Source organism: Citrobacter sp. Cf116 (genome assembly GCF_030336505.1).
Lineage (GTDB): Bacteria > Pseudomonadota > Gammaproteobacteria > Enterobacterales > Enterobacteriaceae > Citrobacter > Citrobacter freundii.
In genome coordinates, this window is the sequence record NZ_JAOWEQ010000037.1 from 4,177 (window position 1) to 60,610 (window position 56,434).

64 protein-coding genes and 2 pseudogenes (1 of these 66 cut by a window edge) are annotated in these 56,434 nt (G+C 49.2%); 40 read left to right on the forward strand and 26 right to left on the reverse strand.

Translation table 11 applies throughout. The features are described from left to right. From OGV74_RS09360 to OGV74_RS09390, 7 genes are all read left to right on the forward strand, one after another. Nucleotides 1-205: RusA family crossover junction endodeoxyribonuclease (locus OGV74_RS09360; RefSeq protein ID WP_286520712.1), on the forward strand; the 205-nt coding region annotated here is incomplete at its 5' end. Beyond that, nucleotides 202-837, forward strand: a complete 636-nt coding sequence (locus tag OGV74_RS09365; RefSeq protein ID WP_079224612.1) for a hypothetical protein — start codon at nt 202-204, stop codon at nt 835-837. The genes OGV74_RS09360 and OGV74_RS09365, both read left to right, overlap by 4 nt. A gap of 879 nt (nt 838-1,716) precedes the next feature. After that, entirely contained in the window at nt 1,717-1,905 is a 189-nt protein-coding gene (locus OGV74_RS09370; RefSeq protein ID WP_044700587.1) for a hypothetical protein, read from the forward strand. Between the two features lie 153 nt (nt 1,906-2,058). Next, entirely contained in the window at nt 2,059-2,337 is a 279-nt protein-coding gene (locus tag OGV74_RS09375; RefSeq protein ID WP_079224608.1) for an HP1 family phage holin, read from the forward strand. Beyond that, nucleotides 2,309-2,857: a lysozyme gene (locus OGV74_RS09380; protein WP_079224606.1), complete on the forward strand. Its 549-nt coding sequence runs from the start codon at nt 2,309-2,311 to the stop codon at nt 2,855-2,857. Before OGV74_RS09375 ends, OGV74_RS09380 begins: the two co-directional genes overlap by 29 nt. Beyond that, a complete protein-coding gene (locus OGV74_RS09385) occupies nt 2,854-3,369 on the forward strand; it encodes a DUF2514 domain-containing protein (protein WP_079224603.1) in 516 nt (171 codons plus the stop codon). Before OGV74_RS09380 ends, OGV74_RS09385 begins: the two co-directional genes overlap by 4 nt. Further along, a complete protein-coding gene (locus OGV74_RS09390) occupies nt 3,366-3,596 on the forward strand; it encodes a hypothetical protein (RefSeq protein ID WP_000990801.1) in 231 nt (76 codons plus the stop codon). The genes OGV74_RS09385 and OGV74_RS09390 overlap by 4 nt, the downstream gene beginning before the upstream one ends. A gap of 75 nt (nt 3,597-3,671) precedes the next feature. On the opposite strand, the gene OGV74_RS09395 is transcribed toward OGV74_RS09390, so the two are convergent. Next, nucleotides 3,672-3,845, reverse strand: a complete 174-nt coding sequence (locus OGV74_RS09395; protein WP_213083834.1) for a YnfU family zinc-binding protein — start codon at nt 3,843-3,845, stop codon at nt 3,672-3,674. A 141-nt stretch (nt 3,846-3,986) separates the two neighbouring features. On the opposite strand from OGV74_RS09395, the gene OGV74_RS09400 reads away from it, so the two are divergent. The 6 genes and pseudogenes from OGV74_RS09400 (at nt 3,987) to OGV74_RS09425 (ending at nt 5,849) form a co-directional block, all read left to right on the forward strand. Further along, nucleotides 3,987-4,184, forward strand: coding sequence for a hypothetical protein (locus OGV74_RS09400; protein WP_079224601.1), 198 nt, complete (start codon nt 3,987-3,989; stop codon nt 4,182-4,184). Between the two features lie 28 nt (nt 4,185-4,212). Further along, a pseudogene (locus OGV74_RS09405) lies at nt 4,213-4,365 on the forward strand (DUF2514 family protein); the annotation flags it as partial. 390 nt (nt 4,366-4,755) lie between these two features. Then, nucleotides 4,756-4,968 carry a cold shock protein CspG gene (gene cspG / locus OGV74_RS09410; RefSeq protein WP_079224597.1) on the forward strand — a complete coding sequence of 71 codons (213 nt, stop codon included), beginning with the start codon at nt 4,756-4,758 and terminating at the stop codon, nt 4,966-4,968. Between the two features lie 10 nt (nt 4,969-4,978). Then, entirely contained in the window at nt 4,979-5,167 is a 189-nt protein-coding gene (ymcF, locus tag OGV74_RS09415) for a cold shock small protein YmcF (protein WP_079226178.1), read from the forward strand. A 73-nt stretch (nt 5,168-5,240) separates the two neighbouring features. Beyond that, entirely contained in the window at nt 5,241-5,471 is a 231-nt protein-coding gene (locus tag OGV74_RS09420) for a hypothetical protein (RefSeq protein WP_000756041.1), read from the forward strand. Between the two features lie 204 nt (nt 5,472-5,675). Beyond that, the gene (locus OGV74_RS09425; RefSeq protein ID WP_079224595.1) at nt 5,676-5,849 is read left to right on the forward strand and encodes a GnsA/GnsB family addiction module toxin; all 174 of its coding nucleotides are present in this window, start codon (nt 5,676-5,678) and stop codon (nt 5,847-5,849) included. A gap of 371 nt (nt 5,850-6,220) precedes the next feature. Here OGV74_RS09425 and OGV74_RS09430 read toward each other — a convergent pair whose 3' ends face one another. Beyond that, entirely contained in the window at nt 6,221-6,760 is a 540-nt protein-coding gene (locus OGV74_RS09430; protein WP_032943057.1) for a cytochrome b, read from the reverse strand. A gap of 276 nt (nt 6,761-7,036) precedes the next feature. On the opposite strand from OGV74_RS09430, the gene OGV74_RS09435 reads away from it, so the two are divergent. Continuing rightward, nucleotides 7,037-7,399 (forward strand): HNH endonuclease, encoded by a 363-nt coding sequence (locus OGV74_RS09435; RefSeq protein WP_079224593.1) that lies wholly within the window; start codon nt 7,037-7,039, stop codon nt 7,397-7,399. 135 nt (nt 7,400-7,534) lie between these two features. Here OGV74_RS09435 and OGV74_RS09440 read toward each other — a convergent pair whose 3' ends face one another. After that, entirely contained in the window at nt 7,535-8,050 is a 516-nt protein-coding gene (locus OGV74_RS09440; RefSeq protein ID WP_003841965.1) for a hypothetical protein, read from the reverse strand. Between the two features lie 227 nt (nt 8,051-8,277). On the opposite strand from OGV74_RS09440, the gene OGV74_RS09445 reads away from it, so the two are divergent. The 5 genes from OGV74_RS09445 to OGV74_RS09465 all read left to right on the forward strand — a co-directional run bounded on the left by OGV74_RS09445 (nt 8,278) and on the right by OGV74_RS09465 (nt 11,938). Further along, entirely contained in the window at nt 8,278-8,712 is a 435-nt protein-coding gene (locus tag OGV74_RS09445) for a P27 family phage terminase small subunit (protein WP_213313657.1), read from the forward strand. Nucleotides 8,713-8,748: 36 nt separating this feature from the next. Then, a complete protein-coding gene (locus OGV74_RS09450) occupies nt 8,749-10,464 on the forward strand; it encodes a terminase large subunit (protein ID WP_213313658.1) in 1,716 nt (571 codons plus the stop codon). Further along, a complete protein-coding gene (locus tag OGV74_RS09455; protein ID WP_123977199.1) occupies nt 10,458-10,637 on the forward strand; it encodes a hypothetical protein in 180 nt (59 codons plus the stop codon). The genes OGV74_RS09450 and OGV74_RS09455 overlap by 7 nt, the downstream gene beginning before the upstream one ends. Before the next feature lie 122 nt (nt 10,638-10,759). Next, nucleotides 10,760-11,158 (forward strand): phage portal protein, encoded by a 399-nt coding sequence (locus OGV74_RS23375; RefSeq protein ID WP_286521155.1) that lies wholly within the window; start codon nt 10,760-10,762, stop codon nt 11,156-11,158. A gap of 195 nt (nt 11,159-11,353) precedes the next feature. Then, a complete protein-coding gene (locus tag OGV74_RS09465) occupies nt 11,354-11,938 on the forward strand; it encodes a DUF4376 domain-containing protein (RefSeq protein ID WP_038641321.1) in 585 nt (194 codons plus the stop codon). 913 nt (nt 11,939-12,851) lie between these two features. On the opposite strand, the gene OGV74_RS09470 is transcribed toward OGV74_RS09465, so the two are convergent. From OGV74_RS09470 to OGV74_RS09495, 5 genes and pseudogenes are all read right to left on the reverse strand, one after another. Beyond that, a complete protein-coding gene (locus OGV74_RS09470) occupies nt 12,852-13,583 on the reverse strand; it encodes an HNH endonuclease (RefSeq protein WP_286520719.1) in 732 nt (243 codons plus the stop codon). Nucleotides 13,584-13,870: 287 nt separating this feature from the next. After that, nucleotides 13,871-14,158, reverse strand: a complete 288-nt coding sequence (locus OGV74_RS09475; protein ID WP_038641317.1) for a hypothetical protein — start codon at nt 14,156-14,158, stop codon at nt 13,871-13,873. A gap of 53 nt (nt 14,159-14,211) precedes the next feature. Continuing rightward, on the reverse strand, nt 14,212-14,823 hold the full coding sequence (locus tag OGV74_RS09480) for a hypothetical protein (protein ID WP_038641316.1): 612 nt from the start codon (nt 14,821-14,823) through the stop codon (nt 14,212-14,214). Between the two features lie 690 nt (nt 14,824-15,513). Continuing rightward, complete coding sequence (locus OGV74_RS09490) at nt 15,514-15,813, reverse strand: putative quinol monooxygenase (RefSeq protein WP_052283340.1); 300 nt, start codon at nt 15,811-15,813, stop codon at nt 15,514-15,516. Nucleotides 15,814-16,093: 280 nt separating this feature from the next. Next, nucleotides 16,094-16,237 (reverse strand): annotated as a pseudogene (locus OGV74_RS09495) (DinI-like family protein); the annotation flags it as partial. 269 nt (nt 16,238-16,506) lie between these two features. Here OGV74_RS09495 and OGV74_RS09500 point away from each other — a divergent pair. Beyond that, a complete protein-coding gene (locus OGV74_RS09500) occupies nt 16,507-18,066 on the forward strand; it encodes an EAL domain-containing protein (protein WP_286520721.1) in 1,560 nt (519 codons plus the stop codon). 692 nt (nt 18,067-18,758) lie between these two features. Further along, nucleotides 18,759-19,400 (forward strand): protein-serine/threonine phosphatase, encoded by a 642-nt coding sequence (gene pphA, locus OGV74_RS09505; protein ID WP_057064577.1) that lies wholly within the window; start codon nt 18,759-18,761, stop codon nt 19,398-19,400. Here pphA and OGV74_RS09510 read toward each other — a convergent pair whose 3' ends face one another. The 5 genes from OGV74_RS09510 to yebS form a co-directional block, all read right to left on the reverse strand. Next, nucleotides 19,401-19,592 (reverse strand): YdfD/YebW family protein, encoded by a 192-nt coding sequence (locus tag OGV74_RS09510; RefSeq protein ID WP_003034941.1) that lies wholly within the window; start codon nt 19,590-19,592, stop codon nt 19,401-19,403. 102 nt (nt 19,593-19,694) lie between these two features. After that, nucleotides 19,695-19,931, reverse strand: a complete 237-nt coding sequence (locus OGV74_RS09515; RefSeq protein ID WP_029139506.1) for a YebV family protein — start codon at nt 19,929-19,931, stop codon at nt 19,695-19,697. A 100-nt stretch (nt 19,932-20,031) separates the two neighbouring features. Continuing rightward, nucleotides 20,032-21,453, reverse strand: a complete 1,422-nt coding sequence (gene rsmF / locus OGV74_RS09520) for a 16S rRNA (cytosine(1407)-C(5))-methyltransferase RsmF (RefSeq protein WP_086504170.1) — start codon at nt 21,451-21,453, stop codon at nt 20,032-20,034. A 79-nt stretch (nt 21,454-21,532) separates the two neighbouring features. Beyond that, complete coding sequence (locus OGV74_RS09525) at nt 21,533-24,166, reverse strand: PqiB family protein (protein WP_286520723.1); 2,634 nt, start codon at nt 24,164-24,166, stop codon at nt 21,533-21,535. Further along, nucleotides 24,135-25,418 (reverse strand): membrane integrity lipid transport subunit YebS, encoded by a 1,284-nt coding sequence (gene yebS / locus OGV74_RS09530; RefSeq protein WP_086504168.1) that lies wholly within the window; start codon nt 25,416-25,418, stop codon nt 24,135-24,137. Before yebS ends, OGV74_RS09525 begins: the two co-directional genes overlap by 32 nt. Nucleotides 25,419-25,546: 128 nt before the next feature. Here yebS and msrC point away from each other — a divergent pair, with 128 nt between their 5' ends. The 4 genes from msrC (at nt 25,547) to htpX (ending at nt 29,969) form a co-directional block, all read left to right on the forward strand. Continuing rightward, nucleotides 25,547-26,044, forward strand: a complete 498-nt coding sequence (gene msrC, locus OGV74_RS09535) for a free L-methionine (R)-S-oxide reductase MsrC (protein WP_003034953.1) — start codon at nt 25,547-25,549, stop codon at nt 26,042-26,044. 96 nt (nt 26,045-26,140) lie between these two features. After that, complete coding sequence (gene proQ / locus OGV74_RS09540) at nt 26,141-26,827, forward strand: RNA chaperone ProQ (protein WP_003034957.1); 687 nt, start codon at nt 26,141-26,143, stop codon at nt 26,825-26,827. A gap of 19 nt (nt 26,828-26,846) precedes the next feature. After that, nucleotides 26,847-28,895, forward strand: coding sequence for a carboxy terminal-processing peptidase (gene prc / locus OGV74_RS09545; RefSeq protein ID WP_003034960.1), 2,049 nt, complete (start codon nt 26,847-26,849; stop codon nt 28,893-28,895). Between the two features lie 192 nt (nt 28,896-29,087). Continuing rightward, nucleotides 29,088-29,969, forward strand: coding sequence for a protease HtpX (gene htpX / locus OGV74_RS09550; RefSeq protein WP_003034964.1), 882 nt, complete (start codon nt 29,088-29,090; stop codon nt 29,967-29,969). Nucleotides 29,970-30,015: 46 nt separating this feature from the next. On the opposite strand, the gene OGV74_RS09555 is transcribed toward htpX, so the two are convergent. Then, nucleotides 30,016-31,389: an MFS transporter gene (locus OGV74_RS09555; protein ID WP_086504167.1), complete on the reverse strand. Its 1,374-nt coding sequence runs from the start codon at nt 31,387-31,389 to the stop codon at nt 30,016-30,018. 174 nt (nt 31,390-31,563) lie between these two features. Here OGV74_RS09555 and kdgR point away from each other — a divergent pair, with 174 nt between their 5' ends. Further along, the gene (gene kdgR, locus OGV74_RS09560; protein WP_003833778.1) at nt 31,564-32,355 is read left to right on the forward strand and encodes a DNA-binding transcriptional regulator KdgR; all 792 of its coding nucleotides are present in this window, start codon (nt 31,564-31,566) and stop codon (nt 32,353-32,355) included. A 114-nt stretch (nt 32,356-32,469) separates the two neighbouring features. On the opposite strand, the gene OGV74_RS09565 is transcribed toward kdgR, so the two are convergent. Beyond that, nucleotides 32,470-32,709 carry a YobH family protein gene (locus OGV74_RS09565; RefSeq protein ID WP_003034975.1) on the reverse strand — a complete coding sequence of 80 codons (240 nt, stop codon included), beginning with the start codon at nt 32,707-32,709 and terminating at the stop codon, nt 32,470-32,472. 164 nt (nt 32,710-32,873) lie between these two features. Here OGV74_RS09565 and mgrB point away from each other — a divergent pair, with 164 nt between their 5' ends. The 6 genes from mgrB to rlmA all read left to right on the forward strand — a co-directional run bounded on the left by mgrB (nt 32,874) and on the right by rlmA (nt 37,216). After that, nucleotides 32,874-33,017: a PhoP/PhoQ regulatory lipoprotein MgrB gene (gene mgrB, locus OGV74_RS09570; protein WP_003034977.1), complete on the forward strand. Its 144-nt coding sequence runs from the start codon at nt 32,874-32,876 to the stop codon at nt 33,015-33,017. Nucleotides 33,018-33,091: 74 nt separating this feature from the next. Continuing rightward, on the forward strand, nt 33,092-33,376 hold the full coding sequence (locus tag OGV74_RS09575) for a YebO family protein (RefSeq protein ID WP_003034980.1): 285 nt from the start codon (nt 33,092-33,094) through the stop codon (nt 33,374-33,376). Between the two features lie 636 nt (nt 33,377-34,012). After that, a complete protein-coding gene (locus tag OGV74_RS09580) occupies nt 34,013-34,156 on the forward strand; it encodes a DUF2627 domain-containing protein (protein WP_003034983.1) in 144 nt (47 codons plus the stop codon). 12 nt (nt 34,157-34,168) lie between these two features. Beyond that, nucleotides 34,169-34,378, forward strand: a complete 210-nt coding sequence (gene cspE / locus OGV74_RS09585; RefSeq protein ID WP_001062678.1) for a transcription antiterminator/RNA stability regulator CspE — start codon at nt 34,169-34,171, stop codon at nt 34,376-34,378. 219 nt (nt 34,379-34,597) lie between these two features. Further along, on the forward strand, nt 34,598-36,343 hold the full coding sequence (gene ftsI2, locus OGV74_RS09590) for a peptidoglycan DD-transpeptidase FtsI2/PBP3(PARA) (RefSeq protein WP_003021017.1): 1,746 nt from the start codon (nt 34,598-34,600) through the stop codon (nt 36,341-36,343). Between the two features lie 63 nt (nt 36,344-36,406). Continuing rightward, nucleotides 36,407-37,216, forward strand: a complete 810-nt coding sequence (gene rlmA / locus OGV74_RS09595; RefSeq protein ID WP_003841628.1) for a 23S rRNA (guanine(745)-N(1))-methyltransferase — start codon at nt 36,407-36,409, stop codon at nt 37,214-37,216. Here rlmA and mntP read toward each other — a convergent pair. The 5 genes from mntP to manX all read right to left on the reverse strand — a co-directional run bounded on the left by mntP (nt 37,213) and on the right by manX (nt 41,416). Then, complete coding sequence (gene mntP / locus OGV74_RS09600) at nt 37,213-37,779, reverse strand: manganese efflux pump MntP (protein WP_003021013.1); 567 nt, start codon at nt 37,777-37,779, stop codon at nt 37,213-37,215. The genes rlmA and mntP overlap by 4 nt on opposite strands. A gap of 432 nt (nt 37,780-38,211) precedes the next feature. Then, nucleotides 38,212-38,670 (reverse strand): DUF986 family protein, encoded by a 459-nt coding sequence (locus OGV74_RS09605; protein WP_003021010.1) that lies wholly within the window; start codon nt 38,668-38,670, stop codon nt 38,212-38,214. 60 nt (nt 38,671-38,730) lie between these two features. Further along, nucleotides 38,731-39,582, reverse strand: coding sequence for a PTS mannose transporter subunit IID (locus tag OGV74_RS09610; RefSeq protein WP_008322630.1), 852 nt, complete (start codon nt 39,580-39,582; stop codon nt 38,731-38,733). Between the two features lie 12 nt (nt 39,583-39,594). Beyond that, nucleotides 39,595-40,395: a PTS mannose/fructose/sorbose transporter subunit IIC gene (locus OGV74_RS09615; RefSeq protein ID WP_003021004.1), complete on the reverse strand. Its 801-nt coding sequence runs from the start codon at nt 40,393-40,395 to the stop codon at nt 39,595-39,597. A gap of 58 nt (nt 40,396-40,453) precedes the next feature. Next, nucleotides 40,454-41,416 carry a PTS mannose transporter subunit IIAB gene (gene manX, locus OGV74_RS09620; RefSeq protein ID WP_086504166.1) on the reverse strand — a complete coding sequence of 321 codons (963 nt, stop codon included), beginning with the start codon at nt 41,414-41,416 and terminating at the stop codon, nt 40,454-40,456. 313 nt (nt 41,417-41,729) lie between these two features. On the opposite strand from manX, the gene OGV74_RS23380 reads away from it, so the two are divergent. Together OGV74_RS23380 and yoaE are read left to right on the forward strand one after the other, a co-directional pair. Next, on the forward strand, nt 41,730-41,888 hold the full coding sequence (locus OGV74_RS23380) for a protein YoaL (protein WP_370766360.1): 159 nt from the start codon (nt 41,730-41,732) through the stop codon (nt 41,886-41,888). Then, on the forward strand, nt 41,876-43,435 hold the full coding sequence (gene yoaE, locus OGV74_RS09625; RefSeq protein WP_003020999.1) for a CNNM family cation transport protein YoaE: 1,560 nt from the start codon (nt 41,876-41,878) through the stop codon (nt 43,433-43,435). Before OGV74_RS23380 ends, yoaE begins: the two co-directional genes overlap by 13 nt. Before the next feature lie 6 nt (nt 43,436-43,441). Here yoaE and pdeD read toward each other — a convergent pair whose 3' ends face one another. The 4 genes from pdeD to pabB all read right to left on the reverse strand — a co-directional run bounded on the left by pdeD (nt 43,442) and on the right by pabB (nt 48,665). Beyond that, nucleotides 43,442-45,043 (reverse strand): cyclic di-3',5'-guanosine monophosphate phosphodiesterase PdeD, encoded by a 1,602-nt coding sequence (gene pdeD / locus OGV74_RS09630; protein WP_003841621.1) that lies wholly within the window; start codon nt 45,041-45,043, stop codon nt 43,442-43,444. Nucleotides 45,044-45,173: 130 nt separating this feature from the next. Further along, nucleotides 45,174-46,538 carry an L-serine ammonia-lyase gene (sdaA, locus tag OGV74_RS09635; protein ID WP_003020994.1) on the reverse strand — a complete coding sequence of 455 codons (1,365 nt, stop codon included), beginning with the start codon at nt 46,536-46,538 and terminating at the stop codon, nt 45,174-45,176. Between the two features lie 183 nt (nt 46,539-46,721). Further along, the gene (locus tag OGV74_RS09640) at nt 46,722-47,300 is read right to left on the reverse strand and encodes a CoA pyrophosphatase (protein WP_003020991.1); all 579 of its coding nucleotides are present in this window, start codon (nt 47,298-47,300) and stop codon (nt 46,722-46,724) included. Between the two features lie 3 nt (nt 47,301-47,303). Next, nucleotides 47,304-48,665 carry an aminodeoxychorismate synthase component 1 gene (gene pabB / locus OGV74_RS09645; RefSeq protein WP_199880181.1) on the reverse strand — a complete coding sequence of 454 codons (1,362 nt, stop codon included), beginning with the start codon at nt 48,663-48,665 and terminating at the stop codon, nt 47,304-47,306. 83 nt (nt 48,666-48,748) lie between these two features. Here pabB and OGV74_RS09650 point away from each other — a divergent pair, with 83 nt between their 5' ends. Then, nucleotides 48,749-48,928 (forward strand): YoaH family protein, encoded by a 180-nt coding sequence (locus tag OGV74_RS09650; protein WP_003020986.1) that lies wholly within the window; start codon nt 48,749-48,751, stop codon nt 48,926-48,928. A 6-nt stretch (nt 48,929-48,934) separates the two neighbouring features. On the opposite strand, the gene OGV74_RS09655 is transcribed toward OGV74_RS09650, so the two are convergent. Then, a complete protein-coding gene (locus OGV74_RS09655; RefSeq protein ID WP_086504164.1) occupies nt 48,935-49,279 on the reverse strand; it encodes a RidA family protein in 345 nt (114 codons plus the stop codon). A gap of 140 nt (nt 49,280-49,419) precedes the next feature. On the opposite strand from OGV74_RS09655, the gene yoaA reads away from it, so the two are divergent. From yoaA to rnd, 5 genes are all read left to right on the forward strand, one after another. Continuing rightward, nucleotides 49,420-51,330: a DNA repair helicase YoaA gene (gene yoaA / locus OGV74_RS09660; RefSeq protein ID WP_003020980.1), complete on the forward strand. Its 1,911-nt coding sequence runs from the start codon at nt 49,420-49,422 to the stop codon at nt 51,328-51,330. 58 nt (nt 51,331-51,388) lie between these two features. Beyond that, nucleotides 51,389-52,084 (forward strand): tRNA (adenosine(37)-N6)-threonylcarbamoyltransferase complex dimerization subunit type 1 TsaB, encoded by a 696-nt coding sequence (gene tsaB, locus OGV74_RS09665; RefSeq protein WP_086504163.1) that lies wholly within the window; start codon nt 51,389-51,391, stop codon nt 52,082-52,084. Between the two features lie 94 nt (nt 52,085-52,178). After that, entirely contained in the window at nt 52,179-52,763 is a 585-nt protein-coding gene (locus OGV74_RS09670; protein WP_003020975.1) for a Slp family lipoprotein, read from the forward strand. A 204-nt stretch (nt 52,764-52,967) separates the two neighbouring features. Further along, nucleotides 52,968-54,653: a long-chain-fatty-acid--CoA ligase FadD gene (fadD, locus tag OGV74_RS09675; protein ID WP_003020970.1), complete on the forward strand. Its 1,686-nt coding sequence runs from the start codon at nt 52,968-52,970 to the stop codon at nt 54,651-54,653. 84 nt (nt 54,654-54,737) lie between these two features. Further along, nucleotides 54,738-55,853 (forward strand): ribonuclease D, encoded by a 1,116-nt coding sequence (gene rnd / locus OGV74_RS09680; RefSeq protein WP_199880209.1) that lies wholly within the window; start codon nt 54,738-54,740, stop codon nt 55,851-55,853. 50 nt (nt 55,854-55,903) lie between these two features. Here the strand turns inward: rnd and OGV74_RS09685 are convergent, their stop codons facing one another. Continuing rightward, nucleotides 55,904-56,434, reverse strand: partial view of a tartrate dehydrogenase gene (locus OGV74_RS09685; protein WP_086504161.1) — the 3' end only. The gene runs 555 nt beyond the window's last position; the window shows 531 of its 1,086 coding nt (coding positions 556-1,086); its start codon lies beyond the right edge, outside the window; its stop codon occupies nt 55,904-55,906.

Here is a 56,434-nt window from a genome sequence, read left to right on the forward strand (position 1 = left end):
CATTCTTCCGATGCCAGCGAGCTGGAGCAAAAAGAAACGGGCTGAGTTCAACGGTAAACCACACCAGGCTAAACCTGATTACGACAATATGGTGAAAGCCCTGATGGATGCCATTTACGAAGATGATGCTCACATCTGGGATGTACGGGTATCAAAATTATGGGGAGAAACCGGGAGAATAATTATTGAGGAGCTAAAAGCATGACGCCACGCCAACGCAGACTAAAGCAGTCAGCATTTGAAAAAGCAGCAGCTGCGCCGCGTAAAAACTGGCTGGGTAAATGTATTCTCCTGACGGGGATTCAGTCCGGATGGATTAAATCCCTGCTCACTACATGGGGCGAAGGTGTAGGAGGAAATACTGCACCCCGCATGCCGCGGGGCCATGCATGCTGGAATGTGATCAAAGGAAGGAACTGGTCAGATAAGGCACTGGAGCGCTTTACCGCAGCGTTAAATCAGGCGAGAGCAGAGGGATTCCGTGGGCAGCAGGCGATGAACAGGGCACATAGCATTCTCTGGCCACAGTCACCTACCAGTGTAATTGATGAAGCCTTGCATAATGATGATGTCGATTTTGTTGAGCAGTGCGTACTGCAGGCGCTGGATATAAACGATCCGGTTTATGTCGTTGGTCTTCAGTATTACACCACCCGAAAAAAAATCTCAGACATAACCCGGGAACTGCAGGCGATTGCGCCATGGTTAACCGACGGGGAGGCGAGAAAACGCGTGCGATGGTGTCTGGAAATATTCAGGGCAAAAACATTCCTTGAGGTTCGTAACCAGATGAGAGCCGGGTTAGAGGATGGTTGGTCATACCAAAAGAGGAACTGACCGGGAGGCTGATGAGTCTGTAATTCGAAACAAAACCCCGGTCAGTAGCCGGGGAAGCTGGCTATTGGTGACGATTCTGTTTAAACCGCTCATAAATCTCAATACAAACAATAGCAACGGAGTAGAAGGGCCACAGAATGGAGGTTATCACCGTATCAGCCAGGTCAAATTCTAGGCCGTGTACTCTATCCCCACGAACTAACAAAGCAAACATTACGATGAAGCCCGCGATATATATGGCCAAGTAGTGATAAAGGCTCATGATAATTCCATTTATTAGGTTTGGCCCTGAGTCTACGTGCAATAACCACACAATTAAAATTGGTATTGCAGATCGATTTTCATTTATCGATCGTTCAAAACGATCGTTTTGTAACGAACAGCTCATTTATTGAGTGATATTTGTACAAAATCTCGGTGGGAATTAGCTATAAGTGCTTTATGATGTAAAAACGTTTGAAAACGGGCCAACAAAGTGAATAATTAATTCATGCTTGGCAGAGCTGCGCCACGATGGCGGCGACGATAAGCGAACAATTTGAACATAACGAGAACCCCGCCGACGCGGGGTTTTTGCTTTCCGGCGATACGACAGGGGTATTCGCGAGGTGCATAGCACCAGTACCCCTGTCATATCGTCGTTCCACAATCGTCCACAAGATAACAAGGTCTCCCAACCAAACGGGGCTATTTTATTCCGCTCATTCTGAGAGGACTCACAGCAGTAAGGTGAGATAAATCCCTTTGTAGTTTTGGACGTAATGCTCTAAAAGCTGATGCCACAAAGTTGCTGCTTAATTCAACATGTAGAATTTCTAACGCCAACTGCAAAGTTGAAGGCATATACTGCTTTGTAACAAGGGCGGGATGGGCACGCATATGAAAGAGGGCTATTACTGGATTCAGCATGTAGGCATTGTACAGGTGGCGTATTACACGAATGACACTGTTGATGATCTCGAGACGGGTAAAACAATCACAGGTGTCTGGCATCTGACCAGAGGCGATGACATTTGCCATAACGGTGAAGCAGAGGTGTTAGAAGGTCCTCTCTCTCCACCATTGTAAACAACCGTACTTACTTCGAGGCTGCCGCATGGCGGCCTTTTTCATTTCAGGCTCACGGGAATCATCCGCTATGTGCTTTGTTGATAAATCCAGCCCGTGAAGCCTGACCCTTTAATCACACACAGCGCCATCCGAAAAATCGGAGGTGAGGCTATGACCAGAATGAGCACCATTTACAGCAGACTTTCATATGGAACAGGAACCACGCTGACCGGCTGCGGTGTATCAGCGAAGGCATATGCCGAAACAGCTAAAACAGCAAAAGAGGTATCCTGGATGTTGGCCGACAGAATTGCAGGGTTAAGCCTGAGTGACTGGGCAATTATTGTCGGTATCGCCTGCACCGTTATCACCTGTGCGGTGAACTGGTATTACAGGAAAATGGAAAGGGAGGACCGGCTTAATGACAATGTCACCAAAGCTGAAGAATAAACTGAGTGCAGCGGTCGTTGGGTTAATTCTTGCCGGGGCTTCCGCACCTGTGATTCTCGATCAGTTTCTGGATGAGAAAGAGGGTAACAGCCTGACGGCGTATCGCGACGGCGGAGGGCTCTGGACGATTTGCCGTGGCGCCACGATGGTTGATGGTAAGCCAGTAGTTCAGGGCATGAAGCTGTCTGCTGAGAAATGCGCCCAGGTGAACGCCATAGAACGCGACAAGGCGCTGGCGTGGGTTGAGCGAAATATCAAGGTACCACTGACCGAACCACAGAAAGCCGGGATCGCATCTTTCTGCCCATATAACATCGGACCCGGAAAATGTTTCCCTTCTACATTCTATAAGCGGATTAACGCAGGCGACCGTAAAGGAGCCTGTGAAGCTATTCGCTGGTGGATTAAAGACGGCGGCCGCGATTGTCGCCTGACCAAAGGCCAGAAAAATGGCTGCTATGGGCAGGTAGAAAGACGGGACCAGGAAAGCGCGCTGACGTGCTGGGGGATAGACAAGTGAACCTGCGCTATCAGTTCATTGTTATTTTGCTGCTGGTGGCTGTCGCATTCATCGCCGGAAACGTATGGAGCAATCACGGCTGGGAAAAGAAGTGGGCTGACCGTGACAGCGCGGAATCATCGCAAACAGCGAACGCGCAGACCGCCGCCCGCATGATTGAACAAGGGCGTATAATTGCCCGTGATGAGGCTGTAAAAGATGCACAAGCACAAGCCGCTAAATCTGCTGCCACTGCTGCTGGCCTGTCTGCCACTGTTAACCAGCTGCGTACCGAAGCAACAAAGCTTGCCACCCGTCTGGACGCCGCAAAGCACACCTCAGATCTTGCCACTGCCGTCAGAAGCAAAACAGCCGGAGCCGACGCCGCAGTGCTCGCCGACATGCTCGGACGCCTTGCAGAGGAAGCTCGATATTATGCTGAGCGATCTGACGAACGCTACCGGGCAGGAATGACGTGTGAGCGCATTTACGACTCAGTGAGGCAGTCAAACAACAACAGGGTTAGAAGATGAACGCAGAAAACCTAAGTGAAGCGTATTACCTCAATAACGATATAAAAGAACTACAACTTCAGAAAAGCATACTGGAAAGTGGTGCCGGACTTGGTGTGACAATCCAGTCTACCTATCAGGATAACGCCTTTCTTGATGCCATACGCCCGCATGCAGTGGCTGAACTTGATCGCCGTATTGTGGAGAAGAAAAAAAACCTCTCCACTCTGGGTGTTACATTCTCTTAAATGAGAACAACAATAAAAGGTTATGTCTGCTTTGCCACATTCTGAGATTATGAGTTTTATTTGGTAGTCAATCAGTTACTTTATTGGTTTGCTTTCCGATGGAAGATAGATGTTTCCACAGAAGGGGCAAATTAACGTTATATTGTTTTTTATTCTCGACAGACTGTGCTTTGACTGGCGGGAGCAATGAGGACAAGTACTTTTCACATGGCGTAAAGTACGCATCTTGATATCTTTGAGTATCGACATGTTGATTGTCCTGGTGGGCGGTTAACAACCATACACCACATGTTGGCTAATAGCTTCTTTTATAACCGTTACGATGTAATCGTTAGCCATAATCAATCAAGCCTCGCAATAGCGGGGCTTTTTAACAACTGAGGAATGAGCATGACAGTAGTTCTTACAGCTAAGCAGATTGAAGATCTGGCGGCCTTCGCAAAAGAAGATGGCCAGCCACGATACACCGTCACTACCGGAACAATCCCTGAGTTCGAAGCGGATGATGGCGAAGTTATCCCTGAGTACACCGGGCTGATTGCCTATTCCGAGTCGCTAGAGCATAGCGTTCTACAGCTCGATAACTAGCGAATCAACAAAACTTTCCATCCGCCATGACACCACAATGCTCGTAGACATGCCAGGAAGCCTGGCAGAAGAAGCTCGATACCATGCTGAACGCGCTGATGAAAACTACCGGGCAGGAATGACATGTGAGCGGATTTATGAATCCGTAAAAATACTAACAATGAACCGTAGAGAAAAATAATAGCTCTATAAATTAAGATGTTGACGGTTTTCGTGGATAAATTTGTGAATTTTTACCATGAAGGAAATACGACTCTTCCTTGAGTCAAAATCCCTGACAACTTAGGGTGATAGATAAAGGTCTTACGCAGCATGACATAATTTTCGATTTAAGCTATTTAAATTAATTTTTTTGGACAAAACCCGCTGAGATTTACTTACAAAACTAAACCTTGCTATGTTTGGTTAATCATGCGTTAATGAATGTCTGGTTTGTGACGAATTTATCTGAAGCAGTCGCTGTAATAATTTTATTCCTTGTTCCTGTTGAGATTTCCTTGTTAGCTTTTCTCTCTGATAATTTTTTTTCGGACCATTCTGCCCAAGGGCTTACTCAATAAAGGTAATGTTTATGTCTAATAAAATGACTGGTTTAGTTAAATGGTTTAATCCTGATAAAGGTTTTGGTTTTATCACTCCAAAAGATGGTAGTAAAGATGTGTTTGTTCACTTCTCTGCGATCCAGAGTAATGATTTCAAGACGCTGAATGAGAATCAGGAAGTTGAATTTAGTGTTGAACAGGGACCTAAAGGCCCCACGGCAGTTAATGTCGTGGCTGTATAAGGTAACTGTTATTACTAATAATATTCACTTCAGATGTCCGTGTTGCCACGGATCTCAGTACCGAACGTCAAACTTTGATGTTACTGAAAAAAATCCTTTCGGAGCAAAATGTATTTTTTGCAAATCAACAATGATTACATTTGATAATATTGCACTGTACATTCGTTCTGGTCAGTCTTCGTTAGATTTCAGAAAATAAATTTCAGGCTCCTTATGGAGCCTTTTTTGTATGCTGAACCGACAATCTCTGTAAGAGACATCACGGTAAAATTATGAAAAAAGTCATCGTTTTTTTTAATGCAGAACCTGCAGTTGTTGTAACCGTAATGAAAGGTATTACTACGATAATGCGTGAGTTTCCCAATGGGGAAAAAGCACACCTACCCGTGATGTCAGCGGGATTTCCATCTCTGACAGGAGACCATAAAATAGTTTATGTAGCCTCTGATCGTGATGTCAGTTCAGAAGAGATCCTCGAGGCAGCATCGAAGCTTTTGAAATGAGGGCTGGTTGTTTCGTGACCGACCCAGATTTTAGTACAGTGGTTTGTGTGGTCGCGAGCTCTTTTGCATGAAGATTATACTGCAAGCCATTGATAATTTAGTCTTTCCATTCTATCTTTTAAACATATCATCGCTTATACAAGTGCGCTACGGGGAATGTAACATGCTTGGCGTTGATACGTTAGAGATCAAGAGAGGTAAACAATGAACGTCGAAGATTTAAAAAGAAAAACTGAAGCGGATATTTCTGAATTCATCACAAAAAAAATTATTGAACTCAAAAAAAAGACAGGGAAAGAAGTTTCCGACATCCAGTTTTCTGCTCGTGAAAAAATGACTGGACTTGAAAGCTATGATATTAAAATTACATTAATCTAATTGTTAAAAGACTCAATTTGAGTGAAAAAGCATTATCTTAAAAGGTAATGCTTTTTTATTTCTGTCAAAAAACTTTGAACATTGTCAAAGCTTTCACTTCTAATCATAGATTTTCTGGTTACCTTTTAACGGGTCCTCCCGGCGGGGCGGCCTGCCACGGGGCAGCAGCGGCGCGGGATTTGGAGCATTTTTGATTCTTCACGCAACCATTTCAGCATTTGATGCTGATGACGGAACACTATCCCCGAATACACTGGGTTAGTTGCATTCTCTGATTCAAAAGAACATTGTGTGCTTCAACTTGACTGAGCAGGCATTACAGCAGACATTCACTGAGTGCCTGCTGTAATGTTAAACATTAAAATTTGTATTTATTTCTTATCGTTACAATCAGGGATCATCCTCAAAAGAGTGTTATCTTTCTGGACGTAGTGATGGAATAACGCTGCACCAGCATGCGCTGCGATTAAAAAATATCCGATGTTTGCCAGTGTTTCGTGAGTATCTTTGATAAGTGATTTTGTTTCTCCGTCAGGAGTAACGAACGATGCAACGTTAAAACCTAAGAAACTCCAGTCCTTTCCACCGTAAGCCATAATTGCAATACCTAATAATGGTAGAGCCAAAAAAGAAATGTACAGCAGGATATGCATTATTTTAGCAGCCATCATCTGCCAGGCTGGTGGGGGGGGAGTGATAGCTGGATCATGATACTTATGTTTAATAATTAATCGTATTATCATTAAAAACCAGACAAACACCCCAACATTGTAATGTGTTTCTTTCATGAGAAGGTAGGTGTTACTGCCTTTGGGAAACCAGCCACGAAGCTCCATAGCTGCATAGGTTATCGCTATTAATATCAGGGTTAGCCAGTGTAAGCGAATCTGAAGTTTTGAGAATTTGACCATTATTCTTGCCTCAAACGGTGTGTTACATCGACCATAAATCATGAAGCTTAACAAATCCTTATTTCTGTGGAGAGATTAAGAGTTTTTTATTCCAGCGCTCTCACTTGAATATTTTGATAATAATTATCATTTTTATTTCTTTCTGGTAATCCGTGATGTTACGGGGTGAGAACCGCGCAGATTCTCGCTATTTATGAGAGCTTTCAGTCAGCTACTGGTTCATTTTTTACTTTCCGCCTATTGCACAATTTGTATCCAACAAACAGGACTATGCCGATGCCAGCACGTGCTAAACGCCCATGCCGACACAAAGGGTGTGCGGCAATCACCAACGATGTCAGCGGATATTGTGACCAACACCGACAGCAGCATGCTGGTGACGGCTGGCGGAATTATCAGTCAGGAAAGAGCAGGCAAGAACGTGGATATGGGCGGCTCTGGGAAATTAAACGAGCGCGTATCCTTCAGCGTGATAAATACCTGTGTCAGAACCATCGCCGACAGAGGATAGCGAAAAAAGCGGCAAGCGTTGACCACATCATTCCAAAAGCTCATGGCGGTACTGATGACGATTCCAACCTTGAGTCGTTGTGCTGGGAATGCCACAGAGCAAAGACAGCAAGAGAACGTATTCGATGATAATATTCACTGCTGTAATGCATAAGAACAGTTTCTACATTCATGCAGATACCCGGAAGGAATTTTGGGTGTTTTTAAGTAAAACACTGGGATGGGGCAAATTTGAGTTAATTCGCCCCTCTGACGAGTTTAGTCCTACTGGAGGGTTGTTTGAATTAGTCGAAGTGCGTTCGGCAGATTCAGAACCCCCTGAGTCAGTAACTGTAGGGTCAAATGTTTTATGGCGTCTCCCGGAAGCTCTCGGAGTTTTGAAATCAATCCCTTCTTCTGATCTTCAGATATATTTGCGACACGGATTATATCCTCAAGGGCAACAATCGTGTCATTGTGTAACCGAACGGTTTGAACCTTAAGGATTGCACTTAAGCCGCCATCATCAAGAAGAAAATCAATCCCTTTCTCTGTAATGTTGCAGTATGGGGCGTTGAAGATAAAATCAACGCCAGCCATTGTTTCGCTGCGTACGAAGGGTGTAGAAACAAGACTATGCATTTCAAGATATAGCATGCACGCCACAAAGTGATCATAGTTATCAAACTTCTCAATGAGGTCTCGCTCCTGTGCCTTGTTTAAAGAGTTAGGAGCACAATCTATAAGAGCGTTGAGGATCTCAAGTTGTAAGGCTCTATCATATTTTCTAGTTTTATCCATTTCTTAGACTCCATCGTTTATTTATTGAGATTAACTGAAGACACTATGCTGAACATCCTGATGGATGACCAGTATCTGCTTTTGCATGCTTTCTCGCTGCCATCTTCAAGGGGGAGGGGGGGAGCAAATCCCTTACCCCTTTCGCGCTTCAGGACTGCCGCTCCCGGTAGATTTTTGCGCGTGAGAAATAAGAAATTTTTTTTGAGCATATTTAGAGGTGTTTCAAGATGGGATCGGGAGTGAGAGCACCTGGTGGCGGTCGTAAGTCCAATAACACAGGAACGCAGGTTAGTTCTCTTACAAGAGCCATTTCCCCGCCTGATGAGCTTCTTGGTGAAATGGCTGTTGATGCCTGGCGACGGACGTGCAAAATCCTGATCAACAGGGGTACGTTCGAGATGGAAGATTGTTATTTGCTGATGGAATACTGCAATACAGTGCAGCTTCTGTACGACGCGAATCAGGAAATTAAAAGCGATGGTCTTGGCGACGACACGGCTGCAGGTGGACAAAAACTGGGTGCGGCAGTAAAGGCCAGGAGCAAATATATCAGCGAACTTATTCGTCTCAGTGTTGTGTTGAAACTGGACCCCAACAGCCGCATCAGGAAAAAGCAGCCAGGAGATAACACCAACCCAGGAAACGAATTCGACGAATTTTAATTGGGACTTTAGTCCCTTTTTTTATGGGTGGAGTATATGGCGGCATACCCGAGCGTCAATCTGGCGAACGCTTATGCACGCGATGTACTAAGCGGGAAAATCCTCGCCTGTCGATATATCAAACTGGCATGCCAGCGTCATTTTGATGACCTGAAAAAATCACTTGATAAGAACTACCCCTATCAATTCAACAGAGATTTAGCTGAACGTGCATGCAGATTCGTTCAGTTGTTACCCCATTCCAGCGGGGATTTAGCTGGGCAAAAATTGATACTGGAACCGTGGCAAAGTTTTATTTTCTGTTCAATTTTTGGCTGGGTGACGAAAAAGGATAAAAAGCGGCGATTTCGCGAAGCATATATCAGGGTAGCCAGGAAAAATGGGAAATCCTTTTTTGCGGCCGGGATTGGCACTTACATGTTTTGCGCTGATGGTGAAAACAGTGCGGAAGTCTATTGTGGTGCGACGACAATGGCGCAGGCCAAGAAGGTTTTCACCCCAGCCAGGCAAATGGCGGACCGATTACCTTCTCTCCGGGCTAAATTTGATATCTCAGTATGGGTGGACAGCCTGACCCGCCCTGATGGTTCCGTATTCGCACCAATGGCAGGGAAACCTGGCGACGGTGACAGCCCGCATTGCGCGATTATTGATGAATATCACGAGCATGATACGGATCATATGTATGAAGCGATGACGATGGGGATGGGGGCGCGTTCTCAGCCACTAACACTCATTATCACGACTGCAGGTACATCTCTTGAATCACCATGTTATGACAAAGACAAAGAGGTAAAAGAGGCTCTCAGCGGCATAGTCAGCAATGATCGTCTGTTCGGCATGATTTACGAGCTGGATGATGGTGATGACTGGACTGACCCTAAAAACCTGATTAAAGCGAACCCCAACCTTGATGTTTCCATCAAGTACAGCGATTTGGTTGAGCTACTGGAAGTCGCAAAACAGGTACCGCGTAAGGTAAACGCCTTCAAAACTAAACGCCTCAATATCTGGGTGTCTGGTAAGTCGGCGTACTACAACATGACGCAATGGCAGGCTGCAGAAGATAAATCTCTGCGGTATGAAGATTTTGCCGGGGAGGATTATTACCTCGGTCTTGACCTTGCTCAGCGTCTTGATCTTAACGCCGGTGTTGGGGTTTTCGTCCGTGAAATTGAGGGTAAGAAACACTACTACTGCATCAGACCGAAATTTTGGGTTCCGGAGGATACGGTCAGAAGCACGGATCCTAAAATCGCAAAAACTGCAGACCGGTATGTGAAGTTCGTCGAAATGGGGGTGCTTGAAGCAACAGATGGAGCAGAGGCAGATTATCGCGAGATTCTGGCCAGTATTATCGACCTGCAGGACATCCATAAGGTTCGTATCAGCGAGATCCCCATAGACCCCAGCGGAGCAACAGCGCTCAGTCATGAGCTTCAGGATAACGGTTTTGAACCGATTTCCATCCGGCAGGACTACACCAACATGTCTCCACCAATGAAAGAGCTGGAAGCAGCGCTTGCCGGTGGACGCTTCCATCATGACGGAAATCCTGTTCTGTCATGGTGTATCAGCAATGTCATCGGCAAAACGGTACCGGGTAGCGATGATATCGTCCGACCAACGAAAGGTGACAAGCAGTCAAAAATTGACGGCGCAACGGCGCTTTTTATGGCTATAGGTCGTGCAATGTTGAATGGCCGTGTGAGTAATTCATCCGTTTACGACGAGGAAGATATAGCATGCTAATGACATTTTTGAGTTTTTTTATCGGCCTCGCCGGAGCCGCGTTACTGTCTGCCGGTGCCTGGCTTATTTTACCTGCAGCAGGGCTTATTACTGGCGGTGCAATCTGCCTGCTGTGGTCATTTTTAATCGCGAGATCGATGTCTGCCAGCGTAATTAAATCGGGGGGTGAATAATGTTCATTCCCCAGATGTTTCGGGGTAAATCTCAGTCTGGTGGTGGCTTCTGGCAGGCTATGCTGGGTGGTGTGAGTTCCAGCCAGAGCAAGGCGGGAATAATGGTTACACCTGAAACCGCAATGGCGCTATCGGCGGTCCGCGCATGTGTAACACTTCTGGCAGAATCGGTGGCGCAGCTGCCGTGTGAACTTTACAGGCGAGGTGCTAACGGAGGCCGTGAACGGGCGACTGATCACCCTGTTTATGATCTGATTCATTCCCAGCCCAACAAAAAAGACACCTCGTTTGAATACTTTGAACAGCAGCAGGGCCTGCTCGGGCTGGAGGGAAATTGCTACTCGATCATCGACAGGGACGGGAAAGGGTACCGGGTTAACTGGACCGCAAGGGCCGCAAGGGCCGCAGGGACCAGCAGGTGCACCAGCGGGTGCTCTTCATGCTGTAGGTACGTTTGCGCTGGCATTGATGGAACCATCCAGAAGTCCTTTGAATCCCGGTGTAAATTTTGCAGGGAGTAGCTTACGGGCGTGTGGAATTCTAGCTAACAGCAATCGTGAAGCATCATTTTGTATCTGGGGTCCTAACCAGACATACACTTTGCCGGGTACATGGCGTTCGTGTGGGGTTATAACCACTTCATCGGATGGTATATCTGGGTATAATTTTCAATATTATGCCGGTCTTTTTCAGCGAATTTCATAGCAGGAGATTGTATGAATATTGAGGACATTCAGGCTCCTGAGTGGGCGAATAAAGAACATACAGCGATTAACTGCAGGGTTAAATTTGCAGAGTTTGATGAGTTTCTGCCTTTCACAGCATGTCAGAATGATTTTGAGGAGCATGGACGCCGTATCTACAGCGAGCTTGAATCAGGAAAGTATGGACCTGTAGCCCCTTTTATTATGACTGACAAGATGGTGGAGGATTTACGAAATCAGAAACTGACTGAAATCAGCAACTGGCGGGACGTTCAGGAAAACGCCAACATTATTTTTGAATTTGATGGTCAGCGATGGGATGGAGGCAAAGCATCGCAGGAGCGTCTTGCGCCCGTGGTTATGGCTGGCAGTGCAGGTCAGTTACCGGAAGGATTCTTCTGGACGGATGCGGATAACCACGATGTTCCGGTGAATTTTGAGTTCCTGCAACAGCTGGAGGCAGCGATGCTGCAGGCAATGGTAATGCACGGCTTCAGAGTTCACGAGCGGCAGAGGCAGATGAAATCGGAGGTAGCGTTACTTACAGATGTTAATACCATTGCTGGATATCCAGTTGGCTGGAGTGAGAGGAAGTAATGTGCTGGTTCACCTTTCTAAATGTCTAAATTGTATTAGCTCAGATTTGACCTGACACAGCTATGGCACAGACCTGAACCTAATGTGACAGGCAGGTCTGTGCCAGTAGCGAACATAGCAAACTGCTCAGCATGTTAATACTTGAAGGTGGTTCATAACCACGAAAAACATACTTAAGTTTGGCTTGGGGTATCAGTAAAGTTTACAGTTGCTAATTATGGTTATTGGCAAGCAATCGGAGAATAACAGTGGCACGCCGAATTGAGCTACAGGGAATAGCTAATGCTCTTAATAAGAGCTTTGTTAGTCGTAACAACGACTTTAGGGGATACTGGGCTATTGGCCAGTTAAAGTTATTCGCTATCTATAACAATCTAACCACAATGCAGTTTTTTCTTACCCCACCAGAGGCCGACTCCTACTTTGGCCTGCGACATTATATTGTACGTCACTACGCCGACATACTCAGTCACTTGTTAAGAACGCAACAAATTCCTGACATTTGGGTGAGCGGGGCTAGCATTACGATCGACTTTAACGTAAATCCTAAACGCTCTCAGTTGCATGAACGCTCAGCCTCAGGTGAGCCTTTCCAGTGCTGTTGTCGGATAATTGATGACACTGGCCGCAGTTACTCCTCAATCATTTATGGTAAGTGCAAACCACACTCTACTGCGAAAGAAATGAAATCGACTCGAAAATTCACAATGTAAATAATCAGATGAACGTCCGTTTCTCGCTCAAAGCAGACCTTCAACTCGTTCGCTTCATCAGGAGCGGATGCAACAAGGTTGGAAACCGCTTTTTGCTCCGCTGTAAATCACACACTGTCACCAAGTAAAATGCAAATGTGTAGTCAAGTAACACGCGATTGAGCAGAAAATCCTTTGTGAGTGGCATCCTTGCCGATTGATTACACTTCTGGCAAGGCATTACGGAGCTCGTTGAAAAACATCCTCATTTTTTCGCTCTCGGTTGAATGGTGTGTTCGCCTGTGATCATTGGGACAAAGTACAACAAGATTAGCCAGTGTATCGGGACCATCTTCGCTCAAAGGCTGAATATGATGCACTTCAGCAAAGAGTGTACCTTTGAGCGTCAGAAATCCCGGTTGGCCGCAATACTCACAAATCCCACGGCTTCTTTTTAACGCCTTCAGTCGCAACCCACTGCTCCTGCGGACTTCTTCTGAATCTTCTACACTGCTGTCATCACGAAAATCACCATGCTGGTCTTCGTAGTGAGTGACATTACCCCGGGTCAGGATTAATGTGCCGGTCAGATCGTCGTAGGCCGCAGACCACCGCTCTGTATCAAGAATGCGCTTGTTCGTATTGCGTACCTTCAACAGCACGTGTACCGGCAATCTCCGACGAATAATCTCCTTATAAATGTCATCGGTTCCCTTCCCCTTCCTGTCTCGGCCCCGAGCCCGGTAGCTGGTCATGTATGTCTCTTCCGGACCGGTCGATATCCGGATATTATCGGTCCATACATTAACCACTGCGATATCACCTTCAAGCCAAGCCCAGCGTTGGTTGTGGTTGGGCGAATTAGCATGTGGCCAGTCATCTAATGACATGCCAGCCATTATCAACAGGTCATAAATCCGTAAGTTTCTTTTCGGAACAGGTAAACTCATCATTGATTCAATTTCTTTAGTTGGTTAATAGATTACTCCGACAATTTTTATTTCTCAGAAAATCGGAAAGTTAACATCACTAAAACGGGTTATTGGTTGGGCTGCATTTCAGATATATTTAAGATAAGACAAACAGACAGAGTGTTTTTTGACTGAACTAGAAGGTGGCTTCGAGCAAGGTGGCAAAACAGGTTCCGATGCTGGTGAGAACCACAAGTTAGAAACTCAGAGTTACAACCAAACTCTGCCAGTTGACGGAGTTTGGTTGGTCATTAAGAAAACATGCGTTGTCAGTCTTTCTGTATTATCAACCGTGAATAGACAGTGGATTTACTCGGATCAGACGAAGATGATGATGCCATCTGATCGCTCACTTGCACAACTTTCCAACCCTGTTTTGCTAGTTCGGGCAGGGTGCCTTTGATCCCTCCACCGCAAGTAAAAACGGTACTGTCATTAACATCATGACGCCCTGTTTCGATCGCGCTAACTTCAGGGGAGCCACAAAAGTGTGCTTCCCCGGCTGCTGCCGATGCACTTAACCCAAGCAGAACTATTACCAGCAACGATTTTTTCATCAGTTTCTCTTCTTCATTATGCTACGTGCCACAATAAGGTAAAGACGGAACTACTAACTCAGATACGGGAAAAACTTAAATGATTCCCAAAGTCCACTATTAAGTGACACTAGCCCAACGGCTATATATGCCAGTACTGCAATAATAGCGACACTATACAATATTTTTTTCTTTAACTTCTGCCAGAATTTAAATACCAGAAATGACAGTACAACTATCATCCCAAGTTGAATGAGCAATCGCATTCCCAGGTCTACATCAAAGAGGTAAGCAAACTGAAGAGGGGCAAACAGGATGGAATAAACACTGAAAAGGATCGAGAAAATTATTCTTCCCAGGATTGAGGTAAGCCCACCCGCATATATGAGCATTTGCGAAGCCTGTAGTCCTGGTATTAAGATAACGCCCCATAGCGTAAACCAGATAATAATTAAGGCAAGAACTTTTCGCGCGCCGCTGGCGAAAGCCAGTTGGTCTTCATAAGACATTGACGTAGATGTTGATGTGGGTTGCTGGATACTACCCCATGAGTTGTTAACAGGCTGGTTTGGTTGGCTTGGAGCTTCCCAGGTAGCAGCATTATCAGCGCGCCACTTTTCATCATACTGCTTAAAAGGCTGTTCACTTGTCACATATTTACCGTCGCTATCTCTTCTGACGCTCATTGTTAACCCTCGAATTTTAATTGGTATTATGCTTGTTGTTGTACTTAACTGAAATTTTGGTATTCATATATGTAATATAATCATCATAGCGTAACTACAACAAATCAGAAAGTTAAGTGTTAAGTCAAAATAAACCCGCTGCGTATGGCACACCGAGCGAGCATTGGAAATAGCTTCCATCTTGACTGCATCCGGGATAGAGATGGTAGGGTTTTTATCCAGCACTTCAGCACGGATTACACTTACTCCGGTTTTGCTTGCGATCTGATGGCTTAGGAAACATAAAATATCATACGATAAAAGTTATTTTGTACAGACAGCCAAGGAGAACTAATGGACTACTGCCTGCGTCAGACATTCGAGTTCATTGCCCGGCCCCCTAAGGTATTGGTCTGGCAAACGCTGCCGGAAGAATGACTATGCAAGTTATCTCGGCTGTTGCTGAATTTGAAAGTTAATTGCGGCATGAACGTGTGCGAGTAAAAACAGCCGGTAAACAGTTTGGACGTCCTTCTGCACTAAATGAAGAGCAGTCAGTTATGGTTACTATATGGAATCACACTGGAGTTAGTATTAGGGCCATCGCACAGGGATCCAATAATACCCGGCAAACCACACTCCGGGTAAAGGGAGGGTAGCAATAACTCTAAGTGCTTGGCTGGACCGGTTGCTATGTGCCAGAAGCGGACCTTATCTCTCAGGGTCCACCAGACCATCCATAAGTATATACTGCGCCGCTTTACGCGCGTATTGATCAATCAAAGGCACAAGCCGAGTGAAATGCTCGCTGGCGCAATGTGCATCGAGTGCCGCCCGGTCAGGCCATTCTTCAATAAAAATAAAATGCCCCGGATCCTTTTCATCTCGATACAAATCATAAGCAATACACAGAGGCTCTCGTTTCGTTGCTGCGATGAGCTCGCGGTATAAAGGGAGAACGGTGTCGACGCACTCGGGTTTGATAAAATCTTCGGCAATGACCTTTAGCATGCGAACTCCTTCATTAAAAATGTCCAGGGCTTTTGATGGATAATGCCAGCCTGAAGGGCTATTTCAAACAGAATGTCCGCTGCTCGCTCAAAGCAGCCTGTCAGATTTGATTGTGTGCTGCCAGTGAAAACCGTCAGATCAAGTCTGAGTTAATACATCAAAATGCGTGTAACCGCTAATCACTTAATACAACTATCTATGGAGTATCCAACCTGATTTGAAGACTTGGTCGCGGAGTTACTGATTTTCCTCAAAGCCCACGTACGTGGGCAATAGTGCTTCAGTCCTGAACCAGCCACATATCAGCCTCTTCAAACATTTCCTGAACAGTACGGCTTAGCTGTTCTTTCTCATGCTTGCTGGCGTCAGTGTTGATCGCCGGCAGCGTCATCATCGGTTTTACCCAAGTACCAGTATCGGGAAAAGGCGCGGTTTCACACTTATTTCCCTTAGAATTACATCCTTTACATTAGACCTATGAATACAAGATGAAGTGCCACTTATTTGGCTAAAATGCAAACACAAATCTAACTTGGATGTGGTTTTGCGTTATTTTATAACTTTCTTTTCTAATAAAAAACATAAAGAAATATTTGTTTTAGCCGATAATCTGTTTTAACTGTATGTATTTGATTCACGAAAGATAGTAGAATGTATGTTGTTACATAGGGTCAGGCATATAAAGAGGTCGGCGTGAAGAATAACCACAATTTAAAACGAATTAAGCCTTATGTGATATCAATCATGTTTTCATTTTTTATTTTTTTCTCATTGTCTGAGATTTCAATGTATTATATATACAAGGAGAGGATTGCATCATATACAGAACGAGTTTTGAATAGAAGCGTTAGTCTCATTCAACAGATTGATAAAATAAATGATAGTTATGAAATATTTAATGCTTATAGTCCTTGTAGTGAACTACAACTTCATGCTCTAAGAGTGGCCTTATGGCCCTATGCTCTTATAAAAGATATATCATTTATTTCAAATGGTGCAGTCATATGTAGTGCTTTATGGGGAGTGTTGCCAGCACCATTGCTTCTCAATATCTATGATAGAAAAGTTGAAAAGGACAATGTAACTTGGTTTTTTGGTGTGTTACTGGAAAATAATGTAAAAGCTGATTTGCTAAGCAATCAAAAATTAGCCATAACGATTTCACCATTTGCATTTAATAGATTTGTTACAGACCATGAAGAGAAGGGGTTTTCTGCAATTGTAGGTGACAGAGATCATTCGCTTCATTTGTTCAAACTTGGTGAGCAGGTCGATCTTCTTGAAGAGGCTCAGCATGATAAATCCTACCAACTAGGACTTATTACCACGCAAAGCTGTAATAAAAATAATAATATCTGTGTCATGGGGGGAGTTAAATTTCCGTGGATGAGTTTCGATAGTTGGTTAACGATGTTGTTGATTTCCTTTACATCTATTGTGACCGGTGTTCTTCTGGGTGGTTTTTATAATCAAAGAGTTGCACGTAAGCAATCATTAGTTTCAAGATTAAAAAATGCGATAAGAAGCGAATCATTATATCTTGTGTATCAACCTATTTATAAAATAAAAACCGGAAAAATTATTGGTGTGGAAGCACTAATTAGATGGGATGATCATGATATTGGTAGCATTCCTCCTGATATTTTTATCCCTATTGCAGAGAAGCATGGTTTAATCCAGGGAATAAGTGATTTTGTATTTCGAATGGTAGTAAAGCAAACCATGTCTCTTTCTGAGGAATTTGATATTTTTATAAGCATTAATGTTAGTTCTCAAGACCTTCTGTCGGAATCATTTCAAGAAAAAGTGTTTCAGATGATTGATGAATCAAATATAAAACCTGGTATGATAATGATGGAGTTAACAGAAAGGCAGAGCGCGGAAATAAATTCCCTCCAAAAGGTTGTTTCTTTATTTAATAATAAAGGTATATCAATAGCTATTGATGATTTCGGGACTGGTCATTCAAATTTAAACTGGCTATCAAATTTACAAATAGATGAAATTAAAATTGATAAGTCAATTACAGATTCTATTGGTGAACCCTCTGTAAATAATAATATCGTATCAGGATTGGTGGAGATTTTTAAAGATATAACTAACAAAGTCGTTTTCGAAGGTGTCGAGACATCAACTCAGGTGAAATATTTAACTGAAATGTTCCCTGAGTGCGGTGTCCAAGGATGGTATTACTCACAGCCACTATCTATAGATAAATTGACAAAGTTAGTAAATGATATTAATGGGGTTTAATATGTATTGCATTGTTTTTATTGTTTAATTTTATATAAGATACGTGTAACCGTGTACCATATAAATTTAACAGCTGAACTTTAATATCTCGTGCCGAATATAGTTGACTAGTTGGTTCGAGATTGAGTGAAATGTCGCGTTCTGATTCATCAGCGAGCAGGGCAAGATAATCTTCACGCGTCATTGACTGTAAAAAACGTCCACACATAGAAACCTCCAGCCATATGTCAGACTGAAAGTATAGGGCAGGAAGAAAAAGTGGTGCGCACCGGTAATGATTTAAAAAGGAGCTTGTAAGGTAAATTGGAATGATGGTTTTGTGAATTGATGAATTCTTAAAAATATGTAGATGCTGGAACAATGCGATCCCGAATTTTTCCCGACGACGCCACGAAACCAATAGCAACTGATTGATCTTGAATGGGTGCATTAGTAAGTATCAGGAGGTGTTTTTTAGTGGTTTTTTGGTGTTAACCTATTGAAGTTTATAGGTTATTACGTTTTGATTTGTAAACAGGAATCGTATTCGGTCTCTTTTTATTTGGCGAATGCGATGCCATCCAGGGCAAAACACGTCTTATCGCATGCTGCATTCTGCATAAACCATACCATACTCCTGCCCTCGATCGTCCAGGCTTTTTTACCATCATTGCTAAAATTATAACCAGGTACCCTTATACTCTGGAGGCGACATGGGACGACCTGACAATATCTATCAACGAATCGACGGTACGCAGTGGCGTCACGTCTGGGTGGTTGGGGATATCCACGGCTGCTTCTCGATACTGATGGCTAAACTGCGCCAGTACCGTTTTGATCCCTGGCAGGATCTGCTGGTTTCAGTGGGGGATGTTATTGACCGTGGACCAGACAGTTTGCGTTGCCTGAAATTATTGCGTGAACGCTGGATTGTCGCGGTCAGGGGGAATCATGAACAGATGGCGCTGGACGCGCTGGCGACGGGGGATAAATTCATGTGGTTAATGAATGGTGGCTCGTGGTATGCGCAGGCGGAGCAACCGGCAGCAAAATTCGCTCTTGAAGAGTGTTGGCAATTACCCTGGATTCTGGAGCTGCACTGTCAAAACGGCATACACGTTATTGCTCATGCCGATTACCCGGATGATGATTATCAGTGGCTAAAAAAGATCGATTTACAGCGTGTGCTGTGGGATCGTTCGAGGCTAATGAACAACGGTTGTGGGATTCGCGGCGCGGATCACTTTTGGTTTGGCCACACGCCGTTGCGCCATCGGCTGGATCGCGAGAATCTGCATTATATTGATACCGGTGCTGTATTTGGCGGCGAGTTAACGCTGGTACAACTGCAATAATCAAAAATCGCTGTATTCCTGGGCCGGGTGCCAGAAACTATCGATGTAGTCATCCGCGGGTAAACACCCTCCGTTACGAATACGTTGATCGTCCATCGATATCAGGCACTGCTGCTCAGTTTTGTAGACATCAACCACGATATCTTCACAACCGCCATCCAGGTAGCACACAAAAAGAACCAGCGTGAACATTCCATCCTCAAATGGTAAAGCCATAGCTGTAGTGTAGAAGATGTTGATAGATGAGGGAAATTAACCAAGAAATAACCCGTCTGGCGACGGGTTCTTTTTGAATCAGGCAAGGCGCATGATCCAGGCATCTGACTTACGATCGTAGTGTTCGCGAAATAGTACTGAATGTTCTCCGTTCAACAGGGCCGGGACGCTGGTATCGGCATCCCAGGCATCCAGTTGCATACATAAATCCGGGTCGGATTTACACGGAATGGTTAACGTTCGGTCCCCCGGCGATTCGCCATGTAACTCGGCGTCGTCGATTTCAAAAGCGCCAATGCGCACACTGGTTTTCATCATCGTGCTCTCCGTTAATTTGCTAATTGTGGTACGACCAGTTAGGTCGTCCATTTTTCAGCGTAGTCAACGTTAGCAAAAGCGCCAGTAAAAACGTGCGTTATCCCGTAAAGAGTTTGCCATCCCGGACAAGATCGCGTGGGTAGCTATTCTTCAGTCGCGATCCAATACGTTTTGCCAGACCGATAGGCTGATGCTGGAATGTAACCAGTACGTCGTCACTCGTCGGTGTGGCTTGTGGGTAGACATCCCGGCCGCGGTACCACTCTTCAGCTTCGGCAAGCGTCAGTTCAAACGCATGGCTGTGATTTGGGTTGGCGAGCGCGATGACGGCTTCATGCTGCCAGCGGTAGCCTTTATTGTGCGTTTCGGCTAATTTGACGCCGAGTCGTGAAAAGCGGACTTTGCCGATCAGTGACTCAATTTCTGTTGGGAACAGCCAAATCTCTTTATCGCGCTGCCACAGGCGTAAATTATCTTCCCACTGCAGTCCACAAGCGCTCGCGGCTTGCGCGATAAGCACGGACTCGCGTCCTTTCAGCGGGCTAAACGGGAAGTTACCGACTTTATATGTCGGCGCAGGTAGTGGAGGGATGGCGGCTGTTTTGCGCAAACGCGCAACGAAGAAACCTTCGCAATCGTAAATTTGCGGAAACACATGCAGGAATCCTTCCGGCGTCAGGGCGCGTTCGGCCTGTGGAAATAAATCGCCGAGTGGTAAAAACTCGACGGCGTCCGGGTAGGTTTCAATCAACCACCGCATGATATTTTCATTTTCGTCACGATTAAGCGTACAGGTCGAGTAAACCAACGTGCCGCCGGGGCGCAGAGCGTGAAAGGCGCTGTCGAGCAGTTCGCGCTGAGTTGCGGCAATTTCCAGATTACTTTCTGGCGACCAGTTTTTTAGCGCATCGGGGTCTTTACGCACTACGCCTTCCCCGGAACACGGGGCGTCCAGCAATATGGCATCAAATGATTCCGGCAACGCAGCGCCAAATACTCGTCCGTCAAAATGGGTCAGGGCGACGTTGGCTATCCCGCAACGGCTGATATTGGCATGCAGGACTTTGACGCGACTGGCAGAAAATTCATTCGCCAGAATGGCGCCTCGATTATTCATTTTTGCGGCAATTTGCGTGGTTTTGGAGCCAGGGGCTGCCGCGACATCCATTACGCGTTCCGGGGTATTGCCTTCGGCAAACAGCGCAGCGACTGGCAGCATTGAGCTGGCTTCCTGAATATAAAACAGGCCGCTTAAATGTTCTGCTGTGCTACCGAGCGGCACTGACTCATCTTCATCGCGTTCGATCCAGAAACCTTCAGCACACCAGGGAACCGGAGTGAGAGACCAGTTGTAAGGTGCTGTCAGTGTGAGGAAATCGGCAACGGAGATTTTCAGCGTATTGACGCGAATGCTGCGGCGCAACGGGCGCTGACAGGCAGCGAGAAAATCATCGAATGAGAGCGTGGAAGGCATTGCTTCACGCATTTTAGTCAGAAAGGCGTCGGGAAAATAAGCCACTTGGTACCACCGGCAAAAAAACAGGTGCGCAGTGTAGCATAAGTGCTCCGGCGCGAGTACGCCGGAGCAAGTGGAGAGATTATCGTGGCAGGGCTGTTCCCCATTCACGCCACTCTTTCGGTTCGCTTTCGAGCAACAGGAAGTGTTTACCTGCCTGCGCTTTAGGAGCCAGCGGTGTACCTGGTGGAGTCGCGAAGGCGATGCCGCCGCGGATGAACTGATTGAAGGTACCGGTCTTCACGACACCGCCAGTCAGGCCGAAGTCAAGATTGTAGCCGGATGCCAGCCAGAACACGGAGTTGTTGCGCACCAGATGCTGATAGCGATGGCTAATGCGCATGGCAACCATCACACGATCGGAAAGCGAGCCCAGCGTCAGCCCGGTGACGGTCCCCACTTCAATACCTCTGAACAAAACTGGGGTTCCGATATTCAGTGAACCTGCTTCCGGTGCTTCCACCACAATACTCAGACCATCGAGGTAACGAGAGTCGGTAATGGTGGCTTCCTGCAGCTCAAAATCACGGCGCGGATTACCGCGTCCGGGTTCAACGTTGATGTACGGCTGCAGGATTGTATCCAGATGCTCCACGCCAGCTGCCGAAATTTGCGGGGTGATCACGGAGAAACGGGTACCGCTTCGCGCGAAGGTCTGCACGTATTCCGGGTACAGAACCGCTTTTGCCTGCACTTCGTTACGGGCGGTGATCAGCTCAAGCGTCTGAATCTGGCCGATATCGATTCCCAGGTAGCGAATCGGCATGCCAGCAGCGAGTTTACCGGCATCGAACGCATGCAGCGTTATCTGGCCGCCTACCGCACGCGCGGCGGTTTCCGAAGCATACAGAATGCGCTTGTCGCCTTTGCGTTGGCTGGCGCTGGCACCGCTTAAATTATCGAAGCTAATTGCCCCTTTGAGCGCGCGTGAAAGGGGAGATGCCTGTACGGTTAATCCGCTGCCGTTAAGCTGAACTTTTGCTCCGCCTTCGGCCCAGAACACGCTGTTGCTGGTCAACAGGTTGCGATATTCCGGTTTAATATGCAGATCGATATCAAACGCATCGGCGCGAGGACGAACGTTGATCACTTCACCGACCTCGAATTTGCGGTATAGAACCACCGAGCCGGCCTGCACATCAGGCAGCGTTTCGGCGCTCAGGCTGACCGTGGTGGTTGGCAGATCGCTCAGGCTGTTTTCAATCGCTTTTTCCAGGTTGGCATACAGCGGGTAGCTTTTTTTCATTTCCCCCTTCGTACCGGGCAAAATACGAATGCCGCCGCTGAGCCACTCGCTGGCGCTGGCGCCAAGGAACTCCACGCCATCAAGTCCGACTTTGACGTCCACGCGACTGTTGACCACGAACTTACTGTCACCTTGCACCAGGTCACGATGCTGCGGTTCGATGGCAACGGTAAATGAAACGCCTTTGCTGGAAAGCGTGCGCTCAATCACCTGACCGACCTGTACGCCGTGGAGAATCAGCGGCTGGCCAGCATCAATACCGTAACTTTCCGGTGCGGTGAGCGTAAATGTCATGACCCCTGGATCGTGTAACAACGACTTCTCTGCGGGGATAACCACAAACTGGCTACGCGGCTCGCCTTCGCCGGGGACCAGTTCAAACGTTTTACCCGTCAGCAGTGAGCTGAGATTGGCATCGTTTAACGATAATTTAGGGCTGTGTAATTCAATCCGCGTGTTGTCGCGCAGCAGCGTTACGACGCTGGGGTCGACCGTCATTTCTCCAGTCACTTTACCGCCTGGATTTAAATCCAGTTTGGTGAGTTGGCCGACTTGTAATCCTTGATACATCAGCGATGTTGAGCCAGCTTTGAGTCCGTCCCCGCTGGGTAAGTCAAGCTTGACGATCACTCCGCGCTGGCTGTGCGCGAGATCCTGATATAAACCAAACGTGTCGTCGGCTGCGGCGGGTTTTGAGTCTTCAGGCGAATCAAAAGCAATGGCGCCATTGACCAGCGCGGCAAGACTTTCCAGTTTGATCTTCGCGCCGCTGAGGCTGACATCCGCATTCACACCGGAGACGTTCCAGAAGCGGCTGCCTTTTTTCACCAGATTGGTAAACCGACGTTCAATCAGCACGTCGATAGTTACGCCCTGATTGTTGGGGTTGATAGTGTAGTCATACACCCGGCCCACCGGAATCTTACGGAAATAAACCAGCGAACCGCTATTGAGCGAACCGAGGTCAGGCGCCCGCAGATGCAGCATCAAATCGCCATTATCCAGACGGTATTTGGGCTGCGTGTCGAGGGCAACAAAATGATCTTCTTCCTCGCCGGTTCCGGGCATCATGCCGATATAGTTACCACCAACCAACGCATCCAGACCCGAAACTCCGGCCAGCGACGCTTTCGGCGTGACCAGCCAGAACTGGGTATCTTTGCGCAGTGCATCTTTCATGCTCGATTTGATGCTGACGCGGACTTCAATTTTACGCAGATCTTTGCTGAGGTTGATATCCTGCACCGTGCCCACTTCAACGCCCTGATAACGAACGGGCGTGCGTCCTGGTACAATGCCGTCCGCGGACATGAAGTCAATGGTTACGGTATTGCCGCGATCTTCATAGCTTCCCCAGATAAGCCATCCTGCGATCATCAGCGCAATGAACGGCAGCAGCCAGAACGGAGAGATACGGCGTTTTGTTTTAATCTGCGCTTCAGTCTGCGAAGCGGGCGTTTCCTGACTCATGTGCATCCCAAAGTAAGCGGCTGTCCAGCCATTCCACAGCAAGAATAGTCAATATTACCGCCGCGCCGAAATAAAACGCAGCCGGTCCCATAGTAAAAGCAAGTATCTGATCGCGATTAATCAGCGACATGGTTAAAGCGATAACAAAGAGATCCAGCATCGACCAGCGGCCAATCCAGGTCACCATACGCAGCAGTTTTATGCGGGTACGCAATCCTTGCTCGCAGTTAAAATGGATGCTGATGAGCAACGTAAACATCACAATCACTTTGGTGAATGGCACCAGAATACTGGCGATAAAAACGATCGCCGCCACGCCGACGTTGCTGTTTGCCAAAGACATTATGCCTGACAGGATAGTGTCTTCCTGCCTACCACCGTTGACATAAATTACCGAGATGGGCAGCAGATTAGCAGGCAAAAGTAGGACAATCGAGGCCAGTAGCGCCGCCCAACACTTTTGGATGCTTTGATTCCTGCGCCAGCGCAGCGGGATATGGCAACGAGGGCAGCGACCCCGAGCGTCCGGATAACCTGTAAAGTGACAACCGAGGCAGACGCGGAGCTTTTCATCAGGGCGACGGGCTGGTCTTTGCGGGTAAAATCGGTCCCAAAGCTGCTCTACGTTGAGGTGCGACAGCGTCAAAATACTGAGGATCACCAGCGCAATAAAAGCAAACAGTCCCACACCGGGTTGCAAAAAAGCATAGTCCTGAACTTTGATTGACGCGACGCCAATGCCCACAAGATAGATATCGAGCATCATCCACTCTTTGAGCCTTTCCAGCATCAGCAGCACCGGGCGCAGGTTCATCCCAAGAATATTGCCAAACCACAGATAAGCAATTGAGGTCACGAGAATTAGCGGCGCGCCAGCGACGCAAAAAAGCACGAAAGAAGCTGTGAGGGGGTCACCTTGTCGGGTCATTTGCCAGATGCCTTGCATAACATTGGCATCAATGCGCACGCCTAATAAATAGATGTGCAGGAGTGGCTCTCCCCAGGCAAAGGGCATCAGCAGCAACATGGTGAAAGCCATTGCCGCAAGTCGCGTTAATGACCAGTCGCGTCCGTCACGAATTTTTGCCTGGCAGCGTGGGCAAAAGGCACTTTGGTGCGAACGCATTTTAGGCAAGCTAAATATCAGGTCACATTCAGGGCAGCGATGATAATGTGCACGAGGTAGTGCCTCACCGATGGACCTGATGGCTATTTTTTTAGTTGGCGTGATGCGTGGAATCGTTAAGGCCATGTATCGCGAATCAAATTGTTGAAGTAATGTTATCTTAACTCATGACGGGAATGATCTTGAGCATTAACGCATTTAATGTTTATTTTAGTAGGCTGCAGTTTTAAGTAAGACAACTAAGTGATTACATAATGAACAAAATAGAGCTATACACGGATCTGAACCGTGATTTTCAGGCATTGATGGCAGGTGAAACCAGTTTTCTGGCAACGCTGGCGAATACCAGCGCATTGTTGTACGAGCGTCTTGCAGAAGTGAATTGGGCCGGTTTTTACCTGCTTGAGGACGATACGCTGGTGCTTGGTCCCTTCCAGGGCAAAATTGCCTGCGTGCGGATCCCGGTAGGGCGTGGTGTGTGCGGTACAGCAGTGGCGCAGAACCAGGTTCAGCGTATTGAGGACGTACATGCTTTTGATGGGCACATTGCTTGTGATGCCGCCAGCAACGCTGAAATCGTCCTGCCAATCACCGTCGAAAATCAGATAATCGGCGTGCTGGATATCGATAGCACGGCGTTTGGCCGCTTTACTGAGGAAGATGAACAAGGTCTGCGTACACTGGTGGCACAGCTTGAAACCGTGCTTGCAACGACGGATTACAAAAAATTCTTTGCGCACGTCGCAGGATAATCAACGGATAACGTAGCAATTACTGATGACGTCATTATAATGTCGCCTGTTCATGCCTGCGCTTGTTGGCTACGTCCGTTGTAATCAGGAAATTTCATGGAAAATCAACCTAAGTTGAATAGCAGTAAAGAAGTCATCGCGTTTCTGGCCGAACGCTTCCCGCAGTGTTTTAGTGCGGAAGGCGAAGCGCGCCCACTGAAAATTGGCATTTTTCAGGATCTGGTAGAGCGTGTTGAGGGCGAAATGAACCTCAGCAAGACTCAGCTCCGTTCTGCCTTACGTCTCTATACTTCAAGCTGGCGCTATCTGTACGGCGTTAAATTGGGCGCAACGCGTGTTGATCTCGACGGCAACCCTTGTGGTGAGCTGGATGAACAACATGTTGAACATGCGCGCAAACAGCTGGAAGAAGCTAAAGCCCGTGTTCAGGCGCAACGCGCAGAGCAACAGGCGAAAAAACGCGAAGCGGCTGCTGCTGCCGGTGAAAAAGAAGGCGCACCGCGTCGCGAGCGTAAGCCGCGTCCTGCACCGCGTCGTAAAGAAGGTGCAGAGCGTAAACCTCGCGCTGAAAAACCAGCAGCAAAAGCACCGCGTGCTCCTCGCGAAGAACAGCATACCCCGGTATCTGATATTTCAGTACTGACGGTAGGGCAGTCTCTGAAGGTGAAAGCAGGAAATAATGCGATGGATGCCACCGTATTAGAAATCACCAAAGATGGCGTCCGTGTACAGCTGAATTCGGGTATGTCTTTGATTGTACGCGCAGAACACCTGGTGTTCTGAAACGGAGGCCAGGCCTGGCATGAACACTTTTTTTAGGCTTACTGCGTTAGCTGGTCTGCTTGCATTAGCAGGCCAGGCACTTGCTGTGGAAGACATCACGCGTGCCGATCAGATCCCCGTTTTAAAGGAAGAAACCCAGCATGCGACGGTAAGCGAACGTGTGACGTCGCGTTTTACGCGATCACACTATCGCCAGTTCGATCTGGATCAGGCGTTTTCGGCAAAAATTTTTGACCGCTATTTGAATTTGCTCGACTACAGCCACAATGTGCTGTTGGCGAGCGATATCGAACAGTATGCAAAAAAGAAAACGGTCCTCGGCGATGAACTGCGCACCGGCAAGCTGGATGTCTTTTACGATCTCTATAATCTGGCGCAAAAACGCCGATTTGAACGTTATCAGTACGCATTAAGCGTACTGGCACGTCCAATGGATTTTACCGGTAACGACACGTTTAACCTCGACCGAAGTAAAGCGCCGTGGCCGAAGAGCGAAGCAGAGCTAAATGCGCTGTGGGACGGCAAGGTTAAATTTGACGAACTCAGCCTGAAGCTGACCGGTAAAACCGATGCGGAAATTCGCGAAACGCTGACGCGCCGCTACAAATTTGCGATTCGCCGTCTGGCGCAGACCAACAGCGAAGATGTGTTCTCACTGGCGATGACAGCGTTCGCCCGTGAAATCGACCCGCATACTAACTATCTCTCTCCGCGCAATACCGAGCAGTTCAATACTGAAATGAGCTTGTCTTTGGAAGGTATTGGCGCGGTTCTGCAAATGGATGATGACTACACCGTCATTAACTCCATGGTGGCAGGTGGTCCGGCAGCCAAGAGCAAGTCGATCAGCGTTGGCGATCGTATTGTCGGCGTCGGGCAGACGGGCAAGGGCATGGTCGATGTGATTGGCTGGCGTCTGGATGACGTCGTGGCACTGATCAAAGGACCTAAAGGCAGCAAGGTACGCCTTGAAATTCTGCCTGCCGGTAAAGGTACCAAGACGCGCACCGTGACGCTAACGCGTGAACGTATTCGTCTCGAAGACCGCGCCGTAAAAATGTCCGTGAAAACCGTTGGCAAAGAAAAAGTTGGCGTACTGGATATTCCTGGCTTCTATGTAGGCCTGACTGATGATGTCAAAGTCCAACTGCAGAAACTGGAAAAACAAAATGTCAGCAGTATTATCATCGATCTGCGTACTAACGGTGGTGGAGCACTGACTGAAGCGGTTTCGCTTTCCGGTCTGTTCATTCCTTCCGGCCCGGTGGTTCAGGTTCGTGATAATAACGGTAAAGTGCGTGAAGACAGCGATACCGACGGCGTTGTGTACTACAAAGGCCCGCTGGTGGTATTGGTCGATCGCTTCAGCGCCTCAGCATCAGAGATTTTCGCTGCGGCAATGCAGGATTATGGCCGAGCGTTGATCGTTGGTGAACCAACCTTTGGGAAAGGCACCGTCCAGCAGTATCGCTCCCTGAACCGTATTTACGATCAGATGCTGCGTCCGGAATGGCCAGCGCTGGGTTCTGTTCAGTACACGATCCAGAAATTCTACCGCGTAAACGGTGGCAGCACGCAGCGTAAGGGCGTTACGCCGGATATCATCATGCCGACAGGTAATGAAGAAACTGAAACCGGCGAGAAGTTTGAAGATAACGCACTGCCGTGGGACAGCATTGATGCTGCGACCTACACTAAGTCAGATAATTTGACGCCGTTCGGACCTGAATTGCTGAAAGAGCACAATGCACGTATTGCGAACGATCCTGAGTTCCAGTACATCATGAAGGACATTGCGCGTTTCAATGCGATGAAGGATAAGCGCAACATCGCTTCTCTGAATTACGCTCAGCGTGAAAAAGAGAATAACGAAGATGACGCAATGCGTCTGGCGCGTATCAACGATCGGTTTAAACGTGAAGGCAAACCGCCATTGAAGAAACTGGACGATCTGCCGAAGGATTACCAGGAGCCGGATCCGTACCTGGATGAAACGGTAAAAATCGCGCTCGACCTGGCGCATCTTGAGAAAGAGAAGCCAGCGGAACAGCCCGCAACCAGTCAATAACCTCGAACAGGCACAAGAAATTGTGCCTGTTTTTTTAACAAGTGCATGAAGACGTCAGCCTGATACGATAAAATGTAAAGTTGTGTCTTTCTGGTGACTTAGCACCTATGGATGCTTGAAAATAGTCATAAGACCCATACGATATGGGTAATCGCATAGTACGTTTTGTTAAATTGAGGTTAAAAGAAAATTATGATGCGAATCGCGCTCTTCCTGCTGACGAACCTGGCTGTGATGGTCGTTTTCGGGCTGGTATTGAGCCTGACAGGGATCCAGTCAAGCAGCGTTCAAGGCTTGTTGATCATGGCACTGCTGTTTGGTTTTGGTGGTTCCTTCATTTCGCTGCTGATGTCCAAATGGATGGCGTTAAAGTCCGTTGGCGGGGAAGTGATCGAACAGCCTCGCAATGAAAGAGAACGCTGGCTGATGAATACAGTTGCGAATCAGGCCCGCCAGGCCGGGATCGCTATGCCACAGGTTGCAATCTACCACGCGCCAGATATTAACGCGTTTGCGACCGGTGCCCGCCGGGATGCCTCGCTGGTGGCTGTAAGTACTGGCCTGTTGCAAAACATGAGCCCGGATGAAGCCGAAGCGGTTATCGCGCATGAGATCAGCCACATTGCCAATGGCGATATGGTGACCATGACGCTCATTCAAGGGGTAGTAAACACCTTCGTTATCTTTATCTCACGTATTCTGGCGCAAATTGCCGCTGGCTTTATGGGCGGAAACCGTGATGAGGGTGAGGGTAGCAACGGTAACCCGTTGATCTACTTCGCGGTGGCGACGGTGCTGGAACTGGTGTTTGGTATTCTGGCGAGCATCATTACCATGTGGTTCTCACGTCATCGTGAATTCCATGCGGATGCAGGCTCAGCGAAACTGGTGGGGCGTGAAAAAATGATCGCCGCGCTGCAGCGCCTGAAAACCAGCTATGAACCGCAGGAAGCGACCAGTATGATGGCGTTCTGCATCAACGGTAAATCCAAATCGCTGAGTGAGCTGTTTATGACTCACCCCCCGTTGGACAAACGTATTGAAGCGCTGCGCAGCGGTGAGTACCTGAAATAATCTGCAGCAGACAACAACAAAAAGCGCGTCGACAGACGCGCTTTTTTTATGACTGAACTCGCGGTTGTGTAATACGTAAGCCACTTACGATTGCGGCCAGCGAAGCCAGAATACCCGCTGTTATCAGCGAGACGTGCGTTCCACTGCCACCAAACTGATTTAGCATCAGCGCAACCAGTGCGGCCCCGGTACTCTGACCCAGTAAGCGCGCTGTTCCGAGCATACCGCTCGCGCCTCCGCTACGATCGCGCGGCGCGGAGGTGATGATGGTGTGATTATTCGGTGACTGGAACAAGCCAAAACCCGCACCACACAAGATCATTGGCCAGATGATATTAAAATCGGAAGGTGATACGGGCAGTAACACCAGAGAAAACAGCCCACAAGCCATTACTGCCATGCCCAGCGCGCCAAGCAGACCTGCATGAACACGTTCAATCAAATATCCCGCCAGTGGGGCCATCACCATGGTTGCCAGCGGCCACGGCGTCAGCAGCAGGCCCGTTTCAACTTCGCTGCGTCCGAGAACCGTTTGCATAAAAAAGGGCAGGGAAACCATCGCCAGCATTTGTGCGCTGAATGAACAGATTGAGGTGCAAATAGAGAGTGAAAACAGGGGAATGCGTAGCAGATCAACCGGTAATAACGGTACTGGCAATGCGAGTTGGCGGCGGATAAAGAAAAACCCTACTACGACAAGCCCCACAAGTTCAGCACCAATCAGTTTTAGCGACTGTCCCTGTGCAAATCCGCTGAGTGCCGTGATCAACAAACCGAATGTTAAGGCGTTCATTATTGCGCTGGGCAGATCAAAGCGCGGTTTATTGCTACGTGATGAATTGGGTGGCAAAAAACGCATAGCCAGCAGCAGGGCGATGATCCCCAATGGAACGTTAATCAGAAATAGCCATTTCCACGAGGCAATGGAAAGAATTGCCGCCGCAATAGTCGGACCCGCTGCCGAGGATACAGCCACGATAAAGGAGTTAATACCCATCCCGCGGCCAAGCTGGCGCTGAGGATAAATGAGTCGGATCAATGCCGTATTAACGCTCATCAGCGCCGCGCCGCCAAACCCCTGAGCCACGCGCGCTAACGTCAGCATATGCAGCGAATCTGACAAGGCACAAAACAGCGATGCCAACAGAAATACGACCAGACCACACTTATAAATGCGTCGGTAGCCAAACATATCACCTAAAAAAGAGAGCGATAACAGCGAAACAACGATCGCAATTTGGTAGGCGTTCACAATCCAGATTGAGCTGGCGGGTGAGGCCTGAAGATCGGTGGCGATAGTGGGGAGGGCAACGTTCGCTATTGCGCCGTCGAGTACTGCCATAGAGATGCCAATAACAATGGTTAAAATTGCGCCATATCGCTGGGGCAATGGCAGACCATCGGTCTGAGTTTTTTCCATAGGAAGTCAATACTGTTGGAATTTATGATGAGAATAATAATTTTAGCATTGATATTCAGGCGTTAGGTCGCAGATTTGTAACTAAGTAAGCAAAGAGCGATTGCGAGGGCTGATACGTGAAATTATAATAAAAACCGGTTCTGATTTTTATAAAACACTCGAAAGGGGTGATAAATGGCAATCGCAGATCTGGATAAACAACCCGATTCTGTATCTTCCGTGCTGAAGGTTTTTGGCATTCTGCAGGCGCTGGGTGAAGAGCGCGAAATTGGTATTACCGAGTTGTCGCAACGCGTCATGATGTCAAAAAGCACCGTTTATCGCTTTTTGCAGACCATGAAAACGCTGGGTTATGTGGCACAAGAAGGGGAGTCTGAGAAATACTCACTGACCCTGAAACTATTCGAGCTGGGTGCTCGCGCGTTACAAAACGTCGATCTTATCCGTAGCGCTGATATTCAGATGCGCGAACTTTCGCGCCTGACCAAAGAGACAGTGCACCTTGGTGCACTGGATGAAGACAGCATCGTCTACATCCATAAAATCGACTCTATGTACAATCTGCGCATGTATTCTCGCGTAGGTCGCCGTAATCCGCTGTACAGCACGGCTATCGGTAAAGTTCTGCTGGCATGGCGTGACCGCGATGAAGTGAAGCAGATTCTGGATGGTATTGAGTACAAGCGCAGCACCGACCGTACTATTACCAATACTGATGAGCTGTTGGTATTGCTGGATAAAGTACGCGAGCAGGGCTACGGTGAAGATAACGAAGAACAGGAAGAAGGTCTGCGCTGCATCGGTGTACCGGTGTTTGACCGTTTCGGTGTAGTGATTGCAGGCTTGAGTATTTCATTCCCGACGCTACGTTTCTCAGAAGAACGTTTGCACGAGTATGTGGCGATGCTGCATACGGCTGCGCGTAAAATTTCAGAACAAATGGGTTATAACGACTATCCGTTCTAATCTGATGTAATAGCGTCAAGGTAAAAACCCCAGGTATTTTTGTATCTGGGGTTTTTTATGAACAGTCATAACGTTAGTTGGTGCAAATAACGTAGCGGATGTATTGCTGCTATATTAACCGTTATCAATAATGACTGTGCTTTTTCTTAACAAGGGACAATCCGACAGGCCAATGATACCGCTGTTTGTGTGGACGTATTGCGCGGTGCTGGTTCCGCGGGCGGTCAGATACTGGCATTGCAAGCCCAGGCCCGCTGCATTCTCCTTACTTCCAATCAAAATTCCGTAGCCACTCAGTAATAAACCGATCCAAACCAGAGCTAACAACACAATAGCGCGGATTATCAGACGCATTACAACCTCTTATCTTTTCTCGTTATTATTAGATTAGCCTGTACATGAGATGAAACAAGTGAATCATTCCTAAAAAGATTGAATGCCGATACAGTTAACGCTGGGTTTAGGTAACGCATGATAATTTATAGGCATAAGATGTTGATTCGAAGAGTGGAGCTGGAGTGAAAAAAATTCGCTGGGTAGTGCTGATAGTTGTCGTGCTGGTATGCATACTGATGTGGGCGCAAGTGTTCAACATCATGTGCGATCAGGATGTACAATTTTTCAGCGGTATTTGTGCCATTAATAAATTTATTCCCTGGTAAGCGCATTTTTGCCACAGTTGATTACCTTCTTGTGCGGCAGTGGTAAACTACGCTGTCTACATTGAGGTGGTGAAATGAACGAAGTTTTGAATTCTGGCGCGTTGAGTTTGGCGTCTTTGGCTGTATCGGTGGTGATTCTGGTTGTCGGGCTTGTACTGTGGTTTTTCGTCAATAGGGCAAGTTCGCGTACTAATGAGCAGATTGAGTTGCTTGAAGCATTGTTAGATCAGCAAAAAAGACAGAACGCATTGCTCCGTCGCCTTTGCGAAGCTAACGAACCTGAAAAATCGGCAGAGCCTGCTGTGGTCACAGCGAAGGACGAAGATGATGACATCATCCGCCTGGTAGCTGAGCGGTAAAAACGGTATGACAGGGTGAGGATCTGTTGCTTACGTTCTCAGATGTTTCATCCTGTCGCCAACATGCCAGATTATTTTCTTCTGCATATGTCGTGTAATTAGCACTCTGATTCTCGTGTTAACTCAGTATTTTCAGATGCTCCAGCCAATTAATATCTTATCCCCGGTCTGATATAAATATAATTTCCCATACGATAAAAATATGATTATGTCATTTTTGTGATAGCGATCGTCTTATTAACAGCGAAACGTTTCTCTTACTTTTTTTGTGCATTGTCATCATTCTTTCATTATTTTGGTGCAAAAGCAGAAGGCAGATCTCATTTTTACGCTTGTGACATTTTATGCATTACTAAGCATAAAAAATGATATTCGGCACACCCTGTAACAGCTAATCTGGAACAACCGAAGCTATTGAGCTATGGTAGAAATGTCCCGGCTATGGTGCAAGCCTGGCGGGGGATGGGGCGAGCGGCGGGAATATAACACTACTCAGTGTGGCGCATAACTGTGCAGTTGCTGTTTGATGAACGACAGGATTTGTGCGACCGATCGAGACACGTTTAAAAATGGCTTGCCATTATTAACGTTGTATGTGATAACACGTTTTGGGTTAAACGAGGTACAGTTCTGTTTATGTGTGGCATTTTCAGTAAAGAAGTCCTGAGTAAACACGTTGACGTTGAATACCGCTTCTCTGCCGAACCTTATATTAGTGCCTCAAGCAGTAATGTCTCAGTTTTATCTATGTTATGCCTGCGGGCGAAGAAAATACTCTAAGGAATTTTGCAAATGGCAAAGATTAAAGGTCAAGTTAAGTGGTTCAACGAGTCTAAAGGTTTTGGTTTCATTACTCCGGCTGATGGCAGCAAAGACGTGTTCGTACACTTCTCCGCTATCCAGGGTAACGGCTTCAAAACTCTGGCTGAAGGCCAGAACGTTGAGTTCGAAATTCAGGACGGCCAGAAAGGTCCGGCTGCTGTTAACGTAACAGCTATCTGATCGACACCACTGATTTGAAGCGCATATGCGCAACCATCTCAGATATAAAGCCTCGCCTATGCGGGGCTTTTTAATTCAAAATACGTCTAAATATTTCTAAATGCCCTCCCATTAGCGCTTTGTTGCAAAGGCGTGATGTTCGTAGCATAGTTTTCCCCGCTTTCTTACGACATTTCTCGTTAAATCAGACACCTGAAAAACTATCTTGCTGGAGTTCAGGTGAAAAAGAAAAACGACGGCGACGCGCGCAATTTTACTCCCGTACGTTTTGCCCTGCTTTGTGTGGCAATATTATTGAGTCTGGGATTGCTGCTGGGTCGGGTTGCATGGCTGCAAATTGTTACGCCGACAAGTCTGGTGAAACAGGAAGACATGCGTTCATTACGTGAGGTAACTATTGCCTCGCCGCGCGGGATGATTACCGACAGAGAAGGGCGACCGCTGGCGGTAAGTGTTCCGGTTAACGCCGTATGGGCCGATCCTAAGACCATCATCAGCAAGGGAGGCGTGGGTTATAACGAACGGTGGCAGGCTCTGGCAAGGGCTCTGCATCTGTCATTGAGTACGCTGGCGGAACGCGTTAACAGTAATCCTGGCGGACGTTTTATTTACCTGGCACGACAAATTTCCCCTCAGCAGGCTGAGTGGGTTGATGATCTTAATCTCCCGGGCATTAACCTGCGCGAGGAATCCCGCCGGTTCTATCCTGCAGGCCACGTAGCGGCGAATCTCATAGGTTTTACCAACATTGATGGACAAGGCATTGAAGGGCTGGAAAAAAGCTTTAATAACCAGTTGATGGGTAAACCTGGCTCCCGTCTGGTACGTAAAGACAAATTTGGCCATGTAATCGAGAATATCACCGAAGTCACGCCTGTTCCTGCACACCAATTACAGCTCAGCATCGATGAGCGCCTGCAGACGGTCACCGAAGATGCGCTGGACAATGCCGTTACGTGGAATAAAGCGGAATCAGGAGCCGCAGTGCTGGTCAACATTGCTACCGGCGAAATACTGTCCATGGCGAGCTTTCCTGACTTCAACCCCAATAACCGTGAGGGCGCAGTACTGGATGATTTTCGTAACCGCGCAATAAGCGATACGTTTGAACCCGGTTCAACCGTTAAACCGCTGGTGATCATGACTGCACTCCAGCAGGGGATAGTACAACCGGACAGCGTGATTGATACCCATCCTTTTTACCTTGATGGACATCGCATTCGCGACGTCGGATTTTACCCGGAGCTGTCGTTGACCGGAATTTTGCAGAAATCGAGCGATACCGGCGTGTCGCACCTTTCACTGGCTATGCCTGTTCAAAAGTTGCTGGATACCTATAAGAGCTTTGGTTTTGGCGATCCAACCGGACTGGGATTAACCGGTGAAAGTAGCGGTTTAATGCCTCAACGCCGCTACTGGAGCGATTTGGATCGCGCGACCTTTGCATTCGGCTATGGATTAATGGTAACGCCGCTGCAGTTGGCGCACGTATATGCAACCATTGGTAGTTTTGGTATCTATCGACCCCTTTCGATTACCCGTATTGACCCGCCGGTAATCGGTACCAGAGTGATGCCGGAGGCGCTGGTTCACCAGGTTGAACATATGATGGAAAGCGTCGCGTTACCCGGTGGTGGGGGAACTAAAGCCGCGGTCAGAGATTATCGCGTGGCGGTTAAAACAGGAACGGCAAAGAAAATTGGTGATGACGGTAAGTATGTCGATAAATACGTGGCCTACACGGCAGGCGTTGCGCCAGCGAGCGACCCGAAATTTGCACTGGTGGTCGTCATCAATAATCCGCAAAACGGTGCTTATTATGGCGGGGCTGTCTCTGCGCCTGTCTTCAGCCAGATAATGGGAGATGTCCTGCGTCTGGAGAACGTTAAACCGGATGGCATGCCTGCCGACTCTGATCATCTGCTGGTGATGCACGGCAGTAACGTATCCTCGCCGTCGCTGTAAGTTATTTTCCCAGGGCGCAATTCGCGTTACACTTGCGCCCTTAAGTCACCTGCCGGAGTTGTCATGTCGTTTTCCTGTCCTCTTTGCCACCAGCCTCTTACTCAAGCGAATAACAGTTTTGTCTGCCCCGGGCGGCACCAGTTTGACGTGGCGAAAGAAGGGTATGTCAACTTACTGCCGGTTCAGCATAAGAGGTCGCGCGATCCGGGTGATAGCGCTGAAATGATGCAAGCCAGACGGGCATTCCTTGATGCTGGGCACTATCAACCGTTGCGTGATGCGATTGTGAATGTGCTTAAAGAAAAGTCGAATTCAGAAGATGCAGCGATCCTGGATATTGGCTGTGGGGAAGGGTATTACACCCATGCGTTTGCAGACGCGCTGGCGGGCTGTACAACCTTTGGTCTTGACGTATCCAAAGTGGCAATTAAAGCCGCAGCCAGACGCTATCCGCAGGTGATCTTTTGCGTTGCCTCCAGCCATCGTCTGCCGTTCGCAGACGAGTCAATGGATGCAATCATCCGGATCTATGCGCCCTGTAAAGCGCAAGAGCTGGCTCGCGTGGTTAAACCGGGTGGATGGGTGATCACCGCCACGCCGGGACCGCGTCATTTAATGGAACTGAAAGGGCTGATTTATGATGAGGTGCGTTTGCATGCGCCCCATACTGAGCAACTGGACGGTTTTGTTCTGCAACAGAGCATTGCGCTGGGATATCAGATGCAGCTTCAGGGCAGCGAGGCCGTTGCGTTACTGCAAATGACGCCGTTCGCCTGGCGGGCAAAGCCGGAAGTGTGGGAAACGTTAGCGGGGAAAACGACGTTTGACTGCCAGACCGACTTTAGTATTCATGTCTGGCAGCGTCTGAATTAACCGTGGAAGTGTGCCCAGAGGATCTGGGCACCGATACCAATCAGCACCACCCCACCCAAAATTTCAGCTCGTTTGCCCAGCATTGGGCCAATGAAACGACCAATCATCATGCCGAGCGTGGACATAATCAATGTGGCGCAGCCGATGGCCAGCGCTGTGGCAATAATGTTGACCTGCAGGAAAGCCAGACCCACCCCGACGGCCATTGCGTCGAGACTGGTGGCAATGGCGGTGGTAACCAGCAGCCAGAAACCGTGGCGGCGCTGCGGTTCTTCCTCTTCATCGCCGTTGTCGCGAAAACCTTCGATTATCATTCGCCCACCTAAAAAGATCAGCAGAATGAAGGCGATCCAATGGTTCCACTCCAGCACGAATTTGCTGGCCAGCATCCCCATGCCCCAGCCAATCAGTGGCGTAAGCGTTTCAACTGCGCCGAATATCAGTCCGGTGCGCAATGCTTCAGAAAATTTGGGTTTATGCAGGGTGGCGCCTTTGCCAATTGATGCGGCGAAAGCATCCATCGACATGCCGAAAGCGAGAAGAACGGTAGCGGTGAGATTCATAACAGCGTCCTGACCGGGGTATCCATAAAACACATCACTGCCCCCAGTAACCATGCATACAGGCTGGAATCACTGTAAATACAGCGCCATTCAAATATGCATTGCAGTTGATGTGCCTATGGTCTCGCCTGACTGAACCTGTAAGTTCAGTCCGTACGCGCCACGTTTTTCAACGAGTATGTTGACACGTACATTTCCGGAGTCTGGAAATCGGCTACTCCCCAACGACGGGCGCAACCTTAACATATTTTGAGAATATAAAACAAGAAACGCAGAAATAATATTTGACTTCTAGTTGAAAACGATTTTCATTTAGATTTATTTATAAATAAAACGTTAAAATAAATAACATTGAGGACAATAAAATATAGCCTTGGCTATGTTTGCTTTTACACTGATATATAAAAACATAGTTCAGGCTATATTTATAAGCTATTGATTTGAAATTAATAGTTTATATATTCTCTCAAGATCGTCTATATTTCGTACGCGAATCAACAATCTTCGATGTTCTAATTGCATCACCAATACACCGTCTTCAGATAAATTCATCTCTTTAATGCGGTTATATTCAATCCAGACGTTGGCGAAGAAAAAGCCTTTCTGCTTGAAGATGATTTTTGGCGTACGGATCCAGAACAGATACAAACCCATCAATACCAGTGCACATAATAACCATGTGGTAAATTGCGCGCCGTGGCTGGTGATGTTGTTGTAGATAAGAATAGCTACCAGGCCAAGGAAGATAACGCTGTCGACTCTGCTGCGGGGAAGCAGGGCGACAGTAAGCAGAGTAGGGCCATTACGGCGGGGCATGATGAACTGATCGTAAATGGCATACGCCAGCAGCGAAAAGATAAATAGAACCAGCACCAGGTCCGTGATAGTCATGAATCCTCAACCCTCTAAATAGAAAAACCGGGGGCAAGCCCCCGGTGATGTACAACAGTTTTACAGGCCGAGCAGTCCGACAGCGTAGCCCGCGATACCGATGACGAAGAAGCCAACGATGATCCACAGCGGGTTCACTTTCTTACGCAACAGCCACATACAGGCGAATGTCAGCAGCAGAGGAACCAGACCCGGCATCAGCTGGTCAAGGATAGTCTGCACAGTGGTAACACGAGTCTGACCATCCTGACCGGTGATAGTAGAAACCACCAGTGGAATGTTTACGTGCGTCCACTTGTTAACCAATGCCCCCATGACAAACAGGCCGAGGATTGACGCCCCCTCAGTCAGTTTCTGCAGGAAGCCGCCGCCCATATCTTTAACGATATCGACACCTTTACGGTAGCCATATGCCACACCGTAATAACGGGTTGCCAGACGAACCAGGTTAAACAGAACGAAGAACAGCAATGGCCCCAGCAGGCTGCCGCTCATCGCGATACCTGCGCCGAGCGCGGCGAATACTGGGCGAACGGTACCCCAGAAGATCGGGTCGCCGACGCCTGCCAGCGGACCCATCAGACCAACTTTGATACCGTTGATGGCACCATCGTCAATCTCTGCGCCGTTTGCACGCTGTTCTTCCATCGCCAGCGTAACGCCCAGTACTGGAGCCGCTACGTACGGATGAGTGTTAAAGAATTCCAGGTGACGCTTTATCGCTTGCTTACGTGCGTCGTTGTTTTCCGGGTACAAGCGACGGATAGCCGGCACCATGGAGAAACAGAAACCCAGCGCCTGCATACGTTCGAAGTTCCATGAACCCTGAAACAGGTTAGAACGAATGAACACGCCACGAATGTCACTCGGAGTGAGTTTTTTCTCGGTGGTAGTTTTAGTCATATCAACCATTTCGCTCACCTGCTAGTCCAGTTCGTTATCGAGATCGTTATTGCCAGCCGCCGCAGCAGGTGCACCGGCTACGCGGTTATATTTCGGGCTCAGCTGAATGTAGAGGATCGCCATTACTGCGCCAATCACACCCAGAGCAACCAGGTTGAAGTTAGTAAATGCCGCGGTGACGAAGCCGAGGTAGAAGAATGGCATCAGGTAGCCTGCGCGCATCATGTTGATGACCATCGCATAACCAACCACCACGATCATACCGCCTGCGATGTTCAGACCGCCGGTCACGACTTCCGGAATGGCGTTAAGCATGCTCTGAACTTCACTGGTACCAACAGAAATCGCTACGATTACCGCTGGGATAGCGATACGCATAGCCTGCAGGAACAGAGAGGATACATGCAGCCAGGAGAGCGCCGTCAGGTTACCGTTTTCGGCCGCCTTATCCGCTGCGTGCTGGAATGCTACGGTGATAGTACGAACGATAATGGTCAGTACCTGGCCTGCAGCTGCCAGTGGGATAGCCAGCGCGATACCGGCACCAATGCTTTGGTGACCTGCGATAACCAGAACGGTAGAGATAATTGAGGCCAGTGCCGCATCTGGTGCAACCGCAGCACCGATGTTCATCCAGCCCAGGGCGATCATTTCCAGGGTACCACCGATGATAATACCGGTTTTCATGTCCCCGAGAACGGCACCAATCAGCGTACAGGCCACCAACGGACGGTGGAACTGAAATTCATCGAGTACCGACTCCATACCCGCGATACATGCGACGATGAACACCAGCACAATCTGAAGAGTGGTAATCTCCATTGTACTTCTCCTATTGCTATACAGACTTAAGTGTGAAAACTAAGTAAATGCCAGGAAATTATTTCACCTTGGCAATCAAATCCATCATTTTCAGTTTCTGATCGGTAGAAACCTTACGTGCCTCAAGCTCAATACCGTGTTCGTTGAGTTTCTTGAAGGCTTCGATGTCTTTGTCATCGACAGAAATTGCGTTGTTTACCTGCGTCTTACCCTGACGGAAAGCCATACCGCCAATGTTTACGGAGGTAATTTTCACACCACCTTCAACGATACGTTCTACGTCGGTTGGGTTGGTGAACAACAGCATCACACGCTCACCTGCATATTTAGGGTTGTTGTAGACGCGGATCATTTTTGCGACATCAACCACATGCGCCGTCACACCCGGAGGTGCTACCTGAGTCAGCAGCGTTTTACGCACGGTATCGGCGGCAACTTCATCACTGACGACGATAATGCGTGTTACGTTGGTTTCTTTGGTCCAGCGAGTTGCCACCTGACCATGGATTAAACGGTCATCAATACGCGCCAGGCCGATCTGCATATAATCGTTCGGACCCATCGGTTTGGCGGGAGCTGCTGCTTTGGGCGCTGCTACTGGGGCAGGAGCGGCTTTCTCAACCGGTTTGGCTTTCAGCGCTTTCACGCCTTCGCTACCGGTTTCAACGGCCAGTGCCACTAATTCATCAAAGCTCGGGTTGTCATCACGCGCCATGAAGGTTTCAACCAGCATGGGAATGTTCACACCGGCGATAACTTCGTAATGCTCTTTATCGACGACAATGCGGCTTGCAGCGTTAAACGGGCTGCCTCCCCATGTGTCAACGAGAAACAGCACGCCTTTACTGGTATCGAGTTTTGCCAACTGAGCGTTGTACTTTTCGATCAGCGTTTCGGCATTTTCACCTGGAACGAAATCTATCCAGCCGACATTTTCCTGCTCGCCTAACAGCATTTCTGCCGTCTTAAGTAACTGCTCTGCAGCCCAACCATGTGTGCCTATTACAATAGCAATGGTCACTTGCTACCTCCTTTATTATCGTTAACACATCAACGTGAAGATGTATTTGAATCGTCGTCCGCAATCGAATCGATTCAGATAAGGGTTACAAAGAAAAACCTATGATTTTCGTGAATTATTTTAGATATCGAAAAAAATATTTTATGTGATGAAGATCCGTAATTTAACTTCCGATTTAAAGAAATTTCGAAGGGTAAAATATCTCCGAAACAACTTATTGCAAAGGAAGGTAAATCTTTGCTAAAAACCGCTTCTCTCTGTTATGTTTAGCATCTGTTTAATTACTCAGGAGTATAGGGCAGTAGCCCACCATATGGATCGTCACCGACGTCATTTCACCTTCAGGCCGTATCAAGCCTGTCAGATTGGCACTTTTTGCCACAAATTTTCTCTGCATATCGCTTTAACGCCTGAGATCCTCAGCGCGCAGTTTGGTCATTCCTTAAGCAGGAGCTTGTCATGGAATTATTAATGGACCCGCAGATTTGGGTGGGTTTGCTCACGCTTGTCGTTCTTGAAATTGTTCTGGGTATTGACAACCTGGTCTTCATTGCGATCCTGGCTGATAAGCTGCCGCCGAAACAGCGAGATAAAGCGCGTTTAATCGGTTTGTCGCTGGCACTGATTATGCGTCTGGGCCTGTTGTCCGTGATTTCGTGGATGGTGACGCTGACAAAGCCGCTGTTCACGGTAATGGACTATGCGTTCTCGGGGCGCGATCTGATTATGCTGCTAGGGGGTATCTTCCTCTTGTTCAAGGCTACGACAGAGCTGCATGAGCGGCTGGAAAACCGTGAACATGATACCGGGCAGACGAAAGGGTATGCGAGCTTTTGGGTTGTCGTAACGCAGATTGTCATCCTCGATGCAGTGTTCTCGCTGGATGCCGTGATTACGGCGGTCGGTATGGTCAACCATCTGCCAGTGATGATGGCGGCAGTAGTGATTGCCATGGCCGTGATGCTGTTGGCTTCTAAGCCGCTGACACGTTTTGTGAACCAACACCCGACGGTGGTAGTGCTGTGTTTGAGCTTCCTGTTGATGATTGGTCTGAGCCTGGTTGCCGAAGGGTTTGGCTTTCATATTCCGAAAGGCTATCTGTATGCGGCGATTGGCTTCTCAATCATCATTGAGCTGTTTAACCAGATTGCCCGTCGTAACTTTATTCGTCACCAGTCGACGCTGCCATTGCGTGCGCGTACTGCCGATGCGATTCTCCGTCTGATGGGCGGTAAACGTCAGGCCAGCGCGCAGATGGAATCCGACAATCCGGTACCGGTTCCCGTCCCGGAAGGCGCATTTGTAGAAGAAGAACGCTATATGATCAACGGCGTCCTCTCTTTGGCGTCGCGTTCATTACGCGGCATTATGACGCCTCGTGGGGAGATTAGCTGGGTTGATGCAGACCTGAGCGTGGAGGAAATTCGCGAGCAGTTGCTTTCGTCACCTCATAGCCTGTTCCCGGTATGCCGTGGCGAACTGGATGAAATCATCGGTATCGTGCGTGCTAAAGAGCTGCTGGTGGCGCTGGAAGACGGTGTGGATGTGGCGGCGATTGCCTCTGCCTCTCCGGCTATTGTTGTTCCGGAAACGCTGGACCCGATCAATCTGTTAGGCGTTCTGCGTCGTGCCCGCGGTAGCTTCGTTATCGTCACTAACGAGTTTGGCGTAGTACAGGGTCTGGTCACGCCGCTGGATGTATTAGAAGCCATCGCCGGTGAATTCCCTGATGCTGATGAAACGCCTGAAATTATAGCTGATGCAGGCGGTTGGTTGGTCAAAGGCGGTACCGATCTGCATGCGTTGCAACAGGCGCTGGACGTGGATACGTTAGTGAATGAAGACGAAGACATCGCTACGGTGGCAGGTTTAGTCATTGCGGCTAACGGCCATATTCCTCGTGTAGGTGATGTTATCGAGGTCGCACCGCTGAGCATTACGATTGTCGAAGCGAATGACTATCGTGTGGATTTAGTTCGCATTGTTAAAGAACAACCCGCTCACGACGAAGACGAGTAACCGGGTTTAGCGAAACGGCATGACGGGCATACTGTGTCTCCCGTTATGCCGGGTGGGCGGCGGCGTGCTGCCCGCCAGCCATTTTGGAAAATCGCGCAGCGGCATTGGCTTGGCATACAGAAAACCTTGCAATAAATGTACGCCGTGTCGGCGCAAATGCTGAGCTTGCGCCTGTGTTTCAACGCCTTCCGCCACCAGTTCGATATTCAATTTTTTCCCCAAAGCGATAATGATGTCTGTGACGGTTGAGTTCACGGCGTCTGTTCCTATTGCCGAAGTAAATGATTTATCGATCTTCAGCACATCCGGGCGGAGCTTTTCCAGCCAGGAGAGCGAGCTATTGCCGGTACCGAAATCATCAATCGCCAGTTTTACGCCAAGCCGATTTAATTCGCGTACGACCCGATAATCCACATCCAGTAACGCATCGCGTTCGGTCAGTTCGATAACCAATTGCTGGATTGGGTGCTGGCTGAACCAGTATTGATTAAGATCTTTTAGCAACGTGCCATTACGAAAATGGCTGGCGGCGACATTAATCCCAATATGAAACTGGCTGCTCATCGGGAAAACGTGTCGTTGCTGAATGGTTTCTGCGATGACATGGCGGGTAAGCGGTACAATCAGGTTGTGCTCCTCAGCGATGGGAATAAACACTTCCGGAGAGATCCAACCCTGGCGTGGGTTATTCCAGCGTAAAAGGATTTCCACGCCCATGCATTGCTGGGTTTGCGCATTAAGCAGCGGCTGGCAAAATAGTTCGAATTCCCGAGCAGCAAGGGCCAGATTAATCTCCCATGAGAAACTCATTCTGCTGGCGGTAGCCAGCCATGCCAGATAACCCACTAATAAACTTAGGATCACCGCCAGCGGCAGCTGTGTTGGCAGGTGTTTTACCGCCAACTCACTGGGACCGGGGCCGGTGACGCTAATGGTAAACGGGAAATGTTGAGATGAAAGCTGGTAGCGTTTTTCATCATTTAGCTTAGGCAGCGTATCGACAACACCTTGATCATACAGTAGATGCCGATTACCAACGGTTAAGCTGGCATCGGTGATCTGCGGCGGCTGGGGTTCAAGCAACATAGACGACAATAAGTCAATATTGACGATTTCCAGCACGCCATCTTCACCATCGGCAGAGGACGGATACCACTGAGTCAGAATCGGACTGCCTTTAATCAACGAATGGTCGGTAGACAGCAGCAGTTGCGGTTCCCTGCTGGGTAATTCGGGCTGCAGTTGACTAATGGGAACATTACGATAACCAAAAATGCTGGAGCAATAGAGGATCCCGCTTTGAATCAGATTAATAGAACGCACCGTTTGCAACCTTGCGGCATGTTTGCTTAAGGGTAAACGCGCCACTGAGCAGGGGAGGCCAATCAACGGCAGCAATACATCCCGTCCGGTCTGCAAGGGTAAAAGCACGTCATCCAGTTCTTCTACAGCATGGTTGGCAAAGGTGACGATATTTCGGTGATTTAAATTACGCTCCGAAATAAATCTGACAGTTAATGTGAGGATGAGCGTCAGTAGTGCACATACTGTGCAGACGATTAAGCGATTCCGGCGATAATTTTTAATGATCCGTTGTGCTGTTTGCATGCGGGCCGCCCGATAAGCCGTTGGTCACAGAAGCCAACAGCAACAGAGCAAGTGTAGTGGGGAAAATTACAGTAGACGAGGGAGAGGGGGCAAATTCGCCCATCCGTCGCAGATGGGCGAAAATTAAGTATTAGTCACATTGAACTTTGATCGCCAGGCCACCGCGCGACGTTTCGCGGTATTTGGCGTTCATGTCTTTACCCGTTTCGTACATAGTCTCAATGACTTTATCCAGCGAGACGCGCGGCGCGCTGGTACGGCGCATTGCCATACGCGCAGCGTTGATCGCCTTCACTGAAGCAATTGCGTTACGCTCAATGCACGGAACCTGTACCTGACCGGCAACCGGATCGCAGGTTAACCCGAGGTTATGTTCCATGCCGATTTCAGCAGCAACACACACCTGCTCCGGGCTTGCGCCTAACAGTTCAGCCAGACCCGCGGCAGCCATGGAGCAGGCTACGCCCACTTCACCCTGGCAACCTACTTCTGCACCAGAGATAGAGGCGTTCATTTTGTACAACGCGCCAATCGCACCGGCCGCCAGGAAATAGCGGGTATAGATATCCGGGCTAACGGACTCAATGAAATGATCGTAATAGGCCAGTACCGCAGGCACGATACCGCAGGCACCGTTGGTTGGCGCTGTCACTACGCGACCGCCCGCGGCGTTTTCTTCGTTAACGGCCAACGCAAACATGTTCACCCAGTCGATCACGTTCATTGGATCGTTGGACAGCTTATCGCTGGAAACCAGCATACGACGCAGGGCTGAAGCACGGCGAGGAACGCGCAGCGGACCCGGCAGCACACCTTCGGTGTTCATGCCACGATCGATACATGCCTGCATGGTTTGCCAGACGTGGCCAAAGTACTCTTCAATCTCTTTCTTACTGTGCAGCGCAAGTTCGTTCTGCATTGCCATGCCCGAAAGAGACAGGCCGGTGCTGTTACAATATTCCAGCATTTCAGTAGCGGATTTGAACGGATAAGGCACGCTGACCTCGCCCGAGGCATCCTGACCAAAATGTTCTTCATCAACGATGAATCCACCGCCGATTGAGTAGTAGGTTTTGCTATAAATGACGGTTTCGCCATTGTACGCATGGATCTGCATTCCGTTTTCATGCAGCGGCAGGTTGCCGTTGTGAAAACGCATCCCGTCATTCTGCGGGAAATCCACTTCGTGCTGACCCTGCGCAAGCAGCAGGCGTCCACGCGTTTCTACGTCGCGGATAAATCCGGGGATGCTATCAATATCCACGGTAGCAGGCTCATTGCCCGCCAGACCCATAATAATGGCGATATCGGTGTGGTGACCTTTACCCGTGAGCGACAGTGAACCATACACGTCGACGGCGACACGAGTAACGCTGTCCAGTAATCCTTTTTCGACCAGGTCATCGACGAACTGTTTACCCGCCTTCATAGGCCCTACGGTATGGGAAGATGAGGGACCAATCCCCACCTTAAACATGTCGAATAGACTAATCACGATAATACTCCTACAGGGCGACTGGGCTTTCCAGTAACGATGTTATAACTGCGCATAGTGTAAGAGGGAACGCGGCGATCGGCTTAACTATTCACATGAATTAAACTAATAGATAACCGCGGTTTTACTAATGTTGTGACCTGAGTTTCAAGTTGTCTATTGTGTGCGTAAAGATAAGTATAGTCAGGGCTTGACGCCAATTTGCAGCGCCAGCTCACGAATTATTCCGGCAGTCATTCCCCAGACGAAATATTGCTCATACCAGGAAAGCCATACGCGATGTGAATCGCCACGACGGTAAATATCCAACGGGTGGTAACGACCTAAATGCAGGGCCTGGGCCAGCGGCATTTCGAACACTGCGGAAACTTCATCTTCACTGGCGCGATACGGCAGATTAGGCGGGATAATGCCTACCACAGGGGTGACCTGGAAACCGGTCACGCTGTCGACAGGCGGCAGAACGCCAATCACTTCTACGCATGAAGGTGGGATCGCCACCTCCTCCTGCGCTTCGCGAAGGGCGGCGGCAATTAACGAGGCATCACTGCTATCCACTGCCCCACCGGGGAATGCGACCTGTCCGGCGTGCTTGCGCAGGTGAACGGAACGCTGGGTTAACAGCAACCCCGGCTGTGGGCGACGCACGACGGGGATCAGTACGGCGGCCTGGCGCTGGTTTAACGCGGCATGATTGACCTGCGGGCGCAGGAGTTGAAAGCGCGATAAAAAATCATCAAGCGTCAGGCTGCTGTATTCCACGTGTCAATTCTCCAGTTGGTGCAAAATGCGATTCACTTTATCAAATGTTTCCTGATATTCAGCGTCTTCCTGACTGTCTGCAACAATACCACCGCCTGCGGAGCAATAAATTTGTCCGTTTGTGGCTGTCAGCGTGCGAATGGTAATGCTGGTATCCATATTGCCGCAAAAGCTCAGATAACCAATGCTGCCGCACCAGGCGTTGCGTCTTTGCGGCTCCAGTTCGTCGATAATTTCCATCGCCCGCACTTTCGGCGCGCCGGTAATAGAGCCGCCGGGGAAGGCGGCGCGTAGCAGATCGGTGGCGTATAATGACTCAGGCAGACGTGCGGTAATGGTGCTGACCAAATGATGAACGGCAGGGAACGGTTCGACGATAAACAGCTCCGGAACCTGTACCGAACCCGGTACGGCAACGCGGCCAATATCATTACGCATCAAATCGACGATCATCAGGTTTTCCGCACGATCCTTCGGCGAATTCGCCAGTCGCCGGGCCTGCTCACGATCGGCATCGGTATCTCCAAGCCTCGGTAGCGTGCCTTTAATCGGACGCGTCTGTATGTGCTGGTTTTCCAGCAGAATAAATCGTTCCGGCGAAAGGCTGAGGATTGCACCTTCCTCAAGACGAATAAATGCACTAAACGGGGCGCGGTTGGCGTGATTGAGAGTGACAAATGCCTGCCACTCATCGCCCTGGTAATGCGCCTGAAAACGCTGGGCAAGATTGACCTGGTAACAGTCACCGCTGTGCAGATAATCCTGCACCTGGCGGAATTTTTCGCCGTACTGAGCACGGCTCATATTAGACTGCCACGCCGAAGTTAATGTAAACGGCTCACGCGTTGGCGGTTGTTGCGCGTCGAGCCATTTCAGGCGAGCCTCGACATCGGTATGGCTGAGCAGCGATACGGTCTGCAACTGGTGATCGACAATCAGTGCCCAGTCGTAAATGCCAACGGCCATATCCGGTAGCGTAATATCGCGCTCTGCAATAGTGGGCAGAGATTCGAAGCGTCGGCCAAGATCGTAGCCAAACAGACCTAACGCACCGCCCTGAAACGGCAGGTCGGGGTGATATTCGGGGTGAATCTTGTGTGCGATTAGTGCGGAATGTAATACCGTCATGGGATCATCAAGCGAGCGAGAGGTGGCGTGCCCGTCCTGCACTACGGTCTCTGTAGCTTGCGTAACAAGCGTGGTGACGGGATCCGCCACCAGAATATCAAAGCGGTTATGCGGATGGTCGGCTTGACCCGAATGCAGCAGCATCGCCCAGGGCAGATGGCTTAATGTCGAAAAATAGCGTTCAGCGGCGTCCTGACGCCAGGGTAATGTGATTACTGCGGGAGATAACGTCTTCATCAGTCCTGACTCGTTGCTACTCTACTGGCTAACTGCCCGGTAGCATGAAATAATTAGCGCAGACAATTTAGCAGGAGTTAACAATGTTTGCAGGTTTACCTTCACTCAGTCATGAGCAGCAGCAAAAAGCGGTAGAGCGTATTCAGGAGCTGATGTCGCAGGGGATGAGCAGCGGACAAGCCATTGCTCTTGTTGCTGAAGAGTTACGCGCCAGTCATACCGGCGAGCGGATCGTGGCGCGCTTTGAAGATGAAGACGAATAACGCCGCTTAAACTGCAGCGATAATCTTAATCTCAACTTTGTATTTCGGGTTCATCAACCCGGCCTGAACGGTACAACGTACCGGCGCGTGACCAGCAACAACCCACGCGTCCCAGGCTTTGTTCATGGCGGCAAAATCATTTTTGTCTGCCAGAAACAGGGTGGCATCAATAATACGTGACTTGTTGCTGCCTTGTTTTTCCAGCACCGCATCAATTTGCGCCAGCGTATTTGCCGTTTGCTCAAAAGCGTCTGCATCCAGATTTTCCGGCACGCCGGTGTAATACAGCGTGTTGTTGTGGATAACCACGTCGGACCAACGCGCTTCGGCATCAATGCGCACAATCGTCATAAATCATTCCTCATTTACGTGTTTTCAAATGGCTTTGGGTTGCGCCAAGACTGCCATAATGTTGTGCCCACGTCACCTCTTCAACTGGCGAAAGAGCTGCTGGCCTGACATAATCCCTGTTCAAATGAACAGGGGGCAGTGTGACGGACGATTTTGCAGCAGACGGTCAGTTGGCTAAAGCGATACCGGGTTTTAAACCGCGAGAACCACAGCGGCAGATGGCCATCGCCGTCAGTCATGCCATCGAAAAATCACAACCGTTGGTGGTAGAAGCCGGAACCGGGACGGGTAAAACCTATGCTTATCTTGCCCCAGCGCTGCGTGCCGGAAAGAAGGTCATTGTCTCCACGGGCTCGAAGGCGTTGCAGGATCAGCTATACAGCCGCGATCTCCCGACCGTCGCTAAGGCACTAAAGTTCACCGGTAAACTGGCGCTGCTGAAAGGGCGTTCAAACTATCTGTGCCTTGAACGTCTCGAACAGCAGGCACTCGCGGGTGGTGACTTGCCGGTACAAACGTTAAGCGACGTCATCCTGCTGCGCTCCTGGTCAAATCAAACCCTTGATGGGGACATCAGCACCTGCGTCAGCGTGGCGGAAGACTCTCAGGCCTGGCCGTTGGTCACCAGCACTAATGACAACTGTCTGGGCAGCGACTGCCCGCTGTATAAAGAGTGTTTTGTCGTGAAAGCGCGTAAAAAAGCGATGGATGCCGATGTCGTCGTGGTTAACCATCATCTGTTTCTCGCTGATATGGTGGTAAAAGAGAGCGGGTTTGGCGAACTGATCCCGGAAGCTGATGTAATGATCTTCGATGAAGCGCATCAGCTACCGGATATCGCCAGCCAGTACTTTGGTCAATCGCTCTCCAGTCGCCAGCTGTTAGACCTGGCGAAAGACATCACCATTGCCTATCGCACCGAGCTGAAAGACACTCAGCAGTTGCAAAAGTGCGCCGATCGCCTTGCGCAAAGCGCTCAGGACTTCCGCTTGCAACTTGGTGAGCCGGGCTATCGCGGAAACCTGCGGGAACTGCTGGCCGACCAGCGCGTACAGCGCGCGTTTTTGCTGCTCGATGACACGCTGGAGCTATGTTATGACGTGGCGAAGCTGTCTCTTGGGCGTTCGGCATTGCTGGATGCCGCGTTTGAACGCGCCACACTTTACCGTGCGCGCCTGAAGCGTCTGAAAGAGATCAACCAGCCAGGTTTCAGCTACTGGTATGAATGCACCTCCCGCCATTTCACTCTCGCGCTGACGCCGCTCACTGTGGCGGATAAATTCAAAGAAGTGATGGAACAAAAGCCGGGCTGCTGGATTTTTACTTCTGCGACGCTGTCGGTAAACGATGACCTTCATCATTTCACCGCGAGGTTGGGGATTGAAGATGCCGAGTCGATGTTATTGCCGAGTCCATTTGATTACACGCGCCAGGCGCTGCTGTGCGTGCCGCGTAATCTCCCGCAAACCAACCAGCCGGGGGCTGCGCGCCAGTTAGCATCCATGCTGCGACCTATTATTGAAGCGAACAACGGTCGCTGCTTTATGCTGTGCACTTCGCACGCGATGATGCGCGATCTGGCGGAACAATTCCGCGCCACCATGACGCTTCCCGTTCTGCTGCAGGGCGAAACCAGTAAAGGGCAACTGTTACAGCAGTTTGTCAGCGCAGGTAATGCGCTACTGGTTGCCACCAGCAGCTTCTGGGAAGGCGTGGACGTGCGCGGTGATACGCTGTCGCTGGTGATAATCGACAAACTGCCGTTTACCTCGCCGGACGACCCGCTGTTAAAAGCCCGAATGGAAGATTGTCGACTGCGCGGCGGCGATCCGTTTGAAGACGTCCAGTTGCCGGATGCGGTCATCACCCTGAAGCAGGGGGTAGGGCGTCTGATACGTGATGCCGACGATCGCGGCGTGCTGGTGATTTGCGACAATCGTCTGGTTATGCGGCCATACGGCGCCACCTTCCTGGCGAGTCTTCCTCCTGCGCCGCGGACGCGTGACATAGCTCGCGCGGTTCGCTTTCTTGCCATACCAACGACTGAGTAATTTGTTACGGAGTGTGGTAAGATGCGCGCCAAATTTATTGATCTGATCACAAACACCCATGCGAATTCTGGCTATCGATACCGCCACAGAGGCGTGCTCTGTTGCCCTGTGGAATGACGGTACTATCAAGGCTCACTTTGAGCTTTGCCCACGAGAACACACCCAACGAATTTTACCGATGGTTCAGGAAATCCTGGCCGCTGGCGATCTCACGTTAACCGATATCGACGCCCTGGCGTTTGGTCGGGGTCCCGGCAGTTTCACCGGCGTGCGTATCGGTATTGGCATTGCTCAGGGGCTGGCGTTAGGCGCAAACTTACCGATGATCGGCGTCTCCACCCTGGCGACCATGGCGCAGGGCGCCTGGCGTAAGTCGGGCGCGACTCGTGTACTGGCGGCGATTGACGCGCGAATGGGCGAAGTCTACTGGGCCGAATACCAGCGTGATGACAACGGCAACTGGCACGGTGAAGAAACCGAAGCGGTGTTAACCCCCGAGCAGGTACATGAGCGTTTACTGCAGCTTTCTGGCGAGTGGGTAACTGTTGGGACGGGGTGGCCAGCCTGGCCTGAGCTTGGTAAAGACAGCGGTCTGACGCTCAGCGATGGTGACGTGCTGCTTCCTGCGGCTGAAGATATGCTGCCTGTCGCCATGCAAATGCTGGCTGCGGGTAAGACCGTAGCGGTCGAACACGCGGAACCGGTTTATTTACGTAACACCGTGGCGTGGAAGAAACTTCCCGGTAAAGAATGAATCTTAGTAGTACATCCCCGGTTTATTTTCATAGACGTCGGTGCACAGCATCGTGAACAGGCCGGGGTAGAAGCTAAGAAAAGGGAGTCGCAATATGGCGGTGCAAAAGCAGTTATTGAAAGGTGTGTTGGCGGGGGCCTTGGCGTTAATGCTTAGCGGCTGCGTCACCATACCGGATGCGATTAAAGGTTCGAGCCCGATGCCGCAGCAGGATCTGGTGCGGGTGATGAATGCGCCGCAGCTGTATGTCGGACAGGAAGCGCGTTTTGGTGGCAAAGTGGTGGACATTCAGAACCAGCAGGGAAAATCCCGTCTGGAAATTGCCACCGTTCCGCTCGATAGTGGTGCGCGTCCAGTGCTGGGTGAAGCCTCTCGCGGGCGGATTTATGCTGATGTAAATGGCTTCCTCGACCCGGTGGACTTTCGCGGGCAACTGGTCACCGTCGTCGGCCCGATTAGCGGTACGGTGGACGGAAAAATAGGTAATACGCCGTATAAATTCATGCTGATGCAGGTAACCGGTTATAAACGCTGGCATATTACTCAGCAGATTGTCATGCCGCCTCAGCCTATCGACCCCTGGTTCTACGGTGCGCGTGGCTGGCCTTACGGTGGCTATGGCGGATGGGGCTGGTACAATCCCGGCCCGGCACAGGTTCAGACCATAGTAACAGAGTAACTCTTTGTTTTATTGGTAAAAGAAACAGCGGCCTGTCCGCTGTTTCTGCATTAACGTGGATATAAGAAAAATAAATAGTGACGTGCTTCGCAACCTTGTCGTTGTGTAATAAACAAACTGGTACGCTGAGTTAATATTATGTTAACAGTTTGTTTATTGTCTGGGGTTGTGATGACGACGAATACGCATTTTAGAGGTGATGTATTGAAAAAGGTTTGGCTTAACCGTTATCCCGCTGGTGTTCCTGCGGAGATCAATCCTGACCGTTATCAATCCCTGGTGGAACTCTTTGAACACTCAGTAAGACGGTATGCCGATCAGCCCGCGTTTGTAAACATGGGGGAGGTGATGACCTTCCGCAAGCTTGAAGAGCGTAGCCGTGCGTTTGCCGCTTATTTGCAACAGGGGCTCGGGCTGAAAAAGGGCGATCGCGTCGCGCTGATGATGCCGAATCTGCTGCAATATCCGGTCGCGCTGTTTGGGATTTTACGTGCCGGCATGATTGTCGTGAACGTGAACCCGCTGTACACGCCTCGCGAGTTGGAACATCAGCTCAACGATAGCGGCGCGTCGGCGATTGTCATCGTATCTAACTTTGCCCACACGCTGGAAAAAGTAGTCGACAAAACGTCTGTGCAACACGTGATCCTGACGCGTATGGGCGATCAGCTGTCCACCGCCAAAGGGACGCTGGTTAACTTCGTCGTCAAGTATATCAAGCGTCTGGTGCCGAAATATCACCTGCCGGATGCCATCTCGTTTCGCAGTGCGCTGCAAAACGGTTATCGCATGCAGTATGTGAAGCCCGAAGTCGTGTCGGAAGATTTGGCGTTCCTGCAATATACTGGCGGGACAACCGGCGTGGCGAAAGGCGCGATGCTTACACACCGCAACATGCTGGCTAACCTGGAGCAGGTTAACGCCACCTATGGCCCGTTGCTGCATCCGGGTAAAGAGCTGGTGGTAACGGCCCTACCGCTGTATCACATTTTTGCGCTAACGATGAACTGCCTGCTGTTTATTGAGCTAGGTGGTCAAAACCTGCTGATTACTAACCCGCGTGATATTCCGGGGCTGGTAAAAGAGCTGGCGAAGTATCCATTTACCGCGATGACCGGCGTCAATACGCTGTTTAACGCGCTGCTGAATAACAAAGAGTTCCAGCAACTGGATTTCTCTTCACTGCACCTCTCGGCGGGTGGCGGAATGCCGGTTCAACAGGCGGTAGCTGAACGTTGGGTGAAGCTGACAGGTCAGTATCTGCTGGAAGGCTACGGCCTGACGGAGTGCGCGCCGTTGGTAAGCGTCAACCCTCACGATATCGACTACCACAGCGGCAGTATCGGGTTACCGGTGCCTTCCACCGAGGTCAAGCTGGTGGACGACGACGACAACGAAGTGCCGCCGGGAGAACCGGGGGAGCTCTGCGTGAAAGGCCCGCAGGTGATGCTGGGCTACTGGCAGCGACCAGACGCCACTGACGAAATCGTCAAAGACGGCTGGCTGCACACCGGCGATATTGCAGTAATGGATGATGAAGGCTTCCTGCGTATTGTCGATCGTAAGAAGGACATGATCCTCGTGTCCGGCTTTAACGTCTATCCGAACGAAATTGAAGACGTGGTTATGCAACATCCTGGCGTGCAGGAAGTGGCTGCGGTTGGTGTTCCGTCCGGCAGCAGCGGTGAAGCGGTAAAAATTTTCGTGGTGAAGAAAGACGCCTCGTTAACCGATGAAGCGCTGGTCACTTTCTGTCGTCGTCACCTGACGGGCTATAAAGTACCGAAGCTGGTGGAGTTTCGCGATGAGTTGCCGAAATCTAACGTCGGTAAAATTTTGCGACGAGAATTACGTGACGAAGCGCGCGCCAAAGTGGACAATAAAGGCTGAGCGTTAAGTCAGCCAGCAGAAAACGCCGGGTAATCCGGCGTTTTTTTTGGCGCAAACCTAAGAGAGCACGATTTGAATTATCAAATGATCACCACGGACGACGCGTTGGCCACGCTGTGCGAAGCCGTCCGTGAATTTCCGGCGATAGCCCTGGATACAGAATTTGTTCGCACGCGTACCTATTATCCGCAGTTGGGGCTGATCCAGCTGTTTGATGGCAAACACGTTGCTCTGATTGATCCGCATGGGATCACCGACTGGTCGCCGCTGCGCGATATTCTGCGTGATACTACCATCACCAAATTCCTACATGCAGGTAGCGAAGATCTGGAAGTGTTTCTCAACACTTTTGGCGAACTGCCGCAGCCGTTGATTGATACACAAATTCTGGCTGCTTTTTGCGGTCGTCCGCTGTCGTGGGGCTTTGCCGCGATGGTGGAAGAGTTTACGGGCGTGGCGCTCGACAAAAGCGAGTCGCGTACCGACTGGCTGGCCAGACCGCTGACCGAGCGTCAGTGTGAGTACGCGGCGGCTGATGTCTGGTATCTATTACCGATCACCACAAAACTGATGGTCGAAACTGAAGCCAGCGGCTGGCTGCCAGCCGCACTGGACGAATGTCGCTTAATGCAGCAGCGTCGCCAGGAGGTTCTGGCACCTGAAGACGCATGGCGCGACATCACCAACGCCTGGCAACTGCGTACCCGTCAGTTGGCCTGCCTGCAACTGCTTGCCGACTGGCGACTGCGTAAAGCTCGTGAGCGCGATCTGGCGGTGAACTTTGTGGTGCGTGAAGAACACCTGTGGTCGGTCGCTCGTTATATGCCAGGGAGTCTGGGTGAGCTGGATAGTCTGGGACTTTCCGGCAGTGAAATTCGCTTCCACGGCAAGACGCTGATCTCCCTGGTAGAGAAGGCACAGGCCTTACCGGAAGAGTCGCTGCCGCAGCCGCTGCTGAATTTGATGGATATGCCAGGCTATCGCAAGGCGTTCAAAGCCATTAAGACGCTGGTTACTGAAGTGAGTGCGGAACATAATCTTAGCCTCGAGCTGCTTGCTTCGCGTCGTCAGATTAACCAGTTGCTCAACTGGCACTGGAAATTAAAGCCGCAGCAGTCCCTGCCGGAACTGATTTCCGGTTGGCGTGGCGAGTTGATGGCAGAACGACTCAACGCGCTGCTGCAGGAATACCCACAGTAGAAAACCTAAAAAAACGGGAGCTGGCGCTCCCGTTTTTAATCGGATTTGAGTTAGCGACACAGTGCCTGACGAATGGCTTCACCTACCTGTTGGGTGGTGGCGCTGCCTTTCATATCTGGCGTTTTCGGGCCGCTGGCAATGATCTGCTCAATTGCCGCCAGAATACCGTCGTGGGCGGCTTTATAGTTGGTATCACCGTTGCCAAGGAAGTCGAGCATCATGGCTCCAGCCCAGATAGTCGCTATAGGGTTGGCGATATTCTGACCGTAGATATCCGGGGCTGAACCGTGTACCGGCTCGAACAGGGACGGGAAGGTGCGTTCCGGATTTAAGTTGGCAGAAGGCGCAATGCCAATCGTTCCGGTACAGGCTGGACCGAGATCGGAGAGGATGTCACCAAACAGGTTGGAAGCAACCACGACGTCAAATCGCTCAGGCTGCATGACAAAGCGGGCGCACAGAATATCAATATGCTGTTTATCCCAGCGGATCTCAGGATAGTGTGACGCCATCGCTTCGACGCGTTCATCCCAGTAGGGCATGCTGATGGCCAGCCCATTGGATTTGGTCGCCGAAGTCAA

Bases quoted from the DNA above. Each gene is read 5' to 3' on its own strand.
- mntP (WP_003021013.1), bottom strand. From the start codon at position 37,779: ATGAATCTCACCGCTACCGTTCTTCTCGCTTTCGGCATGTCGATGGAT.
- OGV74_RS09420 (WP_000756041.1), top strand. From the start codon at position 5,241: ATGAAAAAAGTCATCGTTTTTTTTAATGCAGAACCTGCAGTTGTTGTA.
- OGV74_RS09370 (WP_044700587.1), top strand. From the start codon at position 1,717: ATGAAAGAGGGCTATTACTGGATTCAGCATGTAGGCATTGTACAGGTG.
- OGV74_RS23375 (WP_286521155.1), top strand. From the start codon at position 10,760: ATGGCGCTATCGGCGGTCCGCGCATGTGTAACACTTCTGGCAGAATCG.
- prc (WP_003034960.1), top strand. From the start codon at position 26,847: ATGAACACTTTTTTTAGGCTTACTGCGTTAGCTGGTCTGCTTGCATTA.
- OGV74_RS09470 (WP_286520719.1), bottom strand. From the start codon at position 13,583: ATGATGAGTTTACCTGTTCCGAAAAGAAACTTACGGATTTATGACCTG.
- proQ (WP_003034957.1), top strand. From the start codon at position 26,141: ATGGAAAATCAACCTAAGTTGAATAGCAGTAAAGAAGTCATCGCGTTT.
- OGV74_RS09390 (WP_000990801.1), top strand. From the start codon at position 3,366: ATGAACGCAGAAAACCTAAGTGAAGCGTATTACCTCAATAACGATATA.
- htpX (WP_003034964.1), top strand. From the start codon at position 29,088: ATGATGCGAATCGCGCTCTTCCTGCTGACGAACCTGGCTGTGATGGTC.
- OGV74_RS09455 (WP_123977199.1), top strand. From the start codon at position 10,458: ATGCTAATGACATTTTTGAGTTTTTTTATCGGCCTCGCCGGAGCCGCG.
- OGV74_RS09525 (WP_286520723.1), bottom strand. From the start codon at position 24,166: ATGAGTCAGGAAACGCCCGCTTCGCAGACTGAAGCGCAGATTAAAACA.
- OGV74_RS09435 (WP_079224593.1), top strand. From the start codon at position 7,037: ATGCCAGCACGTGCTAAACGCCCATGCCGACACAAAGGGTGTGCGGCA.
- OGV74_RS09465 (WP_038641321.1), top strand. From the start codon at position 11,354: ATGAATATTGAGGACATTCAGGCTCCTGAGTGGGCGAATAAAGAACAT.
- OGV74_RS09655 (WP_086504164.1), bottom strand. From the start codon at position 49,279: ATGACGATTGTGCGCATTGATGCCGAAGCGCGTTGGTCCGACGTGGTT.
- OGV74_RS09440 (WP_003841965.1), bottom strand. From the start codon at position 8,050: ATGGATAAAACTAGAAAATATGATAGAGCCTTACAACTTGAGATCCTC.
- OGV74_RS09475 (WP_038641317.1), bottom strand. From the start codon at position 14,158: ATGAAAAAATCGTTGCTGGTAATAGTTCTGCTTGGGTTAAGTGCATCG.
- OGV74_RS09400 (WP_079224601.1), top strand. From the start codon at position 3,987: ATGACAGTAGTTCTTACAGCTAAGCAGATTGAAGATCTGGCGGCCTTC.
- OGV74_RS09365 (WP_079224612.1), top strand. From the start codon at position 202: ATGACGCCACGCCAACGCAGACTAAAGCAGTCAGCATTTGAAAAAGCA.
- tsaB (WP_086504163.1), top strand. From the start codon at position 51,389: ATGCGAATTCTGGCTATCGATACCGCCACAGAGGCGTGCTCTGTTGCC.
- OGV74_RS09670 (WP_003020975.1), top strand. From the start codon at position 52,179: ATGGCGGTGCAAAAGCAGTTATTGAAAGGTGTGTTGGCGGGGGCCTTG.
- OGV74_RS09510 (WP_003034941.1), bottom strand. From the start codon at position 19,592: ATGTTCACGCTGGTTCTTTTTGTGTGCTACCTGGATGGCGGTTGTGAA.
- OGV74_RS09425 (WP_079224595.1), top strand. From the start codon at position 5,676: ATGAACGTCGAAGATTTAAAAAGAAAAACTGAAGCGGATATTTCTGAA.
- OGV74_RS09480 (WP_038641316.1), bottom strand. From the start codon at position 14,823: ATGAGCGTCAGAAGAGATAGCGACGGTAAATATGTGACAAGTGAACAG.
- OGV74_RS09650 (WP_003020986.1), top strand. From the start codon at position 48,749: ATGTTTGCAGGTTTACCTTCACTCAGTCATGAGCAGCAGCAAAAAGCG.
- OGV74_RS09375 (WP_079224608.1), top strand. From the start codon at position 2,059: ATGACCAGAATGAGCACCATTTACAGCAGACTTTCATATGGAACAGGA.
- OGV74_RS09580 (WP_003034983.1), top strand. From the start codon at position 34,013: ATGTGTGGCATTTTCAGTAAAGAAGTCCTGAGTAAACACGTTGACGTT.
- OGV74_RS09515 (WP_029139506.1), bottom strand. From the start codon at position 19,931: ATGAAAACCAGTGTGCGCATTGGCGCTTTTGAAATCGACGACGCCGAG.
- yebS (WP_086504168.1), bottom strand. From the start codon at position 25,418: ATGGCCTTAACGATTCCACGCATCACGCCAACTAAAAAAATAGCCATC.
- cspG (WP_079224597.1), top strand. From the start codon at position 4,756: ATGTCTAATAAAATGACTGGTTTAGTTAAATGGTTTAATCCTGATAAA.
- OGV74_RS09575 (WP_003034980.1), top strand. From the start codon at position 33,092: ATGAACGAAGTTTTGAATTCTGGCGCGTTGAGTTTGGCGTCTTTGGCT.
- OGV74_RS09565 (WP_003034975.1), bottom strand. From the start codon at position 32,709: ATGCGTCTGATAATCCGCGCTATTGTGTTGTTAGCTCTGGTTTGGATC.
- OGV74_RS09615 (WP_003021004.1), bottom strand. From the start codon at position 40,395: ATGGAGATTACCACTCTTCAGATTGTGCTGGTGTTCATCGTCGCATGT.
- OGV74_RS09430 (WP_032943057.1), bottom strand. From the start codon at position 6,760: ATGGTCAAATTCTCAAAACTTCAGATTCGCTTACACTGGCTAACCCTG.
- rlmA (WP_003841628.1), top strand. From the start codon at position 36,407: ATGTCGTTTTCCTGTCCTCTTTGCCACCAGCCTCTTACTCAAGCGAAT.
- OGV74_RS23380 (WP_370766360.1), top strand. From the start codon at position 41,730: ATGGATCGTCACCGACGTCATTTCACCTTCAGGCCGTATCAAGCCTGT.
- OGV74_RS09555 (WP_086504167.1), bottom strand. From the start codon at position 31,389: ATGGAAAAAACTCAGACCGATGGTCTGCCATTGCCCCAGCGATATGGC.
- OGV74_RS09380 (WP_079224606.1), top strand. From the start codon at position 2,309: ATGACAATGTCACCAAAGCTGAAGAATAAACTGAGTGCAGCGGTCGTT.
- OGV74_RS09490 (WP_052283340.1), bottom strand. From the start codon at position 15,813: ATGCTAAAGGTCATTGCCGAAGATTTTATCAAACCCGAGTGCGTCGAC.
- cspE (WP_001062678.1), top strand. From the start codon at position 34,169: ATGGCAAAGATTAAAGGTCAAGTTAAGTGGTTCAACGAGTCTAAAGGT.
- OGV74_RS09450 (WP_213313658.1), top strand. From the start codon at position 8,749: ATGGCGGCATACCCGAGCGTCAATCTGGCGAACGCTTATGCACGCGAT.
- pdeD (WP_003841621.1), bottom strand. From the start codon at position 45,043: ATGCAAACAGCACAACGGATCATTAAAAATTATCGCCGGAATCGCTTA.
- OGV74_RS09605 (WP_003021010.1), bottom strand. From the start codon at position 38,670: ATGACTATCACGGACCTGGTGCTGGTTCTATTTATCTTTTCGCTGCTG.
- msrC (WP_003034953.1), top strand. From the start codon at position 25,547: ATGAACAAAATAGAGCTATACACGGATCTGAACCGTGATTTTCAGGCA.
- rnd (WP_199880209.1), top strand. From the start codon at position 54,738: ATGATCACCACGGACGACGCGTTGGCCACGCTGTGCGAAGCCGTCCGT.
- OGV74_RS09395 (WP_213083834.1), bottom strand. From the start codon at position 3,845: ATGTCGATACTCAAAGATATCAAGATGCGTACTTTACGCCATGTGAAA.
- pabB (WP_199880181.1), bottom strand. From the start codon at position 48,665: ATGAAGACGTTATCTCCCGCAGTAATCACATTACCCTGGCGTCAGGAC.
- OGV74_RS09610 (WP_008322630.1), bottom strand. From the start codon at position 39,582: ATGGTTGATATGACTAAAACTACCACCGAGAAAAAACTCACTCCGAGT.
- kdgR (WP_003833778.1), top strand. From the start codon at position 31,564: ATGGCAATCGCAGATCTGGATAAACAACCCGATTCTGTATCTTCCGTG.
- OGV74_RS09445 (WP_213313657.1), top strand. From the start codon at position 8,278: ATGGGATCGGGAGTGAGAGCACCTGGTGGCGGTCGTAAGTCCAATAAC.
- yoaE (WP_003020999.1), top strand. From the start codon at position 41,876: ATGGAATTATTAATGGACCCGCAGATTTGGGTGGGTTTGCTCACGCTT.
- pphA (WP_057064577.1), top strand. From the start codon at position 18,759: ATGGGACGACCTGACAATATCTATCAACGAATCGACGGTACGCAGTGG.